Raw genomic sequence first — 56,596 nt, 5'->3', positions numbered from 1 at the left:
GGTACCGGCTGCCGCTGGGCAGCCTGCCCTGGGTGGATGAGAAAGATTATCCCTGGTCTTACGAGCAGGATCCGTTCGATCCCCGCACCCCCCTTCCCGCTTATGAGGAACTGGCCCAGCAAACGACAGAACGTAAAGGCCGTACAGAACCGCTGGAACGCCGCCGCCGCATGGCCGATGTAAGGGACGAGGTACCTGACCGGGGTCAGTCCGCCTGGTGGGTGGTGCGGACCGCGCTATGCATAGAGCCGCGCGACGGTCGGCTCTATATCTTCATGCCGCCAACCAGCCATCTGGAGGATTGGCTGGAACTGGTGGCGGCAATTGAAGCCACCTGCGTGGAACTGGATATGCCGGTCGTGCTGGAAGGCTATCCGCCGCCACGCGATCCGCGCCTGAATTCCATTGCTGTAACACCCGATCCCGGCGTGATCGAGGTGAATATCCATCCGGCGACAAGCTGGGAGGAACTGGTCCGCAACACGACCGAGCTTTACGAGGATGCACGGCAAAGCCGGCTGGCAACGGAGAAATTCGCCCTGGATGGTCGCCATATCGGCACCGGAGGCGGCAACCATATCGTGGTCGGCGGCGCCACGCCGGCGGACAGCCCGTTCCTGCGCCGCCCGGATGTGTTGCGCTCACTGCTGACCTATTGGCAGAACCACCCGGCCCTGTCCTTCCTGTTCTCCGGCATGTTCATCGGGCCGACCAGCCAGCATCCGCGCGTGGACGAGGCGCGGCATGACAGCCTGTACGAGTTGGAAATCGCCTTCAAAATCCTGGATGAGGCCGGGACGGGCGCCCCGCCCTGGCTGGTGGACCGGGCGCTGCGCCATCTGCTGGTCGATGTGCAGGGCAACACCCATCGCAGTGAATTCTGCATCGACAAGCTCTACAGCCCCGACAGTTCCACCGGCCGGCTGGGCTTGCTGGAACTGCGCAGCTTTGAAATGCCGCCTCATGCGCAGATGAGCCTGGTGCAGCAATTGCTGCTGCGCACCTTGATCACCTGGTTCTGGCGCCAGCCCTATCGCGCGCGGCTGGTGCGCTGGGGCACGAAGCTGCATGAACGGTTCATGCTGCCGCATTTCGTGCAGCAGGACATGGCCGATGTGGTGGCCGACCTGCGTGCCGCCGGCTATGCGTTCGAGGAATCCTGGTTCACGCCGCATATCGCCTTCCGCTTCCCGGTTCTGGGCACAGTCACCCAGCGCAACCTGTCGCTGGAACTGCGCACGGCGCTGGAACCCTGGCATGTGTTGGGGGAGGAGCCGGGCGGCGGCGGCACGGTGCGATTCGTCGATAGCAGCCTGGAACGGGTACAGGTGCGCCTGACCGGGGCGGTGGATGACCGCCACGTGATCACCTGCAATGGCCGCAAGGTGCCGCTGACCCCCACCGGCACGGAAGGGGAATTTGTTGCCGGCGTGCGGTATCGCGCCTGGCAGCCGCCAAACTGCCTGCATCCGACCATTCCGGTCCATGCGCCGCTGGTTTTTGACATTCTGGATAGCTGGACGGGACGGTCCGTCGGTGGCTGTACTTATCACGTGGCCCATCCGGGCGGTCGGAACTTCACCACCTTTCCCGTCAACGCCAACGAGGCGGAAGGACGGAGGCTGGCGCGCTTCTTCCCGTTCGGGCATACACCAGGGCCCATGCCGCCCCCGATTGAGATCCGCAACCCGGACTTCCCCCTGACCCTTGACCTTCGCCTTGGCTGAACCCGCACGCACCCTTCCCCTGCAACAATCCCGCGCCTGGGACGAGATGGTCACAGGCACGGGGGGCGTGCGCCCCCATTGGCAAGGCTTCTTCCTGGCCGATGAACTGACGCGCGGCGCGATGGAGGAACGGTGGGATGCAGCACGCCGGCTGCTGTTCCAGAATGGTGTGACCTATCACGCCTATGCCGACCCGCAGGGCGTGGAGCGGCCCTGGCCACTGGACCCCGTGCCGCTGCTGCTGCCGGCAGCGGAATGGCGGGTGATCAGCGAAGGTCTGCGCCAGCGCGCCCGCCTGATGGACCGGGTGCTGGCCGATCTGTATGGCGAACAAGCCCTGATCCGCGATCAGGTTCTGCCGGCAGGTCTGGTTCTGGGCGATCCGGGTTTTCTGCGCGCCTGCCACGGGCTGGTCCAGGCCCCCGCTGCCCGGCTGACCCTGTTCGCCGCCGATCTGGTGCGCGACCCGGAAGGGCAATGGCGCGTGCTGGCCAGCCGCACGCAAACCCCTACCGGGGCCGGCTATGCGCTGGAAAACCGGGTGGTGTTGAGCCAGACGCTGGCAGAATCGTTCCGGAACTGCAATGTGGAACGGCTGGCCCCGTTCTTCGACACGTTGCGCCAGACATTGGCGGCGCTGGCCCCCCGTGCCTCCGGCCCTGACGGCAGCCCGCGCATGGTGCTGCTGACCCCCGGCCCCTATAATGAGGCCTATTTCGAACATGCTTATCTGGCCCGCAATCTGGGCCTGATCCTGGTGGAGGGCGCCGACCTCACCATCCGGGACCAGACTGTCTTCCTGAAGACGCTGGGCGGGCTGGAACGGGTGGATGTCATCCTGCGCCGGGTGGATGATGATTTCTGCGATCCACTGGAATTGCGGCCTGACAGTGCGCTGGGCGTACCGGGCTTGGTCCAGGCCGTCCGTTGCGGCAACGTAACGGTCTGCAACGGGCTGGGCAGCGGCCTGACCGACAGCCCCGCCCTGCTGCCCTGGATGGATACGTTATCGAAACATCTTCTCGGACAGGCGCCGCTTCTGCCTGATGTGCCCACATTGTGGGGCGGTGATGCCGGGCAGCGGGCGGAGATGCTGGGTGGCTTGGACCAGCTGGTCTTCCGCCCCGCCTATTCCAGCCTGGGCCATCAGCCGATCTATGGCGGGGAACTGGATGCGGCGGGCCGGGCGGAGATGGCCAGCCGCCTGCGTCAGCGGCCCCAGCAATGGGTAGCGCAGGAAGCCATCGCCCCGTCCACGGCCCCTGTCTGGCGTGACGGGCATATGGATGCCTGCCCGCTGGTGCTGCGCGCCTTTGCCTGCGCCACCCGTGATGGCGACTGGATGGTGATGCCGGGCGGGCTGGCCCGGATCAGCGCCGATGACCGGTTTGCCGCCGTTTCCCTGCAACAGGGGGCGGGTGCCAAAGATGTGTGGATTACCGGCAAGACGTTGGAGGGCGCTTCCACGCCCCGCCGGCGAAGCCAGATGGCCCCCGATGGCGCCGGGGATGCCGGCCTGCCGACCATCGACCTTCCCTCCCGGGCGGCGGATCATCTGTTCTGGGTGGGGCGTTATGCGGAACGGGCGGATCAGGCCGTGCGCATCCTGCGCGCCGCCGCCCGTCGCCTGTCCGACGACGCCCATCCCGGCGCGGAAGAAGAACTGGTGCCTCTGCTGCGGCTGATGGGCTGGATGGGCATGATCCCGGCCGGCATCGCCTCCCTGCCGGAGGCCGACGCCGTGCGTGGCATGCGTCAAGCGCTGGAAATCGTGGCCGACGCGGCCAATCCCGGTGGCCTGCGCGCCACGATGGAACGCCTGCGCCGCGCCGCCGCCGGGGTACGTGACCGGTTGCCATCCGATGTCAGCGGCGTGCTGGCCGTGCTGGATGAACGGGCCGCCGCCCCCATGCGGGCCGACCCGGCCGTGATGCGCCTGCGGCTGGATGAGATTTCCGCCCTGCTGGCCTCCCTGATCGGGCTGGAACTGGATGGCATGTCGCGGGGGCCGGCCTGGCGTTTCCTGGTGCTGGGCCGCCGGCTGGAACGGGCGATCGGGATCATCGGCAGCTTCCAGGGCAGCGGGCTGGCCAGCGGCACTGCCGCAACCGGCGCCGCCTTGTCGGTCCTGCTGGAACTGGGCGCCGCCGGCACGGCCTATCGCGAACGCCACCCCCTGGGCGTGCGGCGCGAACCCGTCCTGTCCTTGTTGCTGGCGGATGAGGAACATCCCCGCTCTCTCGCCTTTCAGATCCGGACGGTGGAACGGCAACTGGCCAACCTGCCGGAAATCACCGGCGATGAAAACGGCGTCAGCCCCACCCAGCTTGCCCGCTCCCTGCTGCTGACGGCGGGGGAACTGCTGCGCGACCCGCAGCCCGCCCGGGATGGCACCGCCCTGTGCGACCTGACTGACCGGCTGGGTCGCATGCTGCCCGATATTTCCAACCTGTTGAGCCAGGCCTATTTCAGCCATGTCTTTGCCCGCACCACCTGAGCCGGGGTCGGCAGATAGCGGGCTGATGCGCTATCGCTGCCGCCACGTCACCCGCTACAGCTACAGCGACACGGTCACCTCTTCCCATCTGCTCGCGCATCTGGCGCCGCGACCGCATCCGCACCAGGAAAGCCGGATGCTGGAACTGTCCATCCTGCCCTGGCCCGCCGCCATGGTGGATCGGCGGGACTGGTTCGGCAATCCGGCCACCTATGCCAGCATCCAGGTCCCCCACCGTGACCTGACCGTGACGGCGGAGATGGAAGTGACAGTCACCCCGCCGCCGCCGCTTCATCCGGCTTTCACCCCAGCCTGGGAAATGGTCGCGGCACAGGCACCCGACCTGATGGAAACGGTGGAATATATCGGCCCCAGCCAACGGGTGCCCCAAGGGGGGCCGGATTTAATTGCTTTCGCGAGCGAAAGCTTTCCCGCAGGCCAGCCGATCGCGCTGGGTGCGATGGACCTGATGCGCCGCATCCATGAAGATTTCAGCTTCGACCCCAGCGCCACCACGGTCAGCACGCCCATATCGGAGGTCTTGTCCAAGCGGCGGGGTGTGTGCCAGGACTTCGCCCACCTGATGATCGGGGCGTTGCGCGCGCTGGGTCTGCCAGCACGCTATGTTTCAGGATATCTGCGCACCCTGCCGCCGCCGGGGCGGGAGAGGCTGCGCGGTGCCGATGCAAGCCATGCCTGGGTGCAGGTCTGGTGTGGCGCGGAAGCCGGCTGGGTCGATCTGGACCCCACCAATGGAAAGCGCGCCGATACCGACCATGTCACCCTGGGCTGGGGCCGCGACTATGATGATGTGTGCCCCCTGCGCGGCGTGATCCTGGGCGGCGGCAGCCACGGTATCCTGGTCGCCGTGGATGTGGAGCCGCTGTAACGCGACCCCCCATCTACAAAACTGCCCTTACAGCCCGCGCGCCATCGCCCGCCAGGCGATATCACGGCGACAGAAACCTTCCTTCCAGTCGATCAGATCGACAGCGCGATAGGCCAGTTCACGCGCATCGGCAATGCGGGTGGCCCCCGCGGTCACGCCCAGCACGCGGCCGCCATTGGCCAGCACGGCGCCATCGGCACCGGTCTTCGTTCCGGCATGGAAGATTTCCACCCCCGCCACCTGACCGGCAGCGTCCAGATTGCCGATGCGGGTGCCCTTCAAATAGTCCCCCGGATAACCTTCCGCCGCCATGACAACGCAAAGCGCCGCCTCGTCATGCCATTGCGGCTGCTGGCCGGACACATCGCCCTTGGCGGCTGCCAGCAGCAGTTCCACCAGATCGGATTTCAGCCGACGCATCAGCACCTGACATTCCGGGTCACCGAAGCGGACATTATATTCCAACAGCTTGGGCACCGGCTGGCCATCCGGCCCCTTCACCACCATGATCCCGGCGAACAGCACACCGACGAACGGCTTGCCTTCTGCCGCCATGCCGCGCACCGTCGGCAGGATCATCTTTTCCATGATCTCCGCCTCAATCGCCGGCGTCAGTACCGGGGCGGGGCTGTAGGTGCCCATGCCCCCCGTATTCGGTCCCTGGTCGCCATCGAAGGCGCGCTTATGATCCTGCGCGCCGGCCAAAGCCACAGCGTTGGTACCGTCACAGATGGCGAAGAAGCTGGCCTCCTCCCCATCCAGAAACTCCTCAATCACCAGTTCCGCCCCGGCATCGCCGAAGCGGCGACCCACCATTGCCTCGTCGATGGCGGCATAAGCTTCATCGACATTCTGGCAGATGGTCACGCCTTTGCCGGCGGCCAGCCCATCGGTCTTCACCACGATCGGGGCGCCGTGCTTCTCAACGAAAGCTCGGGCCTCATCACGCCCGGTGAAGCGGCCATAGGCGGCGGTGGGCACACCAAAGCGCGCCACGGCATCCTTCATGAAGCCCTTGGACCCTTCCAGGGCAGCGGCGGCGGCAGATGGGCCGAAGGTGGGGATGCCGGCGGCGCGCAGCCCATCGGCCAGCCCCAGCACCAGCGGCTCTTCCGGGCCGACAATCACGAAATCGATCTTGCTGGCGGTGGCGAATTCAACCAGCGCCTCCACATTGTTGGCGGCAATATCGACACATTCGGCCACGGCCTTGATGCCGGCATTGCCGGGCGCGCAATAGAGCTTGTCGCAGAGCGGCGACCGCGCGACGGCCCAGCACAGCGCATGTTCACGCCCACCCGAACCCACGACCAGGATCTTCATCGCCCGCTCCCCTTATTTCTCGCAATGGCGGCGGGGTTCTAGCACGGGCGGGCCCGCCGGTCACCCGGCCCCGGCAGATAGCGCCCTTGCTTGGATGGAACGGGAAGGGTTTTGCGCTATAATGCGGGCACTGCAGGTCGCTTGGATACGATACAGGAGCAGCAAAGATGCAACCGGATCGTTTGACAGACATGATGGGAGGCACCGCCGCCCTGGGTGCGGAACTGCATGATGTGAATGATCTGGTACGGCTGGTTAGAGCCGGCCTCCCTCTCGCCACGGTCGAAGCCATTGTGGATGGAGGGTGGCTGAACCGGGCTGAACTCTCCACTATCGTCCTGAACGGCACCTCCCTGTCCGCTCGCCGCGTTCAGGGCCGCTTGACCGCCAGCCAATCAGACCGCCTCGTCCGGGCCCTGCGCGTGTTGAGTTTGACGGTGGAAACGTTCGGCAACCGTGACAAGGCCGCTCATTGGCTACGTCGACCCTCAACCATTCTGGGGGGGGAGACCCCCTTAAGCTTGCTTGATACCGATGAAGGTACGCGCGCGGTGGAAACCCTTTTAGGCCGCATCGGGCATGGGATCGCCGCGTGACCGATGGCTGGCGTATTTGCCGCGCGCCGTTCGCCGATCTTTCTGGTGAGGGGGCGCGACTTTTCGGCGGTCGATGGAACCGTCCCGGCTTGCCCATGGTCTATATGGCAGAAACAGCCGCCCTGGCCGTTTTGGAGGTCCGGGTACATCTGGATTTGCCGCCGGAACTGATGCCGGATGATTATGTCCTCATGCAGATTGACCTGAATGGTCTACCCATGGAGGAATGCGGATCATTCCCTAAGGACTGTCAGGATATCGGGGATGCCTGGCTGCGGGCGCAACATACACCGATCCTGAAAGTGCCCTCCGTCATTGTACCGGAGAACGCCAATCTATTATTGAACCCCCGTCATCCCGATGCGACGAAGGCGCGGATATTGTCTACCCGCGCCTTCAGCCTTGACCGACGGTTATGGCCGCGCTGAACTCTCGCGCCAGCAAGCTGCACCGGACGAAGGGCGCGATACAGCCCGCCCGACTGGGTTCAATGCATCACACCCGGCAGGTCCGCCGCCGGCCCTGACACGCCAGCGTCAGCGAACGTGCCCATATTCAGGTGACAGGCAAGGGCTGAGCGCAGCAGCGGGATGGCCAGTGCTGCGCCAGACCCCTCACCCAGTCGCATGCCGAAATCGAACAAGGCCTGCTTGTTAATGGCGGCCAGCAGCTTGGCATGGCCCGGCTCCGCACTTTTGTGTGCGACGATGCAATGGTCCAGGGCCTTGGGATCGGCCTTGTGCAGCACGGCGGCGGCAGCGGTGCAGGCGAAGCCGTCCAACACCACCGGCACCCGCGCAAAACGGCAGGCGATGATGGCACCGGCAATGGCCGCCAGTTCCTGCCCGCCCAGGCAGCGCAGCGCCTCCAGCGGGTCGGTCAGGGCGGACGGGTTGGCGGCCAGCCCGGCATCGACCACGGCGGCCTTGCGCTTCAGCCCTTCCCCATCAACGCCGGTGCCCGGCCCCACCCAATCGGCCCCGGTGCCACCAAACAGCGCGGCGCAGAGGGCGGCGGCAGAGGTGGTGTTGCCGATGCCCATTTCCCCCAGGCACATCAGGTGCAGCCCCGGCTCCACCGCCATCATGCCATAGGCAACGGCGCGGGCGCAGGTGGCCTCATCCATCGCGGCGCCCAGGGTGAAATCGGCGGTCGGGCGATCCAGTTCCATTTCATAAACGCGCAGGTCGCTGTCAGCCGCCGTGGCAAGCTGGTTGACGGCGGCATGACCATTCAGGAAGGCCTGCACCATCTGGGCATTGACCGAGGCCGGATAGGCCGACACGCCATGCGCCGTGATGCCATGGGCACCGGCGAAAACAGCGATGCGGGGATGGGTCAGTTCCGGCGGGGCGTTGCCCTGCCATGTGGCCAGCCATTGCACCAGATCTTCCAGCCGCCCCAGCGCGCCGCGCGGCTTCAACAATGTCTGTTCGCGTTGCAGGGCCGATGTCGCCGCTTCCAGATCCGGGCCGGGCAGGTCGCGCAGGACGCGGCGGATTTCCTCCAGCGTCGGCAAATCGGCAGGGTGGTGATGGTCGTGATCGGCGGACATGGTGTTGGCAATCCTGCTTGGGACCTGGGTGGGACCGTTGCGCTGACCTGCCGGTTTGGCCCGTTGCGGCCCCCTGCAACGGGGGCTTAACGGCGCTGGCGGCGGCAGCCACACTCCCGTATACCGATGTCATGAACGATGCAAGAAAGCAGCGCCGTGCCGCCCCCCTGGCGGAGTTCACGGCCGCCCTGATCTTCCTGACGCGGTTGCCCATCCGCTGGCGCGGGGAATGGCCGGCGGACCTGGACCGGCGGGCGCTGGCCTGGTTCCCCATCGTCGGCGCGCTGATCGGTGCCGCCGGCGGGCTGGCCTATTGGGGCCTGACCCTGCTGGGGCTGACGGCACCGCTGGCCGCCGTGGTTACGGTGGCCGGGCTTTCCCTGCTGACCGGTGCCTTGCATGAGGATGGGCTGGCAGATGTGGCCGATGGGTTTGGCGGCGGGCGCGACCGGGAGGCCAAGCTATCCATCATGAAGGATAGCCGCGTCGGCACCTATGGCGCGCTGGCCCTGATCCTGGCTGCCGCCGCCCGCATTGGTGCCCTGGCAACGCTGGCAGACCCCAGGCTGGTGGGTCTGGCGCTGATCGGCGCACATGGTTTTTCCCGTGGCCTGCTGCCGGCAATGAAGCTGTTATTGCCCGATGCGCGCCAGAATGGCGTATCGGCAAACCAGGGCCGGCCGGACAAGGCACGCCCCTTTGTCGCGGCATTGATCGGCTTTTCTTTCGCCACCACGGTACTGGCGAAACTGCACTTACCGTCCGGCCTAGTCAGCTTGTCTGTCATGGCCGCATGCGTGGTCGCGCTTGTGCTGCTGGGGCGACTGGCCCGGCGGCAGATCGGCGGGGTGACCGGCGACGTGCTGGGGGCCGGACAGCAGGTGGCGGAAATCACCTTCCTGCTGGGCATCGTGGCGGCCCTTTCGCCATGAGCATGGTGATCACCCGCTGGTGGTGGCTGCGCCATGCGCCCCTGGCCGCCCCGCCCGGCCTGATCGCCGGGCAGGCTGATATCCCGGCGGACCTGTCGGACAAGGACAGGCTGGCCAGCGCCGCCAAACGACTGCCACCGGACGCCATCTGGATCGCCACCCCGCTGGCCCGCAGCCTGGATACGGCACGGGCATTGGGCGGTAAGGCGCTTTTGCCGCAACCGGCGCTGATGGAACAGCATTTCGGCGGGTGGCAGGGCCTGACCCATGATGCGGTATGGCAACAAGACCAGCCGGCAGCCCAATCCTTCTGGGACGATCCCGCTTATGCGTGCCCACCAGGGGGCGAGAGCTTTGCCGATCTCTGCACCCGCGTCGCCGAGGCGGTCATAAACCTGTCCGGACGCCATGCCGGGCGTGATATTGTGGTTGTCGCCCATGCAGGCACCATCCGCGCCGCCATCGGGCAGGCGCTGGACATTCCGCCGGCGAAATTGCTGGTGCTGGCCGCCGATCCGCTGCACCTGACGCGGATCGACCATATCGCCCTGGCCGATGGTCAGGTGGCGTGGCGCCTTGTCAGCGCCAATATTCCGCCCTGCTGATGCCCCGTACCATCGGCTAGGGTTGGATTTTACCTATGGCAAGCTGGGCGGTCATGCCGTCCCTGTGCTAGCAAGCAGCAGCCCGTGCAAGTAAGGGAGTGGGAGTGATGAAGCGTTTCGCGATGGCCCTGGCCAGCCTTTTCATGGCGGTTTTCGTCATGGTGCGTCCGGCTCATGCGCTGACGGAAGCCGAACTGATGGTGGAGCGGGCCCGTCTTACCGCGATGACGCTGTTGACCGATCCGCAATATAGCGACCTGAAAAATCTGGTTGGCCGCGCCCGCGCCGTATTGATCCTGCCCAATGTCATTCAGGCTGGTTTCTTCATTGGCGGCGGTGGCGGCACCGGGGTGATGGTGGCGCGCGGTGATGACGGCGCGTGGAGCGGCCCGGCTTTCTACACGCTGGCGGAAGCCAGCTTCGGCCTGCAGTTCGGCGGGCAGGCATCGGAAATGATGCTGGTGATCATGACCCAGAAGGGCCTGGATGCCGTGATCGACCGCAAGGTGAAGCTGGGCGCCGATGCCAATGTTGCCATTGGTGAATTGGGTACGGGCGTCGGCGCCTCCTACGGGGTTGGCCTGTCGGCGGATATGTATGTCTTCTCCAAGTCCAGCGGCCTGTTCGGCGGCATGGCGCTGGAAGGTTCCGTCATCGCCCCGCGCAGCGAGTTCAACGATAAGTTCTATGGGCAGAAGACCAATCCGCGCGCCATCCTGGTGGATCGCCATTTCTACCGGCCTGAAGCCCAGGCGCTGGCCGCAGCCTTGACGCCGGCCCGGTAAGGAGCGCGGCCCGCCCCCTTCTCTCAAGGGGCCGGGCCCAGTTTCCCCTCAATCCGGCGCAGGCTGTCACGGATTTCAAGCAACACCTGCACCGTGTCCGTCTGCGCCGATGGGGGTGGTGGAGGAGAGCTTATCTTCTCTCCCGCGTCCCGCAGACGCAGCACCTTTTCCTGGAAAGCCTTGGCGTCGCGCAAGCCCAGCAGCTTGACGCCGCCCACACCGCCCATCTGGCCACTGCCGCCTGCCGTTTCCACCCGCAGGCTGGTCAGGCCCAGCATGTTCAGCACCGGCCCTTTCGCCAACGCCATATCCTGGATTTTGTCCAGTGGCACAGCGCTTTCACGCTGGAACAGGATGCCATGCTGGAAATAAAGCCGACGGCTCGTCACATGGCAGCGGATGGTCCGGTAATAATGTTGGGCCCACCACCATGCCGCCGCCAGCGTCAATGGCAGAACCACCAGCCCGACAACGGTAAGGCACAACAGAAGACTGGCCTGTAGAAACAGGTAAAACCGCAACTTGGGATCAAACTCCGCCACCAGCAGCGGTGCGTCCTGGCCCTGGCCATCAAGCGTCTGTCCCGCCATCGGTTTCCCCCTGTTGCTGCATGGCGGTCAGGATGCACGCAACCGGCGCCCGCCGCCAGTGCCGGCTCACAGCAGGCTCAACTGTTCGCCCTTGGCCGGCGGGGGCTTGAACTGGCTGCAATCCATCCGCCAGCGGCGGCCTTGCAGGCCCAGGCGCCGACGGGCCAGTTGATAACGGTTGCGCAGCAGATCGGCATAGGGTCCGGTGCCCCGCATGCGGGTGCCGAATTCCGACTGATAGATGGCACCGTCACGGCTCTGCCGGACCAGGCTCAACACCCGGTCGGCCCGATCGGGATAATGCCGCCGCAGCCATTCCTCAAACAAGGAGGCCAGTTCCAGCGGCAGGCGCAGCATGATGTAGCTGGCCTCCTCCGCCCCCGCCTCAACCGCGGCCTCCATGATCCGTTCCAACTCATGATCGTTCAGGGCCGGGATCATCGGGCTGGCCAGGACAGAAACAGGGATGCCGGCATCGGCCAGCTCCCGCACCGCCGCCAGCCGCAATGCCGGGGTGGAGGCGCGCGGCTCCATCCGCCGTGCCAGATCGCGGTCCAGCGTGGTGATGGAAAGGGCAACCCCGACCAGCCCTTGCGCAGCCATCGGGGCCAGAATGTCGATATCGCGGGTCACCAGGGCCGATTTGGTGATGATCCCGACCGGCTGGTTGAAGTCACGGCACACTTCCAGCAGCGACCGGGTGATCTGTTCCTGCCGTTCCAGCGGCTGGTAGGGATCGGTATTGGCGCCCAGCGCCAGCGGCCGGCAGACATAGTTTTTCGCCCGCAATTCCTTTGCCAGCAGGGCGGCGCCATCGCGCTTGACGAACAGCTTGGTCTCAAAATCCAGGCCGGGGGACAGGCCCAGATAGGCATGGGTGGGGCGGGCAAAACAATAAACGCAGCCATGTTCACAGCCGCGATACGGGTTCACAGACTGGTCGAACGGCACATCGGGCGACTGGTTGCGGCTGATGATGTGCCGCGCCGTATCCGCCTGGACGAAGGTGCGGACCGGCTCAGCCAGCACGTCTTCCCCACCCCAGCCATCGTCGGTCAATACCCGACGCTCCCGCTCAAAGCGGGAGCTTTCATTGCTGATGGCGGCACGCCCCTTCAGCGGCTGTCGGCGCAGTTCATCCATGCCCCATCATAGGCATGGATGAACAAGAACACAACAAGAACAAACAGACAGATCAGCGGGTCCGCAGGGCGCTGGTCGTCGGGTCCGGCAGCGCATCGAGCCAGGCGCCATAGCTGGGATTGGGGATCACGATCCAGCGGGTGCCCCACATGGCGGCATGCGCGTCCGACAGGGTACGCCGCTCATCCGGTCCCTGGCGGCGGGTCACCGTCATCATGTCGCTGAACTGGTCACCAAAGGACATGATGATGCGGTGGGTCTTGGCCACTTCCATCCGGCGGCTGGCCTTGTCGCTGGGCCAGCCATTCTGCCCCTTCAGCATCAGGTCGCTTGCCGCGACATCACCAAAGCCGACATTCTTCAGGTTGACCAGCGTGTCCTGGATCTGCGGACAGGGATCGGCGGGGGCATTCGCACGCGGCCGGCATTCCCGGTTGGTGATGAAGACGACGCGGATATTGCGGCGGCGCAGCTCTGCCACGAAATCCAGCGCGCCCGGCATCGGCGTGGCGGCGCGTTCGCTTACCCATTCATCCCAGAAGCCGACATCAAATTCCAGCTTGCCGGCCAGGATGGCACGGGCCTGATGCGGGCTGTTATCCAGCACCGTCTCATCCACGTCGAAAATGGCGGCGGGCGGTTTGCCCTGGCCACCATCACTCTGTTCCAGCGCGGCGGAACCGGGCTTGGCCAGCGCATCGCCCAGACGCAGGGTGGCCAGGGCGTAGGCCTGCTCCGACAGGCGGCGCAATTCTTCCGACCGCTGCATGTAGAGCGTGGCGTTCAGGCGCGGGTCGTGTGTGGGCGAAGAGGCCTGGGGCGCTGCGGCAGAAACCGGCGGAGAGGCTGGCCGGTCATTGACATTGATCGAGCAGCCAGCCAGCAGCAGGCCGGTCAGGGCGACGACAAGGGCAGAACGGGGAGAGGTCATTTCTTGACACTTTTGTGACAGTCCGAAGGGATCCACTTTGCCCGCCGGCCCGGATTGCGTCCATCATCAATTACCGGTTAGGTGCCGGCTATTGCCGCAACAGGTCAATAAAGGCCTGGGCGGCGCGGGTGCGATGCCGTTCCCGGTGCCAGAGCAGGGTGAAATGACGCGCCGGCAGGGCTGGCCCCACCGCGCAAAGCCGGCCGGCGGCTACCAGCGGGGCCACCACATGCACTGACAGGGCCGCTGCCCCCGCGCCGGCGGCCACAGCACTGCACACCGCTTCATTGGACGGGAACTCCAGCACAATATCCAAATCCTCCAACCGGTGGCCAAGCGCCGGCAAGGCTTGGGCAAAGGCGGATCGCGTGCCCGAGCCTGGTTCGCGCAGAACCCAACCGCTGCCCGCCAGATCCAGCGGCAACCCCGCCACATGCGGCCCCACCCACGGATGAGAGGGGGCGACCACGATGATCAACCGGTCATCGGCCACAATCTCCCCGGCCAGGGATGGTTCATCCACCTCCCCTTCCACCAACCCCAGATCAACCGTGCCATCCAGCAGGGCGCGCACGATGGCAGCCGTATTGCCCTCCATCAGGCTGGGGCGGATACCGGGATAAAGCGCCTGGAAACGGACAAGACGGGGCGGCAGCCAATAGCTTGCCACCGTCTGGCTGGCCCCCAGCGCCAAAACACCGCGCCGCAGGCCCGCCAGATCGGCCAGCACCTGTTCTGCTGCCTGGGCACGGGCCAGCACGGCGGCCGCCTCCGGCTGAAACAGCCGCCCAGCCTCCGTCAGCTCCACCCGGCGGCCAACACGGTGCAGCAGCGCCACGCCATGCCGCTCCTCCAGCGCCTTGATCGCGGCACTGACGGCGGATTGGGTGAGGTTCAACGCCTCTGCCGCGCGGGTCACATGCTCCCGCTCCGCCACCGCCAGGAAGATGCGCAATTGCTCAAGCGTCACAGCGGGCACCCATCAATCATTCGATTTTATCACTCAATCCAAACAATATCATTCGTTGGATTGATGGGTCCAGACGGCGCAGCCTGTGGGCATGATGAAAAGCCAGACCCTTATCCCCTTTTCCCTGCCCGCTTTCCGGCCCCTGCTGCCAGGGCTGGTGGCAAGCATCGGCGTGGCCGGGGCCGGTTGGCTGGGGCATCTGGCGCAGCAGCATCTGTTCGGCCGCGTCTGGCTGGATGCTTTATTGCTGGCCATTCTGCTGGGCATGGTGGTGCGGGCCATCGCCGGAAGGCGGGATTGGGGGGATGGGATTGGGTTTGCCGCCAAATACCCGCTGGAAGGGGCGATCCTGCTGCTGGGCGCCACACTGGATGCAGGGGCACTGGCGGCCGCTGGGCCGATGCTGCTGGCCGGCATCGCCACCATCGTCGCCCTGTCGCTGACGGTCGGCTATGGCATCGGCCGTATCGTGGGGCTGGACCACCGGCCGGCTTTGCTGGTGGCGTGCGGCAATTCCATCTGTGGCAACAGTGCCATTGTGGCCGCCGCTCCCGTGATTGGCGCCACCGCCAGGGAAACGGCCACGGCGCTGGCCTTCACCGCCCTGCTGGGCGTGCTGTCGGTGCTGATGCTGCCGCTGGCCGGGGCCGCCCTCGGCCTGGACGGGGTGCATTATGGCATCCTGGCGGGGTTGACGGTCTATGCCGTTCCCCAAGTCGCTGCCGCCACCGCCATGACCGGCATGGTCAGCCTGCATACGGGCATGCTGGTGAAGCTGGCGCGGGTCATGCTGCTGGGACCGGTATTGCTGGTCCTGTCGCTGATCGGTGGGCGTGGACAGGGAGAAGCGGCAGCCCGCCCCCGCGCTGCGCTGCTGCCCTGGTTCATCATCGGCTTTGCCGGGCTGGCCGCCTTGCGCGCCCTGGGACTGGTGCCAGCCGGGCTGGTCACCCCGGCCGCAGAGGCCAGCCATATGCTGACCCTGCTGGCGATGGCAGGCCTGGGCCTTTTCGTGGATATCACCGGGCTGGGAAAGGCCGGCTATCGCACGGTCCTGGCCGCCACCCTGTCCCTGCTGGCACTGGTGGGGATGGGCCTGGGCCTGCTGTCCCTGTTGCCGGTGGTTTAGTGGCTTAGATGGCCTTGCTGTGGCGCCCGCCTTCCGGGTCCAGATGGGCGTCGAACAGGGCGGCAACACTGCGCACCAGCGGGCGGGCCGGGTCCGGCACCACCAGCCGCGTGCCATGCAGTTCCACCACCCCATCAGCGATCAGCGCGGCCAGGGCCGGTTCCGCCGGCATGATGCTGTCAGTCGTCACATCGAACTGACCCGCCATCTCGGCCATATCGACGCTGAAATGGCACATCAGCCGTTCGATCAGGGTGGCGCGCAGCCGGTCATCCAGGGTCATGCGGTAACCGCGCGCCGTGGCGACGCCAAATTCCTCCACCGCCTTCATATAGGCCGGCACCTGCAGCACATTGGCGACATAGCCTTGCGGCACCCGCCCAATGGCCGAAGCCCCAAAGCCCAACAGGGCATCGGCATCATCCGTCGTGTATCCCTGGAAATTGCGCCGCAGCCCGCCATTGCCGGCAGCCAGGGCAATGGGATCATCGGGCTTGGCAAAATGGTCCAGCCCGATCCGGACATAGCCGGCGGCCAGCAGCGTCTCCTCAATCGCCGCATTCTGCGCGATGCGGGCATCGGCGTCGGGCAATTCCGCCTCGTTGATGCGGGACTGGTGCGCCTTGAAACCGGGCATATGGGCATAGCCGAAGATGGACAGCCGGTCCGGCGACAGGTTGAGCGCGGTTTCCACCGTGCGCACACAGCTTTCCACCGTCTGCATCGGCAGACCGTAGAGAAGGTCAAGATTGATGGCGTGGATGCCCGCCCGACGCAGCCCATCGATGGCCAACGCCGTCATCTCTACCGGCTGGATGCGGTTGATGGCGGCCTGCACGACGGGATCGAAACTCTGCACTCCCAGCGAGGCGCGGGTGAAACCGGTATCGCCCAGGGCCGTCGTCATCTCCGCCGTCAGGGTCCGGGGGTCGATCTCAATCGCCAGTTCGGCATCGGGCGCGATGGTGAAGCGGCTGCGCAACTCCGCCATCAGCCCGCGCAAAGCCTGCGGCGGCATCAAGGTGGGGGTGCCGCCACCAAAATGGATATGGCGGACCACCGGCCCTTTAGGCAGCAGCCCGGCGACATGGCGGATTTCCGATGACAGGGCGGCGACATAATCCCAGACCGGATCGGCATGGCGCACGACTGTTGTGTGGCAACCGCAATACCAGCACATGCTGCGGCAGAAGGGCACATGCAGGTAAAGTGACAGGCTGGAAGCCGGGTCCAGCTTTTCCAGCCAGCCGCGATAGGTGCTGGCCGTCACCGTCGGGGAAAAATGCGGCGATGCCGGATAAGAGGTGTAGCGCGGCACACGCTGGTGGCGGTATTTGGCGACAAGATCAGGGTGCATCGCGGCTGGCTCTGACTGGATCGGGAGGTAAGGTTGCGGCAACAATGCGCCGATTGAACCATCCCCGCTTTGATCCAGCGCAATCTGGCCGCCATCTCCTGCTGTCGTTAGCGTCCCCGAACCAACCTTGCCAAACCAAGCCCATGCCCGATCTTGCCCATGAAATCCGCCTTGGCCATGCCGACCATTTCCCCGTCTGTGGGGTGGACGAGGCCGGGCGCGGCCCGCTGGCCGGCCCCGTTGTCGCCGCCGCCGTTCTGCTCCCCTGCAGCGCCATTCCGGAATGGTGTGCCGGCATCAATGACAGCAAGCAGGTAAAGCAGGCCAAGCGCGAGGCTTTGGCCGAGATCATCCAGGCGCAGGCCCTGTTCGGCGTCGGGATCGCCAGCGTGGAGGAGATTGACGAGGTCAACATCCTGCGCGCCACCTTCCTGGCCATGGCCCGCGCCGTCGATGCGCTGGCCCTGATGGCGGGTCGTATGCCCGCCCTGGCCCTGGTGGATGGCAATCAGCGCCCCGCCCTGCCCTGCCAGGTGGAAACGCTGGTGGAAGGGGATGCGCTGTCGCTGTCCATCGCCGCCGCCTCCATCATCGCCAAGGTCACCAGGGACAAGATGATGGGGGATCTGGCACGCCAATACCCCGGATATGGTTGGGAGACCAATCAGGGCTATGGCACTGCCAGGCACCGGGACGCGATCAAAACACTGGGCTTGACTCCTCATCACCGGCGCAGTTTCGCCCCCGTTTCCCAGCAGCTCAGCCTAACTCTCTGACTCTTTTGACTCTTCCGAAAAATTTATGTTGACGCCGAGTCGGGGCCGAATCATTGTCGGCGAAATGAATTCCCGATTCGGCAGCCAAAAAATGCGCGATAAGATTGCAACAAACCGTATTCTCGTTGGCGATTGCGTCCAGTTGATGCGGGACATGCCCGCCGGCTCGGTCGATATGATTTTCGCCGATCCGCCCTATAACCTGCAGCTCAATGGCGACCTGATGCGCCCCAACCATACCCGCGTGGACGGGGTGGATGAGGAATGGGACCGGTTCCAGGATTTCGAGAGCTATGACCGCTTCACCCGCGACTGGCTGGAAGCCGCGCGCCACACGCTGAAGGATGATGGCACGCTGTGGGTGATCGGCAGCTATCACAATATCTTCCGCGTCGGCGCCATCCTGCAGGATCTGGGCTTCTGGGTGCTGAACGACATCATCTGGCGCAAGTCCAACCCGATGCCCAATTTCAAGGGTCGTCGCTTCGCCAATGCACATGAGACGATGATCTGGGCGTCCAAGTCCAAGGACAGCAAATATTACTTCGCCTATGAGGCGATGAAGGCGCTGAACGAGGATTTGCAGATGCGCAGCGACTGGACGCTGCCGCTTTGCACCGGCGCCGAACGCCTGCGTGACGAGACGGGACATAAGGCCCACCCGACCCAGAAGCCGGAAGCCCTGCTGTTCCGCGTGCTGATGGCCTCCACCAAGGTGGATGATGTGGTGCTGGACCCGTTCTTCGGCACCGGCACCACCGGTGCCGTGGCCAAGCGCCTGCGCCGCCGCTGGATCGGACTGGAGCGGGAGCATCAATATGCTCGCATCGCCAACCAGCGCATTGCCGAGGTGGAAGAGATCGCCGAACCGGAATTGCTGGAGGTCACCTCCAAGCGTCAGCAGCCGCGCGTGCCTTTTGGCAATCTGGTGGAACGCGGCTACCTGCAGCCCGGCACCATGCTGTTCGACAATCGCCGCCGCCACATCGCCAAGATCCGCGCCGACGGCACCCTGGTCGCCCAGAACCATCTGGGTGAACATAAGGGCTCCATCCACAAGGTTGGCGCCTCGATGCAGGGCCTGCCGGCCTGCAATGGTTGGACCTTCTGGCACTTCCAGCAGGAAGGGGCCCTTGCCCCCATCGATGTGCTGCGCCAGCAGGTGATCAGTGAGATGCACTGACCTGAAGGCTGCCATTATCTGAGGAAAGCCCCGGTGGTTAATGCCATCGGGGCTTTTTTTATGACGCGGGCGACCATTGCGGTTCAGCCCTGTCCAGTTTCGATCAGAAAAATCGGATGACTGTTCATTTCCGGACAGGTCGGACAGCAATACCCAGTGGCGAATATGGCGACAGAGTGCGCATCGCGCCACTCTACGAACAAAATCACCACCAAGAGCCGTCAATATTTTCCAGAATATGCCAGAACGGCACTTGGCACGCTGTTTGCTTATATGGGGTCATCTGAAACACGAAGCCCGATGGAGCTGACGATGACCTTCCTGACCAACACCACCGAAACCGCCAACCAGAACAACCTGTTCGCCGATCTGATCGCCGCCCTGCCCAAGGGTGCGGAACTGGTCGAAGCGGTTGCCGTACTCGCCTGCGGCGCGCTGATGACGCTGCTGCTGAATGCGATGCTTTGATAACCGCCCTCGCCAGAACAACTGCTCAAATCAAGGAGAAGATCAAATGTCTGCCATTCGCTTGACCGCCAACAGCACCATGGACCGCATCGGTGGGGAAGACTCGCCCCTGTCCGATATCGCCAGCAGTGTGGTGGCCTTGGGCATGGGCGTTATCCTCACGCTCGCCATCGCCTTGCTGCTGTAAGCCCCCTGCCCTTGCCCGCCACGCGGTGCAGGACAAAACATTACCCATATACGGATGCCCGCCACGGCTGGATGAAAATAGCGCTCTCAAGCGCTGCGTCACCGGACTGAAGGTGACAGGAAATCCAGCCACAGGGCCCGATATGCCGGCCGCATCCAACATTCCTTACCGACAATCAAAGACATAAAAGGCGGTACAGCCTTTTCCCGCCGCGTCGCCTTGCTGCTTTCAGCGCGCCATTTCGCGGAAATACAAATACGCCTCATCCGGATATAGTACCCGACAGGCCCGCCTTCGCGCTTGGCCCTGGCAATGATGACGGCGCAGATACACAGAGGATGGAAGCCATGATGAATGATGGGCCGGGGCAAAAAGCCCCGCAGCGCCCCTCCATCGCTGGCGTCATCCTCGCCGGGGGGCTGGCAACGCGGCTGGGCGGCGGCGACAAAGCCTTGCGCCTAGTGGCCGGGCTCCCCCTGCTGACCCATATTATCGACCGGCTGGCCCCCCAGGTGGGGCCTTTGATTTTGAATGCCAATGGCGACCCAGCCCGGTTCGCGGGGGTATTGCCAGACGGCTGTGCCATCATCCCGGACGGGGTGGAGGGGCATCCAGGTCCGCTGGCCGGCGTGCTGGCGGCGATGGAATGGGCTTGTGCCACCGATCCCACTATCACCGATATTGTCACCGTGCCCGGTGACTGCCCGTTTCTGCCAGCCGACCTGGTATGCCGGCTGTGGCAGGCGCGGGCCGCGGCGGGCACCGCCATCGCTTGCGCCCGAACCGTGCAGGAACAGGGCGCCCGCCCCCACCCCGTTGTGGCCCTTTGGCCCGTCAGGCTGGCGGCGGACCTGCACCGGGCATTGGTGGAAGAAGACATCCGTCGGGTGGGGCATTGGGCGGCACGCCATGGCACCGCCCATGCTGACTATTCCGACAAGCCCTTCGATCCCTTCTTCAACATCAACCGACCTGAAGACCTTGAGATCGCGACTGGCATTGCCGCCTCACTCATACCGTAGCGCCTGCACCGGTTTGGCCATGGCCACGCGCGCGGCATGGCCGGCCACCGTTACCCAGGCGATCACCAGCGCCCCGCCGCCTGCTATCAGGAACAGCAGCGGGTCCAGGGGCACCCGATAGGCAAAACCCGCCAGCCAGTGCGACAACACAATCCCGGCAATGCCCCAGGCCAACAGGATCGCCAGCAGCACCGGCCGGGAGAACTGCCAGATCAGCAGTCGCACAATCGCCAGTACCCCCGCCCCCAGCACCTTGCGGATGCCGATCTCCTTGGTGCGGCGTTCGGCTGTGAAGCTGGCAAGCCCGAACAGGCCCAGACAGGCGATCAGGATGGCCAGCCCGGCAAAACCGGCAGCGATGCGGGCCATCTGCACATAGTCGGCATACAGGCGGTCGATCTGCTGGTCCAGAAACTCCCGGCGCAAGGGCACCTGGGGTATCACCTCCCGCCAGATCTCTTCCAGCCGTTGCACCGTGGCCGGCACATCACCGCCCCGCAGCCGGATAAAGACCAAATCTGCGCGGTAAGGTGCCGCCAGATAGACGGTCGCTACCGTGGCATCGCGGGCGGACTTGTACTGCACATCCTCCACCACACCGATAACGGTCAGCCTGACATCAATATCACCGGGTATGGCAAAGGAGCGGCCCAGCGCCTCCTGCGGTGTCAGCCATCCTAGCTGACGTACCGCGCTGCGCGACAGGATGACGTTGGCATCAAGGCGTTGCGCCGGATCACCCATCGCCTCCGGCGGCAAAAGGTCGGTACCACGTTCCTCCTCGAAGACGCGACCGGCGATGACCGGAATGTCCAGGACCTTGAAATAACCGAAATCCACCTGCTCGGTCCGCATTGTCAGGTTCAGGCCGGGCACTTCCCGCCTTGTATAGCCGACGGTGTTTTCCGACGGATCGCCGGGTGCACGCGGGCCTGCCGCGACGCCAATCACCCCCGGATCGGCGTTCAACCGGGCTTTCAGCACATCCAGCTTGCCCTTTGCATCCTTTTGGGCCAAGCCGCGCAACAGAACTACATTCTCCCGGTCAAAGCCCAGGTCGCGGCTGGCGGCGTGGCGGGTCTGGGCGATAACCGTGGCCGTACCGATAGCCAGGGCAATAGCGACGGTAAACTGGAGAACGACCAGGAAGGCGCGCAGACGCCCCCCGCCAGCCGCCGCGATCTTGCCGCCGCGCAATATTGTCGCCGGTCGATATCCTGACAGCATGACCGCCGGATAGAAGCCACCCAGCAGCCCCAAAGCCAGCGCCATGAGAAGGCCTGACCCAGCAACCCAGCCGATTTGACGGAAGGCCGGATCAATCACCAACCCGAAATAGGTTTGCAGGACGGGAAAGGAGATTTCCAGCCAAGCTGTCGCCACCAGCCCAGCCAGCAACGTCAGCAACAGCGATTCCCCCAGAAACTGCATCACCACCAGATGGCGCGGCGCGCCCAGCGCCTTGCGCAAGGCCACTTCCCGTGCCCGCAAAGCCCCCCGCGCTGTGGAAAGATTGATGAAATTGATCGAGGCAACCGCCAGGATGATCGCCGCCAGCGCCGTCAACCCCAGCACCATGGTGCGCCCACTGATACTGGCATCCACGGGGTTGAGATGGAGATCATGCAGCGGCTGCAACCACAATTCCGCACGGAAGCCGCTCTCCGCCTCGTCTGATGCACCGGGGCGGACCTGGACCAGAAAGTCGCGCAGTCGCTGTTGAAGAGCCGGCACGTCCGTACCCGGCTTCACCAGCGTGAAGATATGCAGCCAATTGGACCCCCAATCCTCCTGGCTCTGCACAATCCGGGGCAGTTGGGTCGTGGTCGCCGTCAGCATTTCCAACCCATAGAAACTGCTGTTGGAAGGGGGATCGACCATGACGCCACTGACCGTCAATAGGCGCCCATCCCCCATTTCCACCGTCCGGCCCAGTGCGCTACTGTGACGGAACAGGCGGCTTGCCGTTGATTGGGTCAACACCACCCGGTCCGGCTGGGCCAGGGCGGTAGCCCGGTCCCCTTCCAGAAAAGGCCAGTCGAACAGGGTGAAATAGGCGGGATCGACCAGCGTGATGGTCTGATACTGGCTTTCCCCATCAATACGCAGAATTTCCCGCGCCCGGCCGATGCGAACCACCGTTTCCAGTTCCGGGAACGCCTGCGCCAACGCCGACGCCAGGGGAAAAGACTGGGAGGCCAGCGGTTCCGGCGGGCGGCCGCTGATGATTTCCGTCCGGTTCAAGCGCCAGATCCGGTCCCCTGCCGCAAACTGGTTATCATAGGACAGTTCATGCCGCAGCAGCAGGGCGATGGTCATGGCCGCGGCCAGCCCCACCGCCAGCCCGATAATGTTGATTGCGCTGTAAAGCCGATGCCGCATCAAGTTACGGATGGCGATAACCAGCCAGTTGCGGATCATGACAAGCCCCCCTGCCCCGTCTTGTTCGTATCATTCATAACGCAGTGCCTGCACCGGCTTGGCCCGGGCCACGCGGGCGGCATGCAGGCCCACAGTTGCCCAGGCGATGGCCAAAGCCACTGCGCCGGCTGCCAGAAACAGCAGCGGGTTCAGGTCAATCCGGAAAGAAAAGCCGTTCAGCCATTCATTCATGAAGTACCAGGCGACAGGCCAGGCAATCAGGTTGGCAGCAAGGACGGGCTTGGAAAACTGCCAGATCAGCAGACGGACGATATCCGTCACACTGGCACCGAGAACCTTACGCAGCCCAATCTCCTTGGTCCGGCGCTCGGCCGTGAAGCTGGCCAGACCGAACAGACCCAGGCATGCAATCAGGATTGCCAAAGCAGAGAAGGTGGCAAACATCTGCGAAGTCTTGGTTTCCCGCACATAAAGGCTCTGGATACGGTCATCCAGGAATTCCCGCTGCATCGGCCGGTTGGGGTAAAGATCGCGCCAGATGGACTCTATCCTTGCCAGGGTCGAGGGGACATCACCGCCCTTCACACGCACCATCACATCGCTGAAGCGGTTATTATCGACATAGAACATCGCCGGCACGATGGGGTCATGGATAGAACGGAAGTGGAAATCCGCCACGACACCGATAATGGTCAGCCGGATGATGCCGTCATCATCGGCCGTGGCTTCAAATATCTTGCCCAGCGCGTCCTCTTTACTGGTGAAGCCTAGCCGCTTCACGCCTGCCTCGTTCACGATAACAGAGCCGGTATAGACCGCGCCTGGGGCCGTGGCCGGGGATTCGTCGGGATTTTCGGAAGGCGGTGGCAGGATCACCTGATCGGCGGCACGGGCGGGGTCGAAATCACGGCCGGCCAGCAAACCCAGCCCCATTGTCTTCACATAATTCCAATCAACCGTCACCTGACGCAGCAACAGCATGTCGTCGGACGTTTCGCCAGGCAGGCGAACACCAACATTGTTCTCATTCCCGTCACCGGGGGTGGCGGTTGCGCCGGCGACAGCCGCCACGCCATCCAATGCCCCCAGCATGTCCACAAAGGTTTGCTGGCGTTCACGATCAGCACCCCGGGGGAAGCCACTCAGAATGACCGTGTTTTCCTTGTCGAAACCCAGATTTTTGTTCTGGGCATAGAGCAGCTGGCCATAAACGACGGCGGTCGCCACCATCAGCGCGATGGAGATGGCGAACTGCACGACCACCAACACCATGCGCAGCCGGCCCGAACCACCACCAACGCCGGAAGAGGCGCCCTTCAGCACACGGGCGGGATTGAAGGAGGACAGGAAGAAGGCCGGATAAGCCCCCCCTGCGACGCCCACCACCAGGGCCAGCCCCAGCAGCGCCAACCCCAGTAGAGGATCGGCCATCAGGTTGAAGGAAAGCGGCTTATCCAGGAATGCCGCATATGCCGGCAGCACCAGTTCCACCAGGGCCATGGCGATCAGCAGGCCGATCAAGGTCAATAGCAGGCTTTCCCCGATGAACTGGAAAATGATCTGCCCGCGGCTGGCACCCACCACCTTGCGCACGCTCACCTCCCGCGCGCGCTGGGTGGCGCGGGCAGTGGCAAGGTTCATGAAATTGATTGACGCGATGGCCAGCACCAGCACCGCCACGCCGGAGAAGGTGAGAATTTCGGCATAGGAAGTGGCCGGCCGCATGGAGGTCATCATCGGCTCGGTATGGATATCCTTCACATTGCGGATACGCGGCGTGAAGACATCGCCCAGCACGATGGTGCCGGTCGGCGTGGTCAAGGTCGGGGCTGTGGCCTTGAACCAGCCCGGCAGACGCGCATTCAGCGCTGCCACGTCCGTGCCCGGCTTCAAACGCAGATAGGTCTCGCAGCAGACCCCGCCCCAATTGGTTTCCAGTTCGCGCAGGGCTGTGCCCAGCGCCGCATAGGGCCGGATAATCTCCAGGTTGAAATGGGTGTTGGACGGCATGTCCTGGATCACGCCGGTCACCTTCACCAGCCCGGAACCGTCAATATCCAGCGTCTGGCCAAGCGCATCCTGATCTTTGAAATATTTTTTCGCCTTACTTTCGGTCAACACGATGCTGTTGGGTTGGTCCAGCGCCGTCATGCGGTCGCCGCGCAGGAATGTGAAATCAAACATGCGGAAAAAATCAGGATCGACCGCGCGAACGCTTTCAGAAAAGCTCTCATCACTTTGCTTGATGACGATATTGCTTTGCACGACGCGCGCTGTCATCTCCACTTCCGGCAAGCCTTCCTTCATGGCAGGCGCCAAGGGCAGCATGGAGGCGGCAAACTGGTCGACCTGACGCCCCGGCAACTGGGCGCGGAAGGCCACCTGATACAGCCGATCACTGTCGGTGAAGAACCGGTCGTAATTCGTCTCGTTGCGCACAAAAAGCAGGATCAGCACACAGGTTGCCAGCCCCACAGCCAGCCCCGTAACGTTGATCGCGGAATAAAGTTTGTGTTTCAGCAGGTTGCGGAAGGCAACCATCAGATAGTTCTGAAGCATGGCGAAAGCGTCCCCCGGCGCGGCACATCAGGTCATGGCACCAACATGTGCGCTCAGGCGGCGCGCATATTCTCCGCCACCACCTGTCCATCGAACAGGTTGATGATGCGGGTGGCATACTGGGCGTGCGGCATGGAATGGGTGACCATGACGATCGTCGTTCCTTCCGCATTCAGGTCGGTCAGCATACGCATGACCTCATCGCCATTGGCGCTGTCCAGATTACCGGTCGGTTCGTCCGCCAGCAGCATCTTGGGCTTGGCGACCACAGCGCGGGCGATGGCCACGCGCTGCTGCTGACCGCCGGAAAGCTGCTGTGGCAGGTGGCCCTCGCGATGGGCGATATTCACCTTCTCCAGCGCCTCCCGCACCCGCGCCTTGCGTTCGCGCGCCGGGATGTCGTGATAGAGCAGCGCCAGTTCGACATTCTCAAAAACAGTCAATTCATCAATCAGATTGAAGCTCTGGAAGATGAAGCCGATATTTTTCTTCCGGATGTCGGCCAGCTTGCGCTCACCATATTTCGACACCTCTTCGCCATTGAACAGATATTGTCCACCGGTCGGGTTATCCAGCATGCCGACAATATTCAGCAACGAGGACTTGCCGCAGCCGGACGGCCCCATGATGGCGACAAACTCTCCAGGCCGGACATGGATATTCACGGAATTAAGTGCCGTCGTCTCCACTTCCTCGGTACGGTAGGTTTTGACCAGATCGACCAGCTTCAACATTTCCATTCTCCCTGTTCTTTGGATATTTGGGTCAATTCATTTGAATACGGTCCATCCGGACCATGTCGCCATAGGCGGAAGTGACCACCCGGTCCCCCTTGCGCAGACCGGATTTCACCTCAATCACCTGCGCGTTACGGCGGCCCAGCTCAACATCGCGCTTCACCGCATGTGCCCCGTCACCATCGACGACGAACAGCCAGGCCCCACCGGTATCCTGATAAAAGGCGCCATTGGGGATCAGCAGTGCCGTCGCCGTATCGCCCAGCTTCAGGCGAAGCTGCAAGGTCTGACCGGGGCGGATACTGGTGGGCGCCTGATCCTGGAACTCCAGTTCCACCCGGAACTGGCCTTCGCGGACCTGGGGGAAGATTTTGGCAACCCGCAATACATATTGCCCCCCGGCCATCGCCACCTCGGCCGTCTGGCCGGTGGACAGGCGGGACAGGTAGAATTCATCCACCTGGGCCACAACCTTGAACCCGTCCATCCGGTCGATCCGGCCCAGCCGCTCCCCGCGGGTCTTGTTCTGGCCAACCTCGGCTTCCAGTGCCGTCAACTGCCCGTCCACCGGGGCTTTCACGATCAGGTTGTCCAGGTTGCGCCGGGCAAATTCCAGGTTCTCCTGCAATTTTTCCGTACTTTCGCGCAGCTTGCCAAACTGCTCTGCCCGCAGCCGATCGGTCACGTCCTGGGTTTCACGCAGCACGTCGCGCCGCCGGATCAGATAGTCGTGCTCGTCGCGGGCCTCGTCATACTGCGCCTGGGAAATGGCGGCGCTTTTAACCAGTTCAGCCCGGCGGTCCAGCGTCCGCTTCAACTGGGTCAGCCGATACTCGACCTCCACCAGTGACTGCTTGTTGGACAGGCGGCTGGTTTCCAGGTTCAGTTCCACCGTGCGGAGCTGGTTGAGCTGCTCGATCACCTGCGCCTCGCGGCTGATGACCTCCAACTGCAAATCGGTATTGGTCAGTTCCAGCAGCGGCTGGCCGGCCGTGACCATCTGCCCCGCCTCCACGAAGCGCCGTTCCACCCGCCCCCCTTCCACACTGTCCAGAAAGATGCTGGTCAGCGGCTCCACCGTGCCGCGCACGGGGATAAAATCCTCAAACGGCCCCTCCTGGACGGTGGCAACCGTCAAACGGTCCTGCGCCACCCTGATCGTCTGCCCGCCACCGGTCTGGCTGATGGCATAAAAGCCGGCACCAGCCAGTAAAAGGCCGATACCCAGCCCCAGCGCCTTTTTGCGGTGTTTGGCAAATCCCGCTTTTTCAATCCGGCGATCCATCGCCCCTCTCCCCCCAATACCCGGACAATCAGATCCAGCGCACCAGCCACGGCGCCAGCGTGGCCAGCACCACGCCGCCCAGCCACAGGTCGGGATTGATCCCGGCCACAATGTCGGCAAGCCCCTTGGAGATCGGCTCCTGCGCTGTGTGCTGTTCTTGGATCATCATGTCTTCAATCTCCTGTCGTCCGGACCCCGGTGGGCCCAGCCATGGACAAGGGACTAATGGCAAGGCGCGTGCCAAAGCCGGAATGGCGGAAACACCGGCTTTGCGCGGCACGTCCGACTGTCCGCACCCGGACAGTGTCCGGAAATGGACAGTTCAGCGTTCACAGATGAACAGCCGAGGCGATGCGTGAACCGATTCCAACAGTGCGGACGGGCCAACCGGTCTGATTGCCCCCGTCCTCTCTTCGCGCAGGGACCGGACCGGAAAAATTTTAAGGGTCGCGTCGCGTACAAGAATGCGGTGCAGCAAATGCGCAATATTCCATCGCGGGCAGGAAGCGGGTGCGATTATTTCAATAGACACGGCAATCCTGCCTGAAGCCGCCCGCCGCCTGGAACATAAAGGGAATCCACAGCGGAAAGCGGCGTCATGATAATGTCGCAAAGCCGGTATTCTGGTCGGGGTAAACATGATATAGGCCCGCCATTCGGACATATCACCCGCAAGGCGACGATGGCTTTGATCTCTAACGACCCGGAGCGCGGCTTCTTCGGCCACCCGCGCGGTCTGGCCCCCCTGTTCTTTGCCGAGATGTGGGAGCGTTTCTCCTTCTACGGGATGCGCGCCCTGCTGACCCTCTATCTGGTCAAGCATTTCCTCTATAGTGATGAGACGGCGGGCTTCATCTATGCCAGCTACGCCTCGCTGAACTATGCGATGCCGGTGATTGGCGGGCTGATCGCCGACCGGTATCTGGGCAACCGCAAGGCGGTGATGCTGGGGGCCATCCTTCTGGTGTGCGGCCATATCGGCATGGCGTTCGAGGGCAGCCCGGCGCAGATCATCGACGGGGTGATCGTTCGCCAGTCGCCTTATGATCAGATCATGTTCTTGTCGCTGGCCTTCATCATTGTCGGTGTCGGCTTCCTGAAGTCGAACATCTCGACCATGGTCGGCAAGCTCTATGCCGATCGCGACGATCCGCGTCGTGACCCCGGTTACACCATTTTCTACATGGGTGTTAACCTGGGCTCCTTCTTCTCCACCATCGCCTGCGGCTATCTGGGTGAAACCTATGGCTGGGCCTATGGTTTCGGCCTTGCCGGTATCGGCATGGTGCTGGGGCTGATCGTGTTCGCCGGCGGGACCAAATGGTACCGCAATTCCGAACCGCCCAATCCGGAACAGTTGAAGGCGCGCACGCCCATCGGCCTGTCGCGGGAATGGCTGATTTATGCCGGCGCCCTGGCCGCTGTTTTCATCAACTGGCAGCTTGTCCAGTGGCACGCCATCGTCGGCACCTTGCTGCTGGTGATCGTTGCCGTGGTGCTGACGGGCATCCTGTGGTTCAGCCTGACCAAATGCACCAAGATCGAGCGGGACCGCATGATCGTGGTGCTGGTGCTGACGGCCCTGTCCGTCGTGTTCTGGACCCTGTTTGAACAGGCCGGCACCTCGCTGACCCTGTTCGCGGATCGTAATTCCGACCGCTCCTTGTTCGGCATCATCGTGCCGGCCTCTGTGGTGCAGGTCTTCAACCCGATGTTCATCGTACTGCTGGCCCCGGTCTTTTCCTGGGGCTGGGTGCGACTGGCGCAGAAGGGGCTGGAACCGTCCACGCCGCTTAAATTCGCACTGGCTATCCTGCAGGTGGGCCTGGGCTTCGGCGCCCTGGTGTTCGGCGCCTCCCTGGCCGGTGAAGATGCACAGACCGGCCTGTTCTGGCTGGGGCTGGGCTATCTGCTGCATACGACCGGTGAATTGTGCCTGTCGCCCGTCGGCCTGTCGATGATCTCCCGCCTGTCGGTGGCGCGCATCACCGCCATGGTCATGGGCGTGTGGTTCCTGGCCTCCGCCGGGGCCCATTTCCTGGCCGGTTGGGTGGCATCGCTGGCCAGCACCAGCACGGAACCGGGCCAGGTGATGACCCCGCAGGAAAGCCTGCCGGTCTATACCAGCGTCTTCTGGGACCTGTTCATCTGGGCCACCATCATCGCCGTCCTCGTCGCCCTCATCAGCCCCTTCCTGAAGAAGCTGATGCATACCGACGCGGCGGACATGCATGCAAGCCCGAAAGAAGTGCTGAAAACGACGGAAAAGCGGATCTAACCGCTTTCCTCATCAAGCGATCCGAAGGCCCGCCGGCTGATCCCGGCGGGCCTTTTGCTGTTCAGGCCAGGGCCTGCAGCGCTGCCATATCCGTCAGGCTGAAGCCCAGCGGGGTGACGCTGATCTGGTGGCGGCGCAGGGCGGCCACATCGCTTGCCTCATCCACGGCGCTGGCCGGCTGGCGGCGGAACGCCATCCAGTGATAATCAAAGCCGCGCATGTCGGTGCGGCTCTCCACATCCACATCAATGGTCCCGGTGATCGCCTGCCGTGTCACAGCGATCCCGGCCAGTTCCACCGGCTCCACATCGGGGAAATTGATGTTCAGTACGGTAGCCGGTGCGGAGCCAAACCGTTCTACCACCCCCGCCAGGCCGGAAATGGCCGTGTGCCAGCGGACGTTGAAACGGTCGCGCCATGCCTGGCTGACGGCATAGGCCGGCACACCCAGCATGCGCGCCGTCAGGGCTGCGGCAACCGTGCCGGAATAGCCCACCTCCTCCGCCAGATTGGCGCCGCGATTGATGCCGGAGAACACGATATCCGGCGGGTTGTCCCGCAGGACCGCCCGCAATCCCAGCACCACACAATCGCTGGGCGTGCCGCTGACCGCCACCCGCCTTTCCCCGCGCAGGCTTGCCCGCAACGGGGCATGCAGGCTGACGGCGCGGGACACCCCGCTCTGGTCATGTTCGGGCGCGACCACCCATATTTCCCGCGCCAGCGGTGTCACCGCCGCCACCAGGGCAGCCATGCCCGGCGCGTCGATCCCATCATCATTGGTCAGCAGCGCGCGGTTGAAGAGAGGTTGGGCTTGCATCGGCCGGTCCGTCTGGTGTTGGTTGATCTGCCCTTTCCCAATGGAACGGGCGTTTGAAATTGATAGTCCCGGAAGGACCGGCATGGAAGACCGTTTGCCGACCCATCTTTACATCCAAAGCCATCTCTGGCGCTGCAGTGCCGAGGGCGTGCCGGCCTATGTGCTGCGCAAGGGCGACCGGGAGGGAGGCTTGATCCTGCTGAAGGTGACAATACCCTTCCAGGGCAGCCGCCTTTTCACCCAGGGGCGCGACCTGTCGGGCCGGCTGGGCTGGGTGCCCGGCGCCAATGGCGCACAGGTGGATGAACAGGAAGCCACCGCCTTCATCGAACGTCATGTGAAGCGCGACCCCGATCTGTGGGTGGTGGAAGTGGAAAGCCGCGATGGCAGCAACCCGTTCCAGGATCAGGAAAAAGGCTGACCACGCGCCCGTGCACGGCGCAGGGCTGCCATCCGGAGGCTGCGCCGTGCTTGCACTGCGGGATATTTTCGTCGATTGAGGCGCGGAACCCAGATCGAACCCCGTACATTGGTTCCGCAACATGAACAAACCCCGCCTTTACGCCCGCATTGTGTCCGCAACGGCCTTTCTGGCCCTTCAGGGCACAGCCCTTCCGGGCCAGGCGCAGGAGACGAACACAGCGTCCCCCCTCGACGAAATCGTCGTTACCGCCACCCGCCGCGCCACGGCGCTGCGTGATATCCCGGCCTCGGTCTCCCGTGTGGACCGTGCCGATTTTGAAGAAAAAGCCACGCGCTTCATCGGGGAGGAACTTCGCGGCCTTCCCGGCATCAATGTCCGCACCAATGACCAGGGCACCTACACGGATATCAGCATCCGGGGCGTGCCCAACCGCATCCATAACGACACCATCGTCGTGTTGATGGATGGCGTGCCCTTCGTCACCGGTGATGACGAAGGCGACATGGAACAGCTTCCCTTCGGCGTTGTCGGCCAGGTGGAAGTGGTGCGCGGCCCCACCTCCGCCCTGTATGGCCGGGGTGCCATTGCCGGCACCATCAATTACATCACCCGCCCGGTGACGGATGAGCCGCAGACCGCCGCCCAGGCCGGCATCGGCTCCCATGGCTGGCGTCAGGCGGCCGCCATGATCCAGCGCCCCACCGGCGATGCCAGCGCGCTGCTGATTTCAGCGGAGTTGCAGCGCGCCGACGGCTGGCGTGATCGCACCGACCGGAACGAGGAAAACCTGTTCGTCAAACAGCGCCTCGACCTGAATGAACGGCTGCGCCTGAACCTGACCGGCACCTATGTGAACACCAAGCAGGATCTGGCCGGCGAGTTGCCGACCGATATCCATGGCGTCCCCGTGGAACTGCCGGGCGGCCGCAAGGGCAACTGGAACAATGACGGTGCCGGTTTCTACAAGCGCATGTGGACCAGCACCGCCCTGCTGGATGCCGATATCAGCGACAGCGTGACTGCCACCACCCGCCTGCATTACCGCCACGCCGACACGCGCGCCGTCCAGGGTGCCTTCCAGCGCTTTGACCCGGCGGCCGGGACCGTGGATTTCAGCGGTTTCCGGGTTGATGGTGATACGGACACCTATTTCCTGGAACAGCAGGTCGATTGGACGATCGACGATCATTGGCGCGTGATCGCCGGTGCGTCTGCCGAGCGGATCAACGCCAACCATATTGAAACCTGGAATGGCGAGTTCGATTTCGGCCCGCTTTTCTATATCCGCCGCCGCGACGCGGCGACCGGCGCCTATCTCAACCAGGATGAATGGCTTTCCAGCCGCCTGATGGATGCCCATGCCCGCAATGAAACGCAGGCCGGCTTTGTCCAGGCGGATTTCAACTGGCAGGCCCTTACCCTGACAGCCGGTGCGCGGTACGACCGGTTCAAGCGCCGGGTGTTCTACGGCCCGTCGGGCACCGGTTACGGTCCCGATCCGGAAGTGCTGGTCAAGGATAGTGACAGCCGGATCAGCCCGAAACTGTCCGTCCGCTGGCAGGTGGATGATCATGTCACCGCCTACACGACCTATGGTGAAGGGTTCAGCCCCGGCTTCGGTCCGCTCTGGTCCTTCCGCAACCGGGACACCAGCCTGGCCCCGGAACTGTCGAAAAATATCGAAGCCGGCCTGAAGGCCGATGCGCTGGATGGCCGGCTGACCGGCACCGTGGCTGTTTATCAGTTGAAGCGCAGCGATCTGCTCCAGCTTCTGCCCGTCGGCGCGTCCGCCCGGACCATCAATTCCGGACGTCAGCGCTCCCGCGGGGTGGAGGTGGAAGCCCAGGCCGATCTGCGTGACATGAACCCTGGCTTGGCCCTGGCCGTCAGCTATGGTTACACGGATGCGGTCTGGACGGAAAACGCCTTCCTGGAACCGGATACCAACCGGCCCTTCGACTTTACCGGCAAGGATGTGGCGGGCGTGCCGCGCCATGCCGGACGGGTGGAAATCAGCCAGAACTGGGCGGAACCGGCTGTGACCGTCCGCGGCTGGGCCGATATTTCCGGCGATTACGCCTATGATGGCGCCAATACAAGGCGGGCCGGCGGCTATGCCCTGGTCAATGCCGCCATCACCTGGGCGCCGATCGACAGTCTGGAAATGACCCTGACCGGGCGCAACCTGTTCGACCGGGAGGTGAATACCGTCATTTCCAATAATGACGGCCCCTACGCCTACTACCCGCAGGCCCCGCGCCAGTGGGTGTTATCCGGCACCGTGCGGTTCTGACCGGCGTGATTGTGGCGGGGTCTCCCCCGCCACAATTCATTTTCCCGGCCATTCAAACATCATCATCAAGGTGCGCTGCAGGAACAAAAAATTATTATCCGACAGGATATAGACCAGCAGCCGCCCATCCGCCGCCCGGCGCACATCGATCCCCTCAAAATTATCGACATTCACCGGTGGGTTCAGCCGGGCGATCTCCCGGCCTTCCAGCATGCCGCCATCAATGGCCCCAGCCTTCAGGGAAGCCGCTTCAATATGAACGATGCGGTTACCCCAGCCGCCCAACAGGCCGACCCGACGTTCCAGCACCAGCACGCCCCCATCCGGCAACCGCGCCGCATCCACAGGCAGGAAAGGCGGTAGCCCCTGATAGGTGAAGTGCTGCCACGCCCCCGACCGGCCAACCCAGCCCTGATGGCGCCCCGCATCGTCCCCGCCTTCGGCCAGCATGAAAAGCCGGCCATCATCCAGGGTCAGCAGGGTTTCAATCCCGCTATTGAAATCCAGATCCGCCAGCCCGGCTGGCCCCTCCAGACGCTGCGGCACCACTCCAGTCAGGGCCGATGGATAGCGCAGCAGCCGGTGGTCCCGTTCAAAAGAGACGACCCAGCCCTCACCCGGCCAGTCACCGATGATGGCCAGCCCTTCACTGTCATTCTTGCCAAAACCTACCGCCCCGCCATCGACATCCAGAAGCGGTCCGATGGTAAAGCCGTCCGCCGCCGACAAGGCGCCGTGCGGGTCACAATGCAGGCGACCAGCCACCCGGCTGCCTCTATCGCTGATCGCTACAAACTGGCTGCCATCGGGGCTGACGCGCAGGGATGAAAGCCCGCCAAATTCCGTATTCTGATCCCGGAGGTGAAGCCCCCCGCGATAGATCAGTTCCCCCAACTTCAGCATGGGGCTTTCCGTTTCCGCCAGCGGGATAGAGACGGATGCCGGGATATTGTCGCCATGAGCACCGGCACAGGCCGTCAGGGCCAGGGCCGCCGGCAAAACCAGGGCGGTAAAAGCAAGGCGAATGGAACGACGCATATTTCTTCCGGTTTATGCAAATAATATGGAAGGGCGGGTTGTTCTTCCCTGGAACAAGGGGATAACGCTATTATCCCGCGCAAGGAACATGTCTTTCCACAGCTAATCAGGCCTTGCCGATCATGAGCGATATTGAAAACACCCCCCAGCCGCCGCCCCTGCCCCCGGCGGTCGATCCGGTTGCTGCAACAGATCAACCCTCCCGACTGGAACTTCTGGAAGCCCGTGTCGCGGCACTGGAAGCCCAATTGTCCGCTACCACTCCCGCTGCGGCCGCCACAGCGCCAGCGGACAATATATCCGTGACCGACAATGTGCTGAACTGGCTGCGCAACAATCCGGTCATGGCCGTGATCATCGCTATCGTTCTGATCGTCCTGTTCTCCCATCTCGCGGATTGAGGACAGAACGCCATGGTCGGCTACGCGTTTGAAACCACCGTGAAATTCAAAAATCGCGGTGACATGGACAAGGCGGAAGACTGGATCCGCGACAATGTGAAGGGCCTGTGGGCGCTGGAATTTGTCGGGATGCAGGAGGAGATGAGCGTCGATACCGGCCTGCGCGCGCAGATATTGCTGGTCCTGTTCAAGTTCGGCCGTAAGGAGGATCTGGAACGGTTCCGCCTGGAATATATCCAGGGCAAGAAGCCGGTTGCCAAACCCGCCGCCGCCAAGCCGGCACCGAAGAAATCCAAGGGCCTTTTTGGTTGGCTGTTCAGTTAACAGCCAACCAAAAAGCCAACTCTCATCAGATTGAATCAGGGGGAGTGACGGCGACCGTCACTCCCCTTCTTCATTTCGCTGTTTTGCCTGCCGGGCCAGGGCAGCGGCCCGCATCGCCGACAAGGAAGTGCGGGTGGTGATGACCTCCGGGTCCATGCGCAGCTCAATCACCGCCGGCTTGCCTGACGCCAGTGCCGCCTCAAACGCGGGCGCGAAATCAGCCGTGCGTTCAACCACGACACCGAACGCCCCATAGGCCTGGGCCAGGGCCGCGAAATCCGGGTTGGTCAGGCTGGTGGCGCTGACCCGTTCAGGAAAGCGCTGTTCCTGGTGCATGCGGATGGTGCCGTACATGCCATTATTGAAGATCAGTGCCACCGGGGCCGCCCCGGCATGGATGGCGCTGGCCAGTTCCTGTCCCGTCATCAGGAAACCGCCATCACCCGACATGGACAGGCACAGACGATCCGGGAAGGTCAGTTTGGCCGCCAGTGCCGCCGGGAAGGCATAGCCCATGGCGCCATTGACCGGCGCCAGTTGCCGTCCTGGCCGGCCATAACGCAGGAAGCGGTGGCCCCAGCCGGAGAAATTACCGGCATCGTTGGTGATGATGGCATCATCGGGCAGCCGGTCACGCAGCCAGGTGAAGATCGCCCCCAGATCCAGCGCCCCGTCATAAGGCGAGGGACATTGCCAGGCCAGATAATCAGCCCGGCAGGCTTCCGCCCAATCCGCCCAGGCGCAAGTTGATGGCGGGACCAGGGCCGCCAGCGCACGGGCGGCAGCCGGCAGGCTGGCCGGGATCGCCAGATCGGGCTGATAGACCCGGCCCAGTTCCGCCATATCGGCATGGATATGGATCAGCGGCACTGATAATTTCGGCGGGACCAGCAGGCTATAGCCCTGGGTCGGGATTTCCCCCAGCCGCGTACCGATGGCCAGGATCAGATCGGCATTGCGCACCCGCTCCACCAGGGACGGCGCCACGCCCGTGCCCAGATCACCGATAAAGGCCGGGCTGTCATTATCCACCAGATCCTGCCGGCGGAAGGAACAGGCCGCCGGTATCCGCCACGCCTCCAGGAACCGCAGCAGGTCGCCGCAAGCCTCATCATCCCATACAGCGCCGCCAATGATGGCCAGCGGGCGGGATGATGCCGCGACCATGGCGGCCAGCCGGTTGATGCCCGCCGGTTCCGGCAGATAGGCTTCCGCCTTCGTGGCGACGATATCGGGAACCGTCGCCGTTTCCCGCAGCATATCCTCCGGCAGGGCCAGCACGACCGGGCCGGGACGACCGCTGGTCGCCGTCTGGAAGGCGCGGGCGATATATTCAGGGATACGGTCAGCGCGGTCGATCTGCGCCACCCACTTGGCCACCGGGCCGAACATCTGGCGGAAATCGATTTCCTGGAAGGCTTCCCGGTCCAGTTGATGGCGGGCCACCTGCCCCACCAGCATGATCATGGGGCTGCTATCCTGAGCCGCTGTATGCACGCCAATGGCGGCATTACACGCCCCCGGTCCGCGCGTGACCATGCAGATACCGGGACGACCGGTCAGCTTGCCATAGGCTTCCGCCATGAAGGCGGCACCACCTTCCTGCCGGCAGGTGATCAGGCGAAGGTCGGGTCGGTCGGTCGCGGCGTCCAGCACTTCCAGATAGCTTTCACCCGCCACACAGAAGGCGAGATCAGCACCATTGGCCAGAAGGGCATCAACAAGGATACGCCCGCCGCCGCGGGTCGTTGCGGTGACAGTCAAAGGCAATCTCCTCCCAAACGGCCCGGCCCTTCAGGGCAGGCGATTATAGCGTACGTTGGCGTCGCTTCGGTCCACCATGATGATGGCATAGGGGGATGTAAGCATTTGGGCCGTAATCTGGCCCTCCGCCGGGGATTTTTCCCGGAATTCGACCACCATCCGGTCGCGCTGGCCCATGTCGCGTTCTGCCCGCAGCCGGATAACATCGACCGAATAGCCCGTGCTGGTGCGGGTCCCCAGGAAGATGCCCAGCGCCATCAGGCCGTCGGGCAGCTTACCGGGGGCGGGCCGCCCCGCCAGATCCCACAGCGCCGCCCATTCATCCTCTGTCCTTGCGACCAGGAAGGACTGGGCCTGCGCCCGGCTGGTTTCCCCCAGCCATTGCGCGCGACCAACCAATGGCTGCGGGCCATCACCACTCAAGGGGGAAGAAATCCCGCTTTCCCCCGCCAGCCAGGCCGTGGTGCCCCCGCCGCAGCCCGGCAGGCATGAGAATGCCAGCAGGGCCACCAAAGCGGGAGCGGCGGGGGCGACGCGACGCCAGGACGTCTGGAAGACCGGCATCGGTCAGGCGGCCTTGGGCAAGGCCGTCTCTACCAGCGTCGCCCAATAGCTTGTGCCCAGCGGCATGATGTCATCATTGAAATCATATCGGGGATTGTGCAGCAGGCACCCCAGTTCCGATCCGCCCTGACCAACCCAGACATAGCTGCCGGGCCGTTCCTGCAGCATGAACGCGAAATCTTCCGCCCCCATGCTGGGGCCGACATTGTTCAGCACATTATCTTCACCCGCCACCTTGCGGGCCACCTGGGTGGCCAGTTCATGAGGGGCGCCGCCATGGTTCACCGTGGGCGGATAACCGCGCCGGTAATTGATGGTGGCCGTGCTGCCGAACGTGACCGGCACAGTCTCCACGATATGGCGCAGACGCTTCTCCAGCAGCTCCCGCACCTCATGGCTGAGGGCACGAACGGTGCCGCGAAGGATCACTTCCTCCGGAATGACGTTATAGGCACTGCCAGCATGGACCTGAGTGATGGAAATGACGCCGCTTTCAATCGGACTGATATTACGGCTGACGACCGTCTGTGTGGCGGTGATGATATGGGCCGCAATGACGATCGGGTCGATCGTATGATGCGGCAGCGCGGCATGGCCGCCCTTGCCCGCCACCTTGATCTCGAACTGGTCGGCACCGGCCATGATCGGGCCTTCCTTGACCACGATCTGCCCCGGCGGCAGGTCCGGCCAGTTATGCATGCCGAAAACCATGTCGCAGGGGAAGCGGGTGAACAGCCCTTCTTCCACCATGCGGCGGCCGCCACCGGCCCCTTCCTCAGCAGGCTGGAAGATGAAATTCACCGTGCCGGCAAAATTGCGCGTTTCCGCCAGATAGCGGGCGGCGCCCAGCAACATGGTGGTATGGCCGTCATGGCCGCAGCCATGCATCTTGCCCGGCACCTTGCTGGCATGGGCAAAGCTGTTCGCCTCTTCCATGTTCAGGGCGTCCATATCGGCACGCAGGCCGATGGCGCGACCGGTCGGCCCGCCCTCCCCATGCAGCACACCGACAACGCCGGTACCGGCAATGTCGCGATGCACCTCGATGCCGAACTCTTTCAGTTTTCCGGCGACGAATTCGGAAGTCTTGAACTCCTCGAACGCGGTTTCCGGGTTCTCGTGGATGTGCCGGCGCCATTCGGTCATGTCGGCATGAAATTCGGCAATACGGTTAATAATCGGCATCGTCCTTCGCTCCTGTCGCCACTCTCGTTGTCCGCCTCCTCGGTCCAATGGGGCGGGCTTGCGGGCGCGGCTTGCACGTGGGGAACAGCTTATCGGTTAACCCTCTGGTGGAAAAGGGGGCAAAGGCGCCGATCCTTCGACCATAGAAGGAAAACGCCCCATTTCACCATCACAACGCATGTTCAACGCCCAAATCGGGAGAAAGTCGCTTCATGATCAGCTCAAATTACCCGCGTATGTTCGCAGGCGTGGCATTGGGTGTTCTTCTCGCCGTACCGGCAGCAGCACAGCAGCCGGGGTCGGCGCGGGAAGAAAGCCCGTGGTCAGTGCGCCTGGGCGCGGTGGGCGCCTATATGCCCGACTATGAAGGCTCCGATGATTATGAGATGCGGGCTCTTCCCGATATCGACATCGAATATGGCGATCTTTTCTTCCTCCGCCGCGCCACACTGGGCGTCAATCTGGTGAATGCGGATGGTTTCCAGGCGGGTGTCAGCGTCGGATATCACCGTGGCCGGGATGAGAATGATAACAGGGCCTTGCGCGGACTGGGTGATATCAACGCCATGGCGATGGGCAATCTGTTCGCCCAATATAGTCTGGGACCGCTGAACCTGTCCGCCACCCTGTCCAACGATGTGCTGGGGGATGGTCATGACGGGACCATCCTGGCCCTGACCAGCGGCTACCGGTTCGCACCGACAGAACGGATAATGCTGTCCATCGGCCCGTCATTGACCTGGGCCAGCAATAATTACATGCAGACGATGTTCGGTATTTCCGACATCCAGGCCGCCCGGTCGGGCCGCCAGCCCTATCAGGCAAAATCCGGCCTGCGGGATGCGGGATTAACGGCTTTTGGTGCCTATAAGCTGACCGATAACTGGATGATCACCAGTATCGCCCGTTATCACCGCCTGCTGGGCGACGCTGCCGACAGCCCGCTGGTGGCCCGCGACGGCAGCGCCGACCAGTTCATGGTCGGCCTGGGACTGGCCTATGATTTCTGATTTCAGCGGTCAGCCTGGCGGTTGACCACAGCAGTGACCGGGGCCAGCACGATGCCCCGGTCCCGAAGACCCGCCGCCCAAAAAGCAATACGGTCCAGACTGACAGGATTCTGCGCCTCGACATAGCCAACGGCGACGCCATTGGCCTGGGCCAGTTTCTCCAACTGTGCCAGTTGGGCATCAATGCCCGCAGCGGAGGGGACCCGGTCAAGCTGGAGGTCGCCCAGCGCACGCGGCAGGGTCAATTCCCGCGCCACTTCCGCCGTGCGACTGCCCTGGCCCTGCCAAAGGTCCAGGAACAGCAGGCCACGCCGCTGCACCTGCTGCAACACGGCGCGCAGATTATCCCGCTGGGTTAAAAAGGCGCTGCCCGTATCGGTGCGGGGGGCGATGCCGACATAACCGGTGAAGCTGGCCATTACCGTCTCAAGGCGGCGAACATTTTCCTCGTCGCTCTGGCTCAGCAACAGGGTATTGGCACCGGGATCGTTGGCGGGATAGCCCACGGGCTGCATCGGCACCGCCAGCAAAACCTCATGGCCCTTTTCCCGCGCCTCATCAACCAGGGGCTGGGGATCGGCGCTGGTGGGCGTAAAAACGAAGCTGACCGCCCCCGGCAGGCGGGCAATCGCCTCCTGCGTGGCGGTCACAGACTGGCCCATCCCTGTCACCACCAGCGCGATGCGCGGGCGTTTATCATCCTGGGGAAACGCACGGGCGTAATATTGCCAGGAAGTGAGGCCATCTGGTGCCACCTTGGGCACACGCCCCACCCGCAATCTTTCCAGCAGAAGGTCATTGCGCGAAGGGCTGAGGGTGACCGGCATATCCACCGGGTCCAGCGGGGCTTCCGGCGCGGCGGCCTGGGCCGTCTGCCCATCCGCCGGACTTGCCGGCTCAGCCTGATCGGGGCCGGCTGCCGCCACCGGATCGGGGAAGCGGGGGGAGCCGTCGGGCAACAGCACTGGCACCGGATCGCCGGGCAGGCGGGAAGCCTCCAGCCGGGCCGCCGTGTCATGGGTACTCAACGACAACCAGACCAGGGTGCCAGCCCCTGCCAGAACCAGCAGGGATGCGGTGAGAACGGGTGCAGACAGGCGCACCCGCCCTTTCCCTTTCTTCCCGCCGCTTCCCGATGGGAAGGGGTCCGGGCCACGGCCCGGCCGACGCAGCCGGGTCGCCAGTACATCCTGTGCCGGCAACCCGTCATCATCAGTCAGGGTCAGGTCATCATCATCCGGCGCTGCCCCCGCCCGCGACTTTCCCACCCCGAAACGGGCAGCCAGGATGGCGGCGCTGCCACCCTCCCCCTTTGGCTTGGCCTCCGGTGGAGGGGCTGCCTTGTTTTTACGACGGAATGGTAGGGCCACGGTCTTGGGTGCCGGTTCTCAGGATCAGTTGGTCGGTTTGGATGGTGCGAACATGGATACACCGCGCAGCAGGTCAATGGCACGCAGAAGCTGATAATCAACCGGGGCCGCATCCGGCTGCGCGCCATTGGCCTGGGCACCGGCATTGGCTGCCGCCCCATTCGCGGGGGCCGGCGCCTGCACCTGCGGGCGGGCATCATTATTGCCAGGGCCGGGGGCGGCCGGGGGCGTTGTCGGGGTACCGGCCGGGTTGGCCTGGCGCTGCTGCTGCACCGGATCGGTATTGCGCAATGCCTTGGGCAGGTCCGCTTCACGGCGGCGGCCAGCCTGGGCCAGTTCCTCCACCTTGGCGGGCTGCACCTCGATATCCGGGGTGATGCCCAACTGCTGGATCGACTTGCCGGCCGGGGTGTAATAGCGCGCGGTCGTCAGGCGCATGGCGCTCTGATTACCCTGCAACGGGATGATCGTCTGCACCGATCCCTTGCCGAAGCTCTGCGTGCCCAGGATGATGGCGCGCTTATGATCCTGCAGGGCACCGGCCACGATTTCCGACGCGGAGGCCGACCCGCCATTGATCAGCACGACCACCGGCAGGCCGCCCGTGGCATCGCCCGGCTTGGCCGCATAGCGGTCCCCTTCCTTGCCGCCCCGCCCCCGGGTGGAGACGATCTCACGCCCCTTGTCCAGGAACGTGTCGGACACGGAAACCGCCTGATCCAGCAAGCCGCCCGGATTGTTGCGCAGGTCCAGCACATAGCCGATCAGCTTGTCGCCAAGCTGGGTCTTGATGCTGGTGATGGCCTTGTCCAGGCCCGGCTGGGTCTGTTCGTTGAAGCTGGAGATGCGGATATAGCCGACATTATCCTCCACCCGGAAACGGACCGACTGCACCTTGATATTGGCGCGGGTCAGGGTGAGGTTGATCGGCTCCGGCACATTCTCGCGGCGGATGGTGATCTTGATATCGCTGCCCACCGGGCCGCGCATCTTCTCCACCGCCTCGTTCAGGCCCAGCCCCATGATCGATTCATCGTTCAGGTGGGTGATGTAATCCCCGCTCTGCACGCCGGCGCGGGCGGCTGGCGTCTCATCCATGGGGGAGATCACCTTGACGATGCCATTCTCCTGCGTCACCTCGATGCCCAGGCCGCCGAACTCACCGCGCGTCTGCACGCGCATGTCGGCGAAGCTCTTCTTATCCAGATAGCTGGAATGGGGGTCGAGCGAGGTGAGCATGCCGTTGATGGCAGCGGAGATCAGCTCCTCGTCGGAGGTTTCCTCCACATATTCGGACCGGACGCGCTCAAACACATCGGCGAACAGATCAAGCTGCTTGTAGGTCTCCGACTTCAGCGGCTCCCGCGCCATGGCGGCGTGCGGGACGATCGCCGTGGGAGCGAAGGCCAGAAGGGCCGCGATCGCGGCCGAGGAGAAGAGTTTATTCATAATCAACCTTGTCCTTTGCCATCGGAGGCTGCAAGGCCACGCGCGGGGTTGATCGGCTGACCGCCACGCCGCAGCTCGAAATAAAGCGTCGGAGTCCCACTCCCCGACATGACACCCACTGGCTCTCCCCCCAGCACACGCTGCCCGACCTGGGCATCGATACGGCCCAATCCCGAAAGCAAGGAATGATATCCGTTGGCATGTTCCAGGATCAAGAGCAGCCCATACCCTTTAAAAGGCCCGGCGAACATCACCGCGCCATCTGCCGGCGCGACAACGGCGGCACTGGCACGACCGCGATAGGTCAGGCCCCGACTGACAGCGCCGACATCGTCGGTCTGCCCATACCGGATAACGACCTCGCCACCCACAGGTGCCACCATACCCCCTAATTGCGGCGGCGTGGGGGCACGTTTCAACCCGGCGACCTGATCACGGGCACGTTTTTCCCGTGCCGCCTCAGCCGCCGCGCGGCGGGCAGCCTCTTCTTTTTTCTGACGTGCGATGGCGGCCTGGCGTTCCGCCTCCAGCTTTTCCAGCAGGTCTTTAAGGTCGCTGGCGCGGCCGGCCAATGTCGCCACCTGGCGGGTCAGTTGTGCCCGCTCCGCGTCGGTGGTCTTGGACACTTCCTCGCGCCGTGCCACCAGGGCGGCCAGATCCTTCTGACGAACGGCAAGGCTTGCCGCGGCTTTTTCCGTCTTCGTCCGCTGCGCCGCCAGTTTCTCGCGCAGGCTGGACAGGTCTTTCAGCTCCGCGGCCAGGGCATCCGCGCGTTCCTTCAGTTCCGGCACGGCAGCACGCAGCAACAGGGCGCTTTTCAACGTGTCGGCGGGTGGCTGCGGGCTGGCGATCATCGCCTCCGGCGGCAGCCGGGACAGGCGCTGCAAGGCCCCCAGCAAATCCGCCAGGGCAGCGCGGTGAGTCTCGATCCGATCCAGACGTTCCGTCTCGTCGCGGTTCAGCCCCTCAAGCGCCGTTTCCAGCCGGGCCAGTTCGTCCGATTGCTCGCGCTGTTTGGCGGCCGCATCAATGGCGCGGGCACGCAGGTCGGCCAGTTCCTTTTCCAGGGTTTCGGCCTGGGCATCCAGTTCGCTCTTGCGGCTATCAGCACTCTTCAGGTCGCGCTGGACCTCCTGCAATTCCTTTTTCGCCTCTGCCGGCTTGTTCTGCGCACCGGCGCTGCCCGTCAGCGCCGACAGCGACAGCAGGCAAAGGGCAAGGGCGGAACGGCGCATGGGCAACAGGGAACCTCGATATGGAACCAGGGCTTTGGTCCTATCAGACCTTCACGCGGCAAGCCATTGAAAGAAGGGACTGGCAACCACTCTAGGCGCATCGCCGCCCCCGCGTCAGCCGCTTTATCACCCCCGCCCTTGCCTGACAGGCCCGACAGGGCCAAAAGAAGGGCAATCCCGACCAGCCAGAAGCACCCATACAATGCCTGCCTTGCCCCCTGCCCCCGGCACAGCCCCCCTGCCCGATTGGCCTGCCGTCCAGGTGGATGGGCTGGCGGCCGGACGGCTGGTGTTGAAGGTAGCGGCAGGCAGGCCGGTGATTCTGCTGTCCGCACCCGGTATTGCCGGGCTGGCAGGGGCCGGCTGGTGGGCGGAACTGGCGACGGCCTGGCGCGGGGAAGCCGGGCAGGCGCCCTTCCTGCCGCTGCTGGATGTGGTGGATATGCCGGGGCAAGCCCTGGCGGCTCTGCGTGCCGGGGTGTCTGCCATCGCCTTCACCCCCGGCCCCACGACACCGGACGGGGTGCTGGAACGGCTGGCCGGACTGGCGGCGGCCCACGGCGCCTGCCTCTATCCTGTGCCACCGGTGTCCATTCAGCCGTGCTGGACGCGCAACCGTGATGCGGTGTTGCAGCAATGGCTCATGCAACAGCTTGGTTTCCAAGGGTTGTAGTGCCTTTGGACATACTACATCCTCTCCCCCGTGCGTTGCATTCGCCCCTGTCGTGGGCTATCACACCGGCACACTTTTTTGGTCGTCCGACCCACGAACTTTGGCAGGAACCAACCATGAAGCTTACGCGCCGCGTCAAAGAAATCCTTTCCTGGTATGAGAGCGACAATCCCGGCACCAAGGCCAATCTCGCCCGTATCCTGATGGAAGGCCGTCTGGGCGGCACCGGTAAACTGGTGATCCTGCCGGTCGATCAGGGCTTTGAACATGGCCCGGCCCGCAGCTTTGCCATGAACCCGGCCGCCTACGACCCGCACTATCACTACCAGCTCGCCATCGATGCCGGCCTGTCGGCCTATGCCGCGCCGCTGGGTCCGCTGGAAGCCGGTGCCGGCACCTTCGCCGGCTCCATCCCGCTGATCTTGAAGATGAACAGCGCCAACAGCCTGTCCACCTTCAAGGAAAACGCCGATCAGGCCGTGACCGCCAGCGTTGACGATGCCCTGCGCCTTGGCGCGTCCGCCATCGGCTTCACGATCTATCCGGGCTCCGACTCCCAGTTCAACCAGTTCGAGGAAATCCGCGAACTGTCGCGCGAAGCCAAGTCCAAGGGCATCGCCACGGTGATCTGGTCCTATCCGCGCGGCGGCACCATCTCCAAGAAGGGTGAACTGGCCCTGGATGTGGATGCGTATGCAGCCCATATGGCCGCCCTGCTGGGGGCCCATATCATCAAGGTCAAGCTGCCGACCGCTGATCTGGAGCAGGACGAAGCCCGCAAGATCTATGAAAAGCATGACATTCCGCGCGCCACCCAGGCCGAGCGCGTGAAGCACATCATGCAGGCCAGCTTTAATGGCCGCCGCATCGTTGTCTTCTCCGGCGGCGCTGCCAAGGGCGAAGATGCCGTGTATGACGATGCCCGCGCCATCCGCGATGGTGGCGGCAACGGCTCCATCATCGGCCGCAACGCCTTCCAGCGTAGCCGCGAAGATGCGCTGGCCCTGCTGGACAAGCTGGTCAAGATCTACCAGGGCAAGGAATAAGCATTAGCTTTATTCCCCCCAGGCGCCGCGCCGGTCGGCGTGGATAGCAAGGGTCAACAGGTTTGACCCTTGCTATATAGTACCAGTTCGGGGGCCCGGTGCGGTTAGCCGCACCGGGCCTTTGCTTTATCGCCCAGAGAATATCATGACCGATTGCCGCCTTTACCTGATCACCCCGCCCAAGCTGGACCTTGCCAGTTTCAAGCCGCTGCTGGCCGCCACGCTGGATGCCGGCGATGTCGCCTGCGTGCAGTTGCGCCTGAAGGATGTGGGCGATGATGCGGTTAAGCGCGTGATCGACGCGCTGCGGCCCGTCGCGCAGGAACGTGACGTCGCCTTCATCCTGAATGACCGGCCCGATCTGGCCGCCGCCGGCGGCTGTGACGGTGTGCATGTCGGCCAGGACGATACGCCCTATGCCCAGGCCCGCAAGATCATGGGGCGCGATGCCATTGTCGGCGTGACCTGCCATGACAGCCGGCATCTGGCCATGGTGGCGGGGGAAGATGGCGCCGATTACGTTGCCTTCGGCGCTTTTTTTGAGACCGCCACCAAGGAACCCAAGGCAAGGGCCGAGCCGGAAATCCTGTCCTGGTGGCAGGAGATGATGGAAATCCCCTGCGTCGCCATTGGTGGCGTAACCGTGGAAAATTGCCGCGTGCTGGTGGAAGCCGGCGCCGATTTCCTGGCCGTCAGCGGCGGGGTCTGGAACCATAAGGATGGGCCAGCGGCGGCGGTGAAGGCATTCAACGCCGTGATCGCTGGCGCCTGATCCCCCTTTATTTCCGCGGCGCCCTGGCCAGGATCATATCCACCACGCCCGGCGGCAGCACGCCCAGCAGCCAGGATACGGCATAGGTTGGCCAGGGAAAGGCGATGCGACCCCGGTTGCGTTCCAGCCCGGCGCGGATGATCCGCGCCGCCCGATCCGCCGCCATCAGGAATGGCATGGGGAAGCGGTTGACCGCCGTCATGCGGCTGACGACAAATCCGGGACAGATCACCGATACGCCCACCCCGCGCGGCGCCAGATCGCCACGCAAAGCCTCACCATAAATCCGCACCGCCCCTTTCGACCCGCAATAGGCCGCCGCCCCGGCCATGCCCCGGAAACTGGCGAGCGAGGACATCAGCGCGATCTGTCCCCGGCCCCGCTCCACCATGCGGGGGATCAACGGATGGATGCTGTTCAGCACCCCATCCAGATTGGTGGCGAAGATGGCGCGGGCCTGTTCTTCCGTTTCCACCCCACCGCCGGTACCGGCGGAAATGCCGGCATTGGCAATCAGGATATCCACCGGCTGTTCGCCATCCTGCGCCCTGATCCAGGCGGCGATTCCCTCCCGGTCGGTAACGTTTATAATTGTGGTCGCAACCACAGCCCCCTTGGCCCGGCACGCCACGGCGACCGCTTCCAGCCGCACGGCATCACGGCCTGTCAGGGACAGGCGGATGCCGGGGGCGGCATAATCCAGGGCCAGCGCCTCCCCGATGCCGCTGGATGCACCGGTGATCAGAATATGGGTCGGGTTGCGCATCACTCACTCCTCAGGCGCGGGTGTCGAACTTGCCTCGGTTCCGCCAAGGGCGATATAACCCGCGGCAGCATAAAGACATAGAACAGCCAAGGCCCACCCATGAATCAGGCTCGCAAGCAGGGCGCCAAGGGCGCTGTCATCAGCATGACGGGCTTTGCCCGCGCCGAAGCCAGCGCCGACGGCGTGCAATGGGTGGTGGAAGCCCGCAGCGTCAATGGCAAGGGCCGCGACCTGCGCTGCCGCCTGCCGCAGGGGATGGATGGTCTGGAACCCGCCATCCGCAGCGCGGTGGAAACGCGGATCACCCGTGGCAATGTCAATGTCGTCCTCAACCTGCACCGAACGGAAACGACCGGCGCCCTGCGCATCAACCGCGAATTGCTGGATCAGGTGGTAGCCCTGGCGCGGGAAATCAGCGGGCCGGACGCCCCGCCGCCCTCCATCGACACGCTGCTCTCCGTGCGCGGCGTGATCGACAGTGCTGAAACGCAGGAAACCGAGGAACAGCGAGAGGTTCTGGAAAAGGCCATCGCGGCCACCGTTGCCCTGGCGATCGACAAGCTGGTCGCCGCCCGCACCGGTGAAGGGGCGCATCTGGCCATCGTGCTGGGCACCCATCTGGACGAGATTGAGCGGCTGACCGATGCCGCCGCCGCCACAGCCTGCCTGCAGCCCGAGGCCCTGCGCGCCCGCCTGCGCCAGCTTGTCACCGCCCTGCTGGAACAGGTGCCCGCGCTTTCGGAGGATCGGCTGGCCCAGGAAGCGGCCCTGCTGATCACCAAGGCTGATATCCGCGAGGAACTGGACCGGCTGCACGCCCATATTGCCCAGGCCCGCGCCATGCTGGCCGATGGCGGCGCCATTGGCCGCCGGCTGGATTTCCTGTGCCAGGAATTCAACCGGGAGGCCAATACCCTCTGTTCCAAATCCGCCGATGTGGAACTGACCCGGATCGGCATGAACCTGAAAGCTGTGATCGAACAATTCCGCGAACAGGTTCAGAATATCGAATAAGCGGGCGAACCGCCCTTCCCTTCCTTTTTCAGCAAACCAGAGCCACCATCATCATGTCCGACACGTCCGCGTCCCGTCATATCCACCGCCGGGGCCTTCTGCTGGTCCTCTCCTCCCCCTCCGGTGCGGGCAAGTCCACAATCTCCAAACGCATGCTGGCGCTGGATGCCAATCTCTCCATGTCGGTATCCGTCACCACCCGCGCGATGCGGCCGGGTGAGGTGGACGGTAAGGATTACCATTTCATCGACAAGGCGGAATTCGAAGCCCGTGTCACCCGGCGGGAGTTGCTGGAGCATGCCCAGGTATTCGGCAATTATTACGGCACCCCGCGCGGTCCCGTGGAAGAGAGCCTGCGTGCCGGTCGCGATGTGCTGTTCGATATCGACTGGCAGGGCACGCAGCAACTGGCAGAATCGGCCGCTGATGATCTGGTCCGCATCTTCATCCTGCCGCCCAGCGCGTCCGAACTGGAACGCCGCCTGACCACCCGCGCCCAGGACAGTGCGGAAGTGATCGCCCAGCGCATGTCCAAGGCCAATGACGAGATGAGCCATTGGTCGGAATATGATTATGTCATCGTCAATGAGGACGTGGAGACCTCGGTCGCCGCCGTCCAGTCCATCCTGCTGGCTGAACGGCTGAAGCGGCGCCGTCAGGTGGGCATGTCCGATTTTGTTCGGTCTCTGCAGGTCGGCAAGTAAGGGCCTGGCCGCCCGCTCTCAACGGGCGGCCTTGGCTTCCTTTTTCATCTCATACATGGCGGCATCGGCCCGGCGGATCACCTCATCCTCCCGGTCGCCGCCCGTGAAGGGCTGGGCGCCGAAGCTGGCACGCAGCGGCAATTGCTCCATCATCCAGGGGCAGGACAGGGCGTGGAACTGCTCTGCCAGGGCCGCGGCGCGCATCTGCCCCTGTTCCGGCGTGACATGGGTCAGCAGCACGGCAAATTCGTCTCCCCCCAGGCGGGCCACAACATCCTGCGCGCGCACATTATCGGACAGGGCGCGGGCGACATGGCGCAGATACATGTCGCCACATTGATGCCCATGGGTGTCATTGATCATCTTGAACCCGTTAAGGTCCACCATCACCAGCAAACCGCCATGACCACGCCGGGCGGCGGCGGCCAGTTCCCGACGGAAGGCCTGGATGAAACCGCGCCGGTTCATCAAACCGGTCAACTCATCCGTCATGGTCAGGGTTTCCAGATGGTCGATCCGGTTGCGCTGTGAGGCAATGGTTGCCTCCGCCTCCCGCAGGCGCTGACGCAGAGCCTCAAGCGCGGGGTCCAGATCATCATCCTGTACCGGCGAAACCGGCAGTGTCAGGGACCGGGGGGCCGGAAACGGCAAGCCGCTGCCCATGGTCGCAACCAGCGGGGAAGGCAGGGGGATGTCGAAGGGGCGCATGATCCGGCTCCGGAAAACGAATGGTCACGCTTTGGTTGAAGCAATGGCCGTGCCAATCCCAATTTTTTTGTTTCACAATGGGTTAGCTGGTTGAAACCGGCACCCAACCCGACCCGCGGCAGGTTTTGCCGACCATGCTTGCCCCCTTCCGGCAGAACATGCCGAAGGATCGTGTGGCCAAGCCCGTGAATGTCCATTGCGGCCCCCGCCCGCCGGGCGCAAGATGCCCCCGTCATGAACGCTACCGGGCTGACATTGAACGTGACTGTCCATTCCCCCGCCTTATCGGCCACCTCCTCTTCCCGCCCCTTGCCCCGTAAAAGGTCTGCCATCACCGTGCTGACGGCGCTGGCCTGTCTGTCGGGCGTGTCGGTCACGCCCATGGCCGCCGCGCGCAGCGTGGCCCTGGCGCCGCACAAGGCGACATACAAGCTGAGCCTGGACCATGCCCGGCTGCAAAGCGGCGTGTCCGACGTGACCGGGAAGATGAGCTTCGCCTGGAACGATGCCTGCGATGGCTGGACCATCGACCAGCGCTTCCAGGTCAAGTTCGTCTATACCGAGGGCGAGGAGATGGACCTCGTCACCAATTACGCAACCTGGGAGGCCAAGGACGGCACCTCCTACCGGTTCAGCGTCCGCAAGCTGGTGAATGGCAACCCGGACGAGGAATTGAGCGGTGGCGCCACCCTGGATGGGAACAAGGGCGGCACGGCTTATTACGACAAGCCGGAAGCGCGGGAACTGGAATTGAAGCCCGGCACCATGTTCCCATCGGCCCACACAATGCGCATCCTGTCGCAGGTGGGCAGCGGCGATAACCTGTTTTCCGTCCCCCTTTTTGATGGGTCGGAAGCCGAGGGTCCCAGCCCGGTCAACACAGTCCTGGGCAAGATGCGCACCCCGCCGGCCCTGAAGGTGAAGGATGGCGACCTGTTGAAGGCGAAAGCCTGGCAGGTGTCACTGGCCTTCTTCCCCGCCAATCCGAACGAGGCTTTGCCCGATTACGAGACCAGCATGGAATTGCTGGAAAATGGGGTCGTCCGTTCCATGCTGGTCGATTACGGCGATTTCCGCGTAAAGATGGAACTGGAGAGCCTGGAAAAGGCACCCAAGCCGCCCTGCTGAGGTGGCTTAGCAGGGTGTGGAAAAAGGCTTTTGCGTCGCGAGGGCGGGGAATTTTCGGCAAGATTAGGAAAGGCCGAAGCAAGATACTGGTGGTATCTTGCAAGGGCTTGACGCGAGATTGCCAAAAATAACCCGACCGCAGCAGCAAAATGGTTTTTCCGCACCCTGTTAGATCACCCCTTCCCGCATCAGCCCGGCGGCATGGTCGGCGGCCCGTGCCGTCAGTGCCATATAGGTCAGGGACGGATTCTGCGTCCCGCTGGACGCCATGCAGGCGCCATCGGTGATAAACAGGTTGGGCACGTCATGGGCCTGGTTCCAGCCATTCAGGACGGAGCTGGACGGGTCGTGCCCCATCCGTGCCGTCCCCATCTCATGCGTTTTCGCGCCGACGGGAAGGTCATAGCGGGCACCGCCGCGGACATCGGCGCAACCGCCAGCCGCCAGCAAAGCCTGTGCTTCCCCTTGGGCGAAAGCGATCATCCGCCGCTCATTCTCATGCAGATGGCAATCGAGATGGATCAGCGGCATGCCCCAGCGATCCTTCTCCGTCGGGTGCAGGGTCAGCCGGTTGTCGGCATAGGGCAGCATCTCCCCGAACAGGTCGATACGGAACCGCCAGGGGCCGAAGGTCTGCGCCGCTGCCTTGGCACCGGCCCCGATGCCGGGGTGCCGCCCGGCCCCTTCCAGCGGGCGCTGTCGCGCTGCCGCCCCCTGGAAGCCGAAGCCACGGACAAACCCCTCTGCCGCATGGCCCTTCGGATCATGCGGGATATAGATATTGTTCGGGCGACGGCCGAATTCATAGCGGTCCATGAGGCCCGGCACCGTGCCTTCTGCCCAGACGCCCCCGACATGGTCCATGACATGGCGCCCCACCGCATCGCTGCGGTTGGCAAGCCCGGTGGGAAAGGCGGCGGATGGTGAGTTCAGCAGGATTTGGGCCGAGGCCAGGGCCGACGCGCAGAGAAAGACCATGCGCCCCTGATATGTGGCCGTCTCCATCGTCCCGCTATGGATGGTGCGCACGCCCGTGACCCGGCCCCGGGCTGGATCATGGATCAGGCTATGGGCGATCTGGTCGGTGAGGATGGTCAGGTTGCCCGTCCGCTCCGCTGCGGGCAATGTGGCTGACAGGCTGGAGAAATAGGCCCCAAAGGAACAGCCCCGGCTGCAATGGGACCGCGCCTGACAGGGGCCGCGCCCCAGCGCCATCTGTTCTTCTGTCGGTGCGGTCAGATTGGCGGTGCGCCCGATGATCATCGGGCGGTCGGGGCGGGTCCGGCGCAGATTGTCCGCCACGAACCGCTCAGCACAGGACATTTCCCAAGGTGGCTGAAAAACGCCATCTGGTAACTGCGCCAGCCCGTCCGGATTGCCGGAAATACCGGCGAACCGCTCGACATGATCATACCAGGGGGCGAGATCGGCATAGCGGATCGGCCAGTCGACCCCATGCCCGTCCTGCTTATTGGCGCTGAAATCCGTGTCCGACCAGCGATAGGATTGGCGCCACCAGGTGAGCGACCGCCCGCCAAGCTGATAACCCCGCGTCCACATGAAGGGCCGATCGGGCGGATAGGAATAGGGATAGGTCTTGGTATCAGCGAAGAATTGCAGATGCTGCATCCGGTAGATCCAGTCACCCTTGTCCTTCAGATATTGCCAGCCTTCCACCGCATAGGATTCCGGCACCAGATTGCGATACTCGATCTCCCACGGTGCCTGGAAATCCGTGTATTCCGGCCCGCCATGATCCACCTTGCGGCCCCGTTCGATGATCAGGACCTTCAGGCCGCGCTCACATAATTCCTTGGCCGCCCAGCCGCCGGTGATGCCGGAGCCGATGATGATGGCATCGAATTGCCCGTTCATTCCCGCCGCTCCGCTACCAGATGCCGATACTCTGCCAGGGACAGGTCGCCATGATAGGCGCCAGGGATGCGGACATAATCCGGGTCCGCCCCTGCGGCCGTGAAATAGGCGTAGAAGATCAATTGCTTCAGCCGACGATAATCCGGATCGTCACCGGCGAAGGCCTGCGCATCCCGGCGTGCCAGCCAGTCAGCCTGCGCCTCCGGGCTCAGGGCGGTAAAACCCACCTTGTCCATGGCTGCCAGGACGGCGCGGAATTGCACCTGCGTCGCCGGGGCGGCCCAATCCACCATCAGCCCGTCAACAACGCCATGGACATTCACCTCCCCTGCGCTGGGCGTGTCCGTCGCGGGGATCATGATTGTCGCCACGGCGGCCAGCAGCGCCATCTCTCCCGCCGTGAAGAAGCGACCCGCGACACCGGGGGGAACGACCGTCCCCTCATAGGCGCCGGCAGGCAGCGTGTGCAGGGCGACCATCCCACCCACCAAGCGGATGGCGGCCCATAAGGCCTGCCGCCTGTCCATTCCTGCCGTCATAGCGGGCGGATCCGCAGCGACCGGAACCGGATGGTCCCGGTGCGGTTGCCCAGGCTGATCCGGCCTTTGGCAGGGATATTGGAATCATCGCGCTGGTAATCCACCAGCTTTGACCCGTTCAACCAATGCTGGATGCGGTCCTTCCGAACCATGATCTGCACCCGGTTCCACAGGCCGGCAGGCTTGACCGACGGTTTGTCAGGATTGGGGTCGGTCAGGTTGCTGGCAACGACGCGGGAGACGAGGGTGCCGGTAGCCTCACGCCCCTGACCTGCCGGCCCCTGGGCCAGACGGTAGCGGGCATTGTCCAGATAACCGATATGGCCCTCTGCCCCCTCCTCCATCTGCACATCCAGTTCCAGGTCGAATTCGCTGAAACTATCCGCCGTCATCGGGGCGGCGGTGGCATTGCGGGCGACGATGCACCCCTCCTCCACCGACCAGCCGGGCATGTTCAGCATCAGCCAGCCCTGCCGGTTCGGCTCCCAGAGCAGCCGCCAGCCCAGGGCGCGGCGCTCCGCCGTCAGATGGTTGGCGATGTAATCCTGCTCATCGCTGGCATCGATGGGTGCGGCATGGCGGGCCAGATCGTCGGTCAGGATACGCATGTCCCGGAACCGCACCTCCAGCCCGGCATTGGCCGGATCGGGGCCGACATCATGGACCTGCAGGCCAAAGAAGCCGCGCAGCGTCAGATCATCGACCAGATTGGCCGCCGGCAACCCGTTCAACCAGGTACGGATACGGGGGCCGATCGCCTCCACCCGCAGCCGGTTCCAGTCGCTGGCGCGGAAGCTCTCCATGGTCTCTGGCCGGTGGGCCGGGCTGGCCAGCCACAGCCGGCGCTGTTCATCATAAAGCCCACCGCTCCAGCGGCGGGCCGAGGGATCGACCTCCACCTGATAGCCATGCACCACCCCGTCGCGATAATCGGGCCGGCTCAGCGCGCGGATCATCATCCCGGTATTCAGCTTGGGATCGGTCTTCACCTCAAATTCCAGGATAAAATCGCCGAACAATGCTTCGCTGCATAGAAAGCTGTTCGGTGATTTCTCGACTGAGCGGCCAATGATCTCGCCATTTTCCAGGCGAAAACCGGCGCGTCCACCCAGCACCCGCCAGCCGGGGATGGAACCGTCGGCAGCAGGGCGCGGCGGCAGCAGGCTGCGCCAGGGCACATTGTTGGTAGCACTGGCCGGCAAAGGCATGGCAGCCGCACCGGCCATCAAGGCCAGTGCCGCACGACGTGAGACGGCAAGCGCCATCCGCATCCTCCCCTGTTCGATCCTCCCGGCTTTTTGGGTTGCCGGAATTTCTGACAACATTGTCATGAAGGAAACATCGGTGCCAATAAAAAGCGCCGCACAACCAGATGGTCATACGGCGCTTTTTGCGAAAGGAAGCAGGAGGGACAGGCGCGTCAGGCGGCAGCCGTGGTCACGCCCTTGTTCTGCTCGCGCGTCTTCAACAGGCGGATTTCGGGGAAATCCTCCTGCGCGCGGTTCAACTGCCAGCCATTGCGGGCCAGATAGACCAGGGCGCCATCATGGTCTTCGGCCATGTCGGCACGACGGCTGTCAATGAAGGCTTTCAGCTTGATCGGATCATCGCATTCCACCCAGCGGGCGGCATCATAGCCCGCCGTCTCAAACCGGGCCTTCATGCCATATTCGGCCTCGATGCGGGCAGCCAGCACCTCAAACTGAAGCTGGCCGACAACGCCCACCACCCAGTCGGCACCGACCACGGGCTTGAATACCTGGGAAGCGCCCTCTTCGGCGAAATGCTCCAGCGCCTTGCGCAGATGCTTCACCTTCATCGGGTCGTCCAGGCGGACGCGCTGCAACAGTTCAGGCGCGAAGCTGGGCACGCCGGTGAAGCGCAGATCCTCGCCTTCGGTCAGCGTGTCACCGATGCGCAGCGTGCCATGGTTGGGGATACCGATAATATCGCCTGGCCACGCATCTTCCGCCAGTTCCCGGTCACGCGCCAGGAACAGTACGGCATTATTGACCGCCAGCAGCTTGCCCGAGCGCATATGCTTCAGCTTGGTGCCGCGCTTGAAATGGCCGGAGCAGAGGCGGAAAAAGGCGATACGGTCGCGATGATTAGGGTCCATATTGGCCTGGACCTTGAACACGAAGCCCGTAACCTTGCCTTCATCCGGCTCCACTGCACGGCCATCGGCCTTCTGCGGACGCGGCGGCGGGGCATATTCGGCCAGCCCCAGCAGCAATTCACGCACGCCGAAATTATTGATGGCGGACCCGAAGAATACCGGCGTCTGGTGGCCTTCGCGGTAGGTTTCCATGTTGAAGGGCGGGCAAAGCTCCCGCACCATCGCCACATCTTCGCGCAGCTTGGCCGCCTGATCGGCGGGGATCAGTTCGTCGATCTTGGGATCGTCAATACCGTGGCATTCAATGCCGTCGGTGGCCACATCACCCGACCGGCGGTCCATCAGGATCAGCCGGTCGCGGATCAGATCATAGCAACCCCGGAAATCGGAGCCGGAGCCGATGGGCCAGGAGGCCGGTGTGACCTCAAGTTGCAGGTCGCGCTCCACCTCATCCATCAGCTCAAACGGGTCGCGCGCCTCGCGGTCCATCTTGTTGACGAAGGTAATGATCGGCACGTCGCGCATGCGGCACACTTCAAACAGCTTGCGCGTCTGTGCCTCGATACCCTTGGCGGCGTCGATCACCATGACGGCGCTGTCCACGGCGGTCAGCGTGCGATAGGTATCTTCGGAGAAATCCTCGTGGCCCGGCGTGTCCACCAGGTTGAAGGTACGCCCGGCATAATCAAAATTCATCACCGATGCGGTGACGGAGATGCCGCGCTCCCGCTCCACCTTCATCCAGTCCGACCGGGCGCGCCGCTGCTCGCCACGGGCCTTTACCGCACCCGCCATCTGGATAGCGCCACCGAACAGCAGCAGCTTTTCCGTCAACGTCGTCTTACCCGCGTCGGGGTGCGCGATGATGGCAAAGGTGCGCCGCTTGGCGACTTCTTCTTCAAGGATATTGGCGGGCATGGGAACACTTCTGACGGCTGAGCACGGATCAAGCCGCTTGAATAGCCGATTTGCGACCATCGCAGGGGGGAAAGTTTTGCAGGGGGCCTGTGAAGGGGCGCGGATGCCGCCGCCCGGCCCCTGAGGGGGGATACAACACCAACTCACCCTGACATTGACACGGGGCCAACAAAGCGGCCACACAACGCACCCCAAAATTTCCAATCCCGGCAACATCTTCCGGTCATGATGGGCCGCTACCTCACCCCGCCCGTAGCTCCTGAATGGCCGCCAGCACATACTCAACCACGCTTGCTACATTGGACGCGCGGGCAAAACCCTCCGCCTCCGCAAGTGCTGCATCCCGCCCTGCCTTTTCCTGCGGCCCTGACAGGCAGCGTGCCAGATCGGCCAGTGAGTAGGCGAGGCCCATTGGATCCTGTTCAATCCGATACAGGGCGATGGCCTGACGATAATACCCCCGCGCCGCATCAACCTGCCCAAGCAGACTTTCCAGATCACCAAGGCTCTGAAGCGTATTCGCCTCGCCAAGCCCGGACTGCTCCTGCCGA

52 protein-coding genes and 1 pseudogene (1 of these 53 cut by a window edge) are annotated in these 56,596 nt (G+C 63.8%); 26 read left to right on the top strand and 27 right to left on the bottom strand.

All coding sequences use genetic code 11. From position 1 onward, the window contains the following. The 3 genes in view from G473_RS0117735 to G473_RS0117725 are tightly spaced (each overlapping or abutting the next) and all read left to right on the top strand, a layout consistent with a single transcriptional unit that may run on beyond the window. On the top strand, positions 1 to 1,727 hold the 3' portion of the coding sequence (locus G473_RS0117735; RefSeq protein WP_029014208.1) for a transglutaminase family protein. It extends 1,594 nt beyond the left edge of the window; only the last 1,727 of its 3,321 coding nucleotides appear in the window; its start codon lies off the left edge, out of view; it ends in the stop codon at positions 1,725 to 1,727. Continuing rightward, positions 1,720 to 4,224: a circularly permuted type 2 ATP-grasp protein gene (locus tag G473_RS27585; RefSeq protein ID WP_154667452.1), complete on the top strand. Its 2,505-nt coding sequence runs from the start codon at positions 1,720 to 1,722 to the stop codon at positions 4,222 to 4,224. Before G473_RS0117735 ends, G473_RS27585 begins: the two co-directional genes overlap by 8 nt. Beyond that, entirely contained in the window at positions 4,202 to 5,113 is a 912-nt protein-coding gene (locus tag G473_RS0117725; protein WP_029014207.1) for a transglutaminase family protein, read from the top strand. The genes G473_RS27585 and G473_RS0117725 overlap by 23 nt, the downstream gene beginning before the upstream one ends. 27 nt (positions 5,114 to 5,140) lie before the next feature. Here G473_RS0117725 and purD read toward each other — a convergent pair whose 3' ends face one another. After that, positions 5,141 to 6,436, bottom strand: coding sequence for a phosphoribosylamine--glycine ligase (purD, locus tag G473_RS0117720; protein WP_029014206.1), 1,296 nt, complete (start codon positions 6,434 to 6,436; stop codon positions 5,141 to 5,143). A 167-nt stretch (positions 6,437 to 6,603) separates the two neighbouring features. Between purD and parS the strand changes: the two genes are divergently transcribed. Beyond that, positions 6,604 to 7,032: a type II RES/Xre toxin-antitoxin system antitoxin gene (parS, locus tag G473_RS0117715; RefSeq protein WP_029014205.1), complete on the top strand. Its 429-nt coding sequence runs from the start codon at positions 6,604 to 6,606 to the stop codon at positions 7,030 to 7,032. Continuing rightward, positions 7,029 to 7,460: an RES family NAD+ phosphorylase gene (locus G473_RS0117710; RefSeq protein WP_029014204.1), complete on the top strand. Its 432-nt coding sequence runs from the start codon at positions 7,029 to 7,031 to the stop codon at positions 7,458 to 7,460. Before parS ends, G473_RS0117710 begins: the two co-directional genes overlap by 4 nt. Before the next feature lie 59 nt (positions 7,461 to 7,519). On the opposite strand, the gene cobT is transcribed toward G473_RS0117710, so the two are convergent. Next, complete coding sequence (gene cobT, locus G473_RS0117705) at positions 7,520 to 8,587, bottom strand: nicotinate-nucleotide--dimethylbenzimidazole phosphoribosyltransferase (RefSeq protein ID WP_029014203.1); 1,068 nt, start codon at positions 8,585 to 8,587, stop codon at positions 7,520 to 7,522. Positions 8,588 to 8,718: 131 nt separating this feature from the next. Here cobT and cobS point away from each other — a divergent pair, with 131 nt between their 5' ends. From cobS to G473_RS0117690, 3 genes are all read left to right on the top strand, one after another. Beyond that, on the top strand, positions 8,719 to 9,519 hold the full coding sequence (gene cobS, locus G473_RS0117700) for an adenosylcobinamide-GDP ribazoletransferase (RefSeq protein ID WP_084438265.1): 801 nt from the start codon (positions 8,719 to 8,721) through the stop codon (positions 9,517 to 9,519). Then, positions 9,516 to 10,124, top strand: coding sequence for a histidine phosphatase family protein (locus tag G473_RS0117695; RefSeq protein WP_035707634.1), 609 nt, complete (start codon positions 9,516 to 9,518; stop codon positions 10,122 to 10,124). The genes cobS and G473_RS0117695 overlap by 4 nt, the downstream gene beginning before the upstream one ends. Before the next feature lie 107 nt (positions 10,125 to 10,231). After that, positions 10,232 to 10,909, top strand: coding sequence for a lipid-binding SYLF domain-containing protein (locus tag G473_RS0117690; RefSeq protein ID WP_051330399.1), 678 nt, complete (start codon positions 10,232 to 10,234; stop codon positions 10,907 to 10,909). Between the two features lie 23 nt (positions 10,910 to 10,932). Here the strand turns inward: G473_RS0117690 and G473_RS27580 are convergent, their stop codons facing one another. From G473_RS27580 to G473_RS0117670, 4 genes are all read right to left on the bottom strand, one after another. Continuing rightward, positions 10,933 to 11,499 (bottom strand): PH domain-containing protein, encoded by a 567-nt coding sequence (locus G473_RS27580; RefSeq protein WP_051330398.1) that lies wholly within the window; start codon positions 11,497 to 11,499, stop codon positions 10,933 to 10,935. A gap of 66 nt (positions 11,500 to 11,565) precedes the next feature. Continuing rightward, positions 11,566 to 12,642, bottom strand: coding sequence for a PA0069 family radical SAM protein (locus G473_RS0117680; RefSeq protein ID WP_029014199.1), 1,077 nt, complete (start codon positions 12,640 to 12,642; stop codon positions 11,566 to 11,568). Positions 12,643 to 12,694: 52 nt separating this feature from the next. Then, positions 12,695 to 13,573 carry a 5'-nucleotidase, lipoprotein e(P4) family gene (locus tag G473_RS27575; protein WP_051330397.1) on the bottom strand — a complete coding sequence of 293 codons (879 nt, stop codon included), beginning with the start codon at positions 13,571 to 13,573 and terminating at the stop codon, positions 12,695 to 12,697. Positions 13,574 to 13,661: 88 nt separating this feature from the next. Then, positions 13,662 to 14,552, bottom strand: a complete 891-nt coding sequence (locus tag G473_RS0117670) for a LysR substrate-binding domain-containing protein (protein ID WP_342665669.1) — start codon at positions 14,550 to 14,552, stop codon at positions 13,662 to 13,664. Between the two features lie 82 nt (positions 14,553 to 14,634). Here G473_RS0117670 and G473_RS0117665 point away from each other — a divergent pair, with 82 nt between their 5' ends. Beyond that, complete coding sequence (locus G473_RS0117665; protein ID WP_245580097.1) at positions 14,635 to 15,672, top strand: YeiH family protein; 1,038 nt, start codon at positions 14,635 to 14,637, stop codon at positions 15,670 to 15,672. Between the two features lie 4 nt (positions 15,673 to 15,676). Here G473_RS0117665 and hemN read toward each other — a convergent pair whose 3' ends face one another. Beyond that, on the bottom strand, positions 15,677 to 17,029 hold the full coding sequence (gene hemN, locus G473_RS0117660; protein ID WP_029014196.1) for an oxygen-independent coproporphyrinogen III oxidase: 1,353 nt from the start codon (positions 17,027 to 17,029) through the stop codon (positions 15,677 to 15,679). 143 nt (positions 17,030 to 17,172) lie between these two features. On the opposite strand from hemN, the gene G473_RS0117655 reads away from it, so the two are divergent. The 5 genes from G473_RS0117655 (at position 17,173) to mobA (ending at position 20,665) form a co-directional block, all read left to right on the top strand. Then, entirely contained in the window at positions 17,173 to 17,805 is a 633-nt protein-coding gene (locus G473_RS0117655) for a ribonuclease HII (protein ID WP_029014195.1), read from the top strand. A 91-nt stretch (positions 17,806 to 17,896) separates the two neighbouring features. After that, a complete protein-coding gene (locus tag G473_RS0117650) occupies positions 17,897 to 18,988 on the top strand; it encodes a site-specific DNA-methyltransferase (protein ID WP_029014194.1) in 1,092 nt (363 codons plus the stop codon). Positions 18,989 to 19,300: 312 nt separating this feature from the next. Further along, complete coding sequence (locus tag G473_RS30415; protein ID WP_154667450.1) at positions 19,301 to 19,456, top strand: hypothetical protein; 156 nt, start codon at positions 19,301 to 19,303, stop codon at positions 19,454 to 19,456. Positions 19,457 to 19,502: 46 nt separating this feature from the next. Continuing rightward, positions 19,503 to 19,643 (top strand): hypothetical protein, encoded by a 141-nt coding sequence (locus G473_RS30410; protein WP_154667449.1) that lies wholly within the window; start codon positions 19,503 to 19,505, stop codon positions 19,641 to 19,643. 347 nt (positions 19,644 to 19,990) lie between these two features. Further along, a complete protein-coding gene (mobA, locus tag G473_RS0117635; protein ID WP_245580093.1) occupies positions 19,991 to 20,665 on the top strand; it encodes a molybdenum cofactor guanylyltransferase MobA in 675 nt (224 codons plus the stop codon). Here the strand turns inward: mobA and G473_RS29505 are convergent. Genes G473_RS29505 through G473_RS30405 form a run of 5 tightly spaced genes read right to left on the bottom strand, consistent with a single transcriptional unit; the run spans position 20,651 to position 27,797 of the window. Beyond that, a complete protein-coding gene (locus G473_RS29505) occupies positions 20,651 to 23,086 on the bottom strand; it encodes an ABC transporter permease (protein ID WP_051330396.1) in 2,436 nt (811 codons plus the stop codon). The genes mobA and G473_RS29505 overlap by 15 nt on opposite strands. A 30-nt stretch (positions 23,087 to 23,116) precedes the next feature. Continuing rightward, positions 23,117 to 25,606, bottom strand: coding sequence for an ABC transporter permease (locus tag G473_RS0117625; RefSeq protein ID WP_029014192.1), 2,490 nt, complete (start codon positions 25,604 to 25,606; stop codon positions 23,117 to 23,119). Between the two features lie 53 nt (positions 25,607 to 25,659). Beyond that, positions 25,660 to 26,346 (bottom strand): ABC transporter ATP-binding protein, encoded by a 687-nt coding sequence (locus G473_RS0117620; protein WP_035707631.1) that lies wholly within the window; start codon positions 26,344 to 26,346, stop codon positions 25,660 to 25,662. A 25-nt stretch (positions 26,347 to 26,371) separates the two neighbouring features. Further along, entirely contained in the window at positions 26,372 to 27,628 is a 1,257-nt protein-coding gene (locus G473_RS0117615; RefSeq protein ID WP_029014190.1) for an efflux RND transporter periplasmic adaptor subunit, read from the bottom strand. Positions 27,629 to 27,656: 28 nt separating this feature from the next. Beyond that, a complete protein-coding gene (locus G473_RS30405; RefSeq protein ID WP_154667448.1) occupies positions 27,657 to 27,797 on the bottom strand; it encodes a hypothetical protein in 141 nt (46 codons plus the stop codon). Between the two features lie 513 nt (positions 27,798 to 28,310). On the opposite strand from G473_RS30405, the gene G473_RS0117605 reads away from it, so the two are divergent. Then, positions 28,311 to 29,906 carry a peptide MFS transporter gene (locus tag G473_RS0117605; RefSeq protein WP_029014189.1) on the top strand — a complete coding sequence of 532 codons (1,596 nt, stop codon included), beginning with the start codon at positions 28,311 to 28,313 and terminating at the stop codon, positions 29,904 to 29,906. A gap of 61 nt (positions 29,907 to 29,967) precedes the next feature. Here the strand turns inward: G473_RS0117605 and surE are convergent, their stop codons facing one another. Further along, complete coding sequence (gene surE / locus G473_RS0117600; RefSeq protein ID WP_029014188.1) at positions 29,968 to 30,726, bottom strand: 5'/3'-nucleotidase SurE; 759 nt, start codon at positions 30,724 to 30,726, stop codon at positions 29,968 to 29,970. Positions 30,727 to 30,808: 82 nt separating this feature from the next. Here surE and G473_RS0117595 point away from each other — a divergent pair, with 82 nt between their 5' ends. Next, positions 30,809 to 31,147, top strand: a complete 339-nt coding sequence (locus G473_RS0117595) for a DUF1491 family protein (RefSeq protein WP_029014187.1) — start codon at positions 30,809 to 30,811, stop codon at positions 31,145 to 31,147. Between the two features lie 121 nt (positions 31,148 to 31,268). Beyond that, positions 31,269 to 33,443, top strand: coding sequence for a TonB-dependent siderophore receptor (locus tag G473_RS0117590; RefSeq protein ID WP_051330395.1), 2,175 nt, complete (start codon positions 31,269 to 31,271; stop codon positions 33,441 to 33,443). Between the two features lie 36 nt (positions 33,444 to 33,479). Here the strand turns inward: G473_RS0117590 and G473_RS27565 are convergent, their stop codons facing one another. Further along, positions 33,480 to 34,481 carry an esterase-like activity of phytase family protein gene (locus G473_RS27565; protein ID WP_084438263.1) on the bottom strand — a complete coding sequence of 334 codons (1,002 nt, stop codon included), beginning with the start codon at positions 34,479 to 34,481 and terminating at the stop codon, positions 33,480 to 33,482. Between the two features lie 122 nt (positions 34,482 to 34,603). Between G473_RS27565 and G473_RS0117580 the strand changes: the two genes are divergently transcribed. Then, positions 34,604 to 34,882, top strand: a complete 279-nt coding sequence (locus G473_RS0117580; protein ID WP_029014185.1) for a hypothetical protein — start codon at positions 34,604 to 34,606, stop codon at positions 34,880 to 34,882. A gap of 12 nt (positions 34,883 to 34,894) precedes the next feature. Beyond that, on the top strand, positions 34,895 to 35,206 hold the full coding sequence (locus G473_RS0117575) for a hypothetical protein (RefSeq protein ID WP_029014184.1): 312 nt from the start codon (positions 34,895 to 34,897) through the stop codon (positions 35,204 to 35,206). A gap of 57 nt (positions 35,207 to 35,263) precedes the next feature. On the opposite strand, the gene G473_RS0117570 is transcribed toward G473_RS0117575, so the two are convergent. From G473_RS0117570 to G473_RS0117560, 3 genes are read right to left on the bottom strand one after another with little or no spacing between them, the layout of a single operon-like run. Then, positions 35,264 to 36,970: a thiamine pyrophosphate-binding protein gene (locus G473_RS0117570; RefSeq protein ID WP_051330394.1), complete on the bottom strand. Its 1,707-nt coding sequence runs from the start codon at positions 36,968 to 36,970 to the stop codon at positions 35,264 to 35,266. Between the two features lie 30 nt (positions 36,971 to 37,000). After that, the gene (locus tag G473_RS29500) at positions 37,001 to 37,534 is read right to left on the bottom strand and encodes a protease complex subunit PrcB family protein (RefSeq protein ID WP_051330393.1); all 534 of its coding nucleotides are present in this window, start codon (positions 37,532 to 37,534) and stop codon (positions 37,001 to 37,003) included. Between the two features lie 3 nt (positions 37,535 to 37,537). Further along, complete coding sequence (locus G473_RS0117560; protein WP_029014182.1) at positions 37,538 to 38,719, bottom strand: M20 aminoacylase family protein; 1,182 nt, start codon at positions 38,717 to 38,719, stop codon at positions 37,538 to 37,540. Positions 38,720 to 38,931: 212 nt separating this feature from the next. On the opposite strand from G473_RS0117560, the gene G473_RS0117555 reads away from it, so the two are divergent. Next, entirely contained in the window at positions 38,932 to 39,729 is a 798-nt protein-coding gene (locus G473_RS0117555) for a MipA/OmpV family protein (RefSeq protein ID WP_029014181.1), read from the top strand. A gap of 2 nt (positions 39,730 to 39,731) precedes the next feature. On the opposite strand, the gene G473_RS29495 is transcribed toward G473_RS0117555, so the two are convergent. The 3 genes from G473_RS29495 to G473_RS27550 are packed head-to-tail and all read right to left on the bottom strand — an operon-like array spanning position 39,732 to position 43,783. Then, positions 39,732 to 41,099: a divergent polysaccharide deacetylase family protein gene (locus G473_RS29495; protein WP_051330392.1), complete on the bottom strand. Its 1,368-nt coding sequence runs from the start codon at positions 41,097 to 41,099 to the stop codon at positions 39,732 to 39,734. Positions 41,100 to 41,123: 24 nt separating this feature from the next. After that, the gene (locus tag G473_RS0117545) at positions 41,124 to 42,548 is read right to left on the bottom strand and encodes a S41 family peptidase (protein WP_029014180.1); all 1,425 of its coding nucleotides are present in this window, start codon (positions 42,546 to 42,548) and stop codon (positions 41,124 to 41,126) included. Between the two features lie 2 nt (positions 42,549 to 42,550). Beyond that, entirely contained in the window at positions 42,551 to 43,783 is a 1,233-nt protein-coding gene (locus G473_RS27550) for a murein hydrolase activator EnvC family protein (RefSeq protein ID WP_051330391.1), read from the bottom strand. A 202-nt stretch (positions 43,784 to 43,985) separates the two neighbouring features. Between G473_RS27550 and G473_RS29490 the strand changes: the two genes are divergently transcribed. The 3 genes from G473_RS29490 (at position 43,986) to thiE (ending at position 46,274) form a co-directional block, all read left to right on the top strand. Next, on the top strand, positions 43,986 to 44,456 hold the full coding sequence (locus G473_RS29490; RefSeq protein ID WP_051330390.1) for a hypothetical protein: 471 nt from the start codon (positions 43,986 to 43,988) through the stop codon (positions 44,454 to 44,456). Between the two features lie 116 nt (positions 44,457 to 44,572). After that, positions 44,573 to 45,502 carry a class I fructose-bisphosphate aldolase gene (locus G473_RS0117530; protein WP_029014179.1) on the top strand — a complete coding sequence of 310 codons (930 nt, stop codon included), beginning with the start codon at positions 44,573 to 44,575 and terminating at the stop codon, positions 45,500 to 45,502. A gap of 145 nt (positions 45,503 to 45,647) precedes the next feature. Continuing rightward, entirely contained in the window at positions 45,648 to 46,274 is a 627-nt protein-coding gene (gene thiE, locus G473_RS0117525) for a thiamine phosphate synthase (RefSeq protein ID WP_029014178.1), read from the top strand. Between the two features lie 7 nt (positions 46,275 to 46,281). Here thiE and G473_RS0117520 read toward each other — a convergent pair whose 3' ends face one another. Continuing rightward, a complete protein-coding gene (locus tag G473_RS0117520; RefSeq protein ID WP_029014177.1) occupies positions 46,282 to 47,040 on the bottom strand; it encodes an SDR family NAD(P)-dependent oxidoreductase in 759 nt (252 codons plus the stop codon). Between the two features lie 99 nt (positions 47,041 to 47,139). Here G473_RS0117520 and G473_RS0117515 point away from each other — a divergent pair, with 99 nt between their 5' ends. Then, the gene (locus G473_RS0117515; protein WP_245580091.1) at positions 47,140 to 48,054 is read left to right on the top strand and encodes a YicC/YloC family endoribonuclease; all 915 of its coding nucleotides are present in this window, start codon (positions 47,140 to 47,142) and stop codon (positions 48,052 to 48,054) included. A gap of 53 nt (positions 48,055 to 48,107) precedes the next feature. Beyond that, a complete protein-coding gene (gene gmk / locus G473_RS0117510; protein ID WP_029014175.1) occupies positions 48,108 to 48,758 on the top strand; it encodes a guanylate kinase in 651 nt (216 codons plus the stop codon). Positions 48,759 to 48,776: 18 nt separating this feature from the next. Here the strand turns inward: gmk and G473_RS27540 are convergent, their stop codons facing one another. Beyond that, complete coding sequence (locus tag G473_RS27540; RefSeq protein ID WP_169728483.1) at positions 48,777 to 49,466, bottom strand: GGDEF domain-containing protein; 690 nt, start codon at positions 49,464 to 49,466, stop codon at positions 48,777 to 48,779. 234 nt (positions 49,467 to 49,700) lie between these two features. Here G473_RS27540 and G473_RS0117500 point away from each other — a divergent pair, with 234 nt between their 5' ends. Then, positions 49,701 to 50,594 carry a cell envelope integrity EipB family protein gene (locus tag G473_RS0117500; RefSeq protein ID WP_161631004.1) on the top strand — a complete coding sequence of 298 codons (894 nt, stop codon included), beginning with the start codon at positions 49,701 to 49,703 and terminating at the stop codon, positions 50,592 to 50,594. A 168-nt stretch (positions 50,595 to 50,762) separates the two neighbouring features. Here G473_RS0117500 and G473_RS0117495 read toward each other — a convergent pair whose 3' ends face one another. The 5 genes and pseudogenes from G473_RS0117495 to G473_RS30665 form a co-directional block, all read right to left on the bottom strand. Further along, complete coding sequence (locus G473_RS0117495; protein ID WP_029014173.1) at positions 50,763 to 52,469, bottom strand: GMC oxidoreductase; 1,707 nt, start codon at positions 52,467 to 52,469, stop codon at positions 50,763 to 50,765. After that, positions 52,466 to 53,008: a gluconate 2-dehydrogenase subunit 3 family protein gene (locus G473_RS27535; RefSeq protein WP_051330388.1), complete on the bottom strand. Its 543-nt coding sequence runs from the start codon at positions 53,006 to 53,008 to the stop codon at positions 52,466 to 52,468. Before G473_RS27535 ends, G473_RS0117495 begins: the two co-directional genes overlap by 4 nt. Further along, positions 53,005 to 54,273 (bottom strand): 3-keto-disaccharide hydrolase, encoded by a 1,269-nt coding sequence (locus G473_RS0117485; protein WP_051330387.1) that lies wholly within the window; start codon positions 54,271 to 54,273, stop codon positions 53,005 to 53,007. Before G473_RS0117485 ends, G473_RS27535 begins: the two co-directional genes overlap by 4 nt. Before the next feature lie 155 nt (positions 54,274 to 54,428). Continuing rightward, positions 54,429 to 56,045 (bottom strand): peptide chain release factor 3, encoded by a 1,617-nt coding sequence (locus G473_RS0117480; RefSeq protein ID WP_029014171.1) that lies wholly within the window; start codon positions 56,043 to 56,045, stop codon positions 54,429 to 54,431. A 241-nt stretch (positions 56,046 to 56,286) separates the two neighbouring features. Continuing rightward, positions 56,287 to 56,596, bottom strand: a pseudogene (locus tag G473_RS30665) (tetratricopeptide repeat protein); the annotation flags it as partial.

Source organism: Niveispirillum irakense DSM 11586 (genome assembly GCF_000429645.1).
Classification (GTDB): domain Bacteria; phylum Pseudomonadota; class Alphaproteobacteria; order Azospirillales; family Azospirillaceae; genus Niveispirillum; species Niveispirillum irakense.
This window is presented reverse-complemented; position numbering and strand designations above follow the sequence as displayed.

Excerpts from the sequence above, each read along its gene's own strand:
- G473_RS0117725 (WP_029014207.1), top strand. The coding sequence starts at position 4,202 with ATGTCTTTGCCCGCACCACCTGAGCCGGGGTCGGCAGATAGCGGGCTG.
- purD (WP_029014206.1), bottom strand. The coding sequence starts at position 6,436 with ATGAAGATCCTGGTCGTGGGTTCGGGTGGGCGTGAACATGCGCTGTGC.
- parS (WP_029014205.1), top strand. The coding sequence starts at position 6,604 with ATGCAACCGGATCGTTTGACAGACATGATGGGAGGCACCGCCGCCCTG.
- cobT (WP_029014203.1), bottom strand. The coding sequence starts at position 8,587 with ATGTCCGCCGATCACGACCATCACCACCCTGCCGATTTGCCGACGCTG.
- cobS (WP_084438265.1), top strand. The coding sequence starts at position 8,719 with ATGAACGATGCAAGAAAGCAGCGCCGTGCCGCCCCCCTGGCGGAGTTC.
- G473_RS0117695 (WP_035707634.1), top strand. The coding sequence starts at position 9,516 with ATGAGCATGGTGATCACCCGCTGGTGGTGGCTGCGCCATGCGCCCCTG.
- G473_RS0117690 (WP_051330399.1), top strand. The coding sequence starts at position 10,232 with ATGAAGCGTTTCGCGATGGCCCTGGCCAGCCTTTTCATGGCGGTTTTC.
- G473_RS27580 (WP_051330398.1), bottom strand. The coding sequence starts at position 11,499 with ATGGCGGGACAGACGCTTGATGGCCAGGGCCAGGACGCACCGCTGCTG.
- G473_RS0117680 (WP_029014199.1), bottom strand. The coding sequence starts at position 12,642 with ATGGATGAACTGCGCCGACAGCCGCTGAAGGGGCGTGCCGCCATCAGC.
- G473_RS27575 (WP_051330397.1), bottom strand. The coding sequence starts at position 13,573 with ATGACCTCTCCCCGTTCTGCCCTTGTCGTCGCCCTGACCGGCCTGCTG.
- G473_RS0117665 (WP_245580097.1), top strand. The coding sequence starts at position 14,635 with ATGATGAAAAGCCAGACCCTTATCCCCTTTTCCCTGCCCGCTTTCCGG.
- hemN (WP_029014196.1), bottom strand. The coding sequence starts at position 17,029 with ATGCACCCTGATCTTGTCGCCAAATACCGCCACCAGCGTGTGCCGCGC.
- G473_RS0117655 (WP_029014195.1), top strand. The coding sequence starts at position 17,173 with ATGCCCGATCTTGCCCATGAAATCCGCCTTGGCCATGCCGACCATTTC.
- G473_RS0117650 (WP_029014194.1), top strand. The coding sequence starts at position 17,897 with ATGCGCGATAAGATTGCAACAAACCGTATTCTCGTTGGCGATTGCGTC.
- G473_RS30415 (WP_154667450.1), top strand. The coding sequence starts at position 19,301 with ATGACCTTCCTGACCAACACCACCGAAACCGCCAACCAGAACAACCTG.
- G473_RS30410 (WP_154667449.1), top strand. The coding sequence starts at position 19,503 with ATGTCTGCCATTCGCTTGACCGCCAACAGCACCATGGACCGCATCGGT.
- mobA (WP_245580093.1), top strand. The coding sequence starts at position 19,991 with ATGATGAATGATGGGCCGGGGCAAAAAGCCCCGCAGCGCCCCTCCATC.
- G473_RS29505 (WP_051330396.1), bottom strand. The coding sequence starts at position 23,086 with ATGATCCGCAACTGGCTGGTTATCGCCATCCGTAACTTGATGCGGCAT.
- G473_RS0117625 (WP_029014192.1), bottom strand. The coding sequence starts at position 25,606 with ATGCTTCAGAACTATCTGATGGTTGCCTTCCGCAACCTGCTGAAACAC.
- G473_RS0117620 (WP_035707631.1), bottom strand. The coding sequence starts at position 26,346 with ATGGAAATGTTGAAGCTGGTCGATCTGGTCAAAACCTACCGTACCGAG.
- G473_RS0117615 (WP_029014190.1), bottom strand. The coding sequence starts at position 27,628 with ATGGATCGCCGGATTGAAAAAGCGGGATTTGCCAAACACCGCAAAAAG.
- G473_RS30405 (WP_154667448.1), bottom strand. The coding sequence starts at position 27,797 with ATGATGATCCAAGAACAGCACACAGCGCAGGAGCCGATCTCCAAGGGG.
- G473_RS0117605 (WP_029014189.1), top strand. The coding sequence starts at position 28,311 with ATGGCTTTGATCTCTAACGACCCGGAGCGCGGCTTCTTCGGCCACCCG.
- surE (WP_029014188.1), bottom strand. The coding sequence starts at position 30,726 with ATGCAAGCCCAACCTCTCTTCAACCGCGCGCTGCTGACCAATGATGAT.
- G473_RS0117595 (WP_029014187.1), top strand. The coding sequence starts at position 30,809 with ATGGAAGACCGTTTGCCGACCCATCTTTACATCCAAAGCCATCTCTGG.
- G473_RS0117590 (WP_051330395.1), top strand. The coding sequence starts at position 31,269 with ATGAACAAACCCCGCCTTTACGCCCGCATTGTGTCCGCAACGGCCTTT.
- G473_RS27565 (WP_084438263.1), bottom strand. The coding sequence starts at position 34,481 with ATGCGTCGTTCCATTCGCCTTGCTTTTACCGCCCTGGTTTTGCCGGCG.
- G473_RS0117580 (WP_029014185.1), top strand. The coding sequence starts at position 34,604 with ATGAGCGATATTGAAAACACCCCCCAGCCGCCGCCCCTGCCCCCGGCG.
- G473_RS0117575 (WP_029014184.1), top strand. The coding sequence starts at position 34,895 with ATGGTCGGCTACGCGTTTGAAACCACCGTGAAATTCAAAAATCGCGGT.
- G473_RS29500 (WP_051330393.1), bottom strand. The coding sequence starts at position 37,534 with ATGCCGGTCTTCCAGACGTCCTGGCGTCGCGTCGCCCCCGCCGCTCCC.
- G473_RS0117560 (WP_029014182.1), bottom strand. The coding sequence starts at position 38,719 with ATGCCGATTATTAACCGTATTGCCGAATTTCATGCCGACATGACCGAA.
- G473_RS0117555 (WP_029014181.1), top strand. The coding sequence starts at position 38,932 with ATGATCAGCTCAAATTACCCGCGTATGTTCGCAGGCGTGGCATTGGGT.
- G473_RS0117545 (WP_029014180.1), bottom strand. The coding sequence starts at position 42,548 with ATGAATAAACTCTTCTCCTCGGCCGCGATCGCGGCCCTTCTGGCCTTC.
- G473_RS27550 (WP_051330391.1), bottom strand. The coding sequence starts at position 43,783 with ATGCGCCGTTCCGCCCTTGCCCTTTGCCTGCTGTCGCTGTCGGCGCTG.
- G473_RS29490 (WP_051330390.1), top strand. The coding sequence starts at position 43,986 with ATGCCTGCCTTGCCCCCTGCCCCCGGCACAGCCCCCCTGCCCGATTGG.
- G473_RS0117530 (WP_029014179.1), top strand. The coding sequence starts at position 44,573 with ATGAAGCTTACGCGCCGCGTCAAAGAAATCCTTTCCTGGTATGAGAGC.
- thiE (WP_029014178.1), top strand. The coding sequence starts at position 45,648 with ATGACCGATTGCCGCCTTTACCTGATCACCCCGCCCAAGCTGGACCTT.
- G473_RS0117520 (WP_029014177.1), bottom strand. The coding sequence starts at position 47,040 with ATGCGCAACCCGACCCATATTCTGATCACCGGTGCATCCAGCGGCATC.
- G473_RS0117515 (WP_245580091.1), top strand. The coding sequence starts at position 47,140 with ATGAATCAGGCTCGCAAGCAGGGCGCCAAGGGCGCTGTCATCAGCATG.
- gmk (WP_029014175.1), top strand. The coding sequence starts at position 48,108 with ATGTCCGACACGTCCGCGTCCCGTCATATCCACCGCCGGGGCCTTCTG.
- G473_RS27540 (WP_169728483.1), bottom strand. The coding sequence starts at position 49,466 with ATGCGCCCCTTCGACATCCCCCTGCCTTCCCCGCTGGTTGCGACCATG.
- G473_RS0117500 (WP_161631004.1), top strand. The coding sequence starts at position 49,701 with ATGAACGCTACCGGGCTGACATTGAACGTGACTGTCCATTCCCCCGCC.
- G473_RS0117495 (WP_029014173.1), bottom strand. The coding sequence starts at position 52,469 with ATGAACGGGCAATTCGATGCCATCATCATCGGCTCCGGCATCACCGGC.
- G473_RS27535 (WP_051330388.1), bottom strand. The coding sequence starts at position 53,008 with ATGACGGCAGGAATGGACAGGCGGCAGGCCTTATGGGCCGCCATCCGC.
- G473_RS0117485 (WP_051330387.1), bottom strand. The coding sequence starts at position 54,273 with ATGGCGCTTGCCGTCTCACGTCGTGCGGCACTGGCCTTGATGGCCGGT.
- G473_RS0117480 (WP_029014171.1), bottom strand. The coding sequence starts at position 56,045 with ATGCCCGCCAATATCCTTGAAGAAGAAGTCGCCAAGCGGCGCACCTTT.